Source organism: Ramlibacter sp. (genome assembly GCF_028291745.1).
In the GTDB taxonomy this organism is placed as follows: Bacteria; Pseudomonadota; Gammaproteobacteria; order Burkholderiales; family Burkholderiaceae_C; genus Ramlibacter.
Window position 1 is genome coordinate 56632 of the sequence record NZ_JAQGNQ010000066.1, and the last position, 55355, is coordinate 111986.

Genomic DNA, 55355 nt, shown 5'->3' on the forward strand with positions numbered 1-55355 from the left:
CACACCGTCGACCTTGGTGGCCTTGAGCACCACCTCGGCGCCGATCTCGGCGCCCCGCAGCGCGGCGGCGGTGTCGGTGGTGAAGAAGGGGTTGCCGGTGCCGGCCGCGAAGATCACGACCTTGCCCTCTTCCAGGTACTGCAGCGCCTTGGGCCGCACGTAGGGCTCGACCACCTGCTCGATGGCGATGGCCGACATGACCCGCGGCACCAGGCCCTGCTTGGTCATGGCGTCGGACAGCGCCAGCGCGTTCATCACGGTGGCCAGCATGCCCATGTAGTCGGCGGTGGCGCGGTCCATGCCGACCGAGCCGCCGGCCACGCCGCGGAAGATGTTGCCGCCACCGATGACGACGGCGACCTGCACGCCCAGGTTCACGACCTCGGCCACCTCCTGCACCATCCGCACGATGGTGGCGCGGTTGATGCCGAAGGCGTCGTCTCCCATCAAGGCCTCGCCCGACAGCTTGAGCAGGATGCGCTTGTGGGCTGGCGTGGCGGGCATATTACGGGTTCTCCTGGGGTGGCGTTGGGTCGAGTTTAGCGGTCCGGGCTGTTGGCCGGCTGTCAGCCGGCCCGGCCCTCAGGCAGCCTGCCTGGCGGCGGCGACCTGCGCAGCCACTTCGGCGGCGAAGTCGTCGGTCTTCTTTTCGATGCCCTCGCCCACCACGTACAGCGTGAAGCTCTTCACCTGGGTGTTGGCGGCCTTGAGCATCTGCTCCACGGTCTGCTTGTCGTTCTTCACGAACGACTGGTTCAGCAGGGAGACTTCCTTCAGGTACTTCTGCACGCCGCCCTCGATGCGCTTGGCAACGATCTCGGCGGACTGCACCGGCTTGCCGGCGGCTTCGGCGGTCTTGCGGTCTTCCTCGGCCTTGCCGGTGGCAACCGCGCGTTCCTTGGCGATCAGCTCCTCGGGCACGTCGCTGCTGGCCAGGGAGACCGGCTTCATCGCGGCCACGTGCATGGCGACATCCTTGGCGGCGACCTCGTCACCGGTGTACTCGACGATCACGCCGATGCGCGTGCCATGCAGGTAGCTCACCAGCTTGTTGGAGCCATCGAAGCGCTTGAAGCGGCGAAAGCTCATGTTCTCGCCGATCTTGCCGATCAGGCCCCTGCGCACGTCTTCCAGGGTGGGGCCGAAGCCGTCCTGGCTGTACGGCAGCGCGCCCAGGGCGGCAACGTCGGCGGGATTGTTCTTCGCGATCAGTTCGGCAGCGGCGCGCGCCAGTTGCAGGAAGCTGTCGTTCTTGGTGACGAAGTCGGTCTCGCAGTTCACTTCCAGCAGCGCACCCGTGGTGCCTGCGATGGAAGCGGCGACCACGCCTTCGGCGGTCACGCGCGAGGCGGCCTTGCCGGCCTTGTTGCCCAGCTTGACGCGCAACAGCTCCTCGGCCTTCTCCATGTTGCCTTCGGCCTCGGTCAGGGCCTTCTTGCATTCCATCATGGGCGCGTCGGTCTTCGCCCGCAGTTCGCCGACCATGCTTGCGGTGATTGCAGCCATCTTGTCCTCTATTCGGTTCTGTTCAGTTCGATCGTGGTGTGCAAAGGGGGCTCAAGAGCCCCCTTCCTTGTGACATGGGGCCGGGCTTTACGCCGCGGCGCCTTCCTTCACTTCCACGAACTCGTCGCTGCCTTCGGCGACGGCGCGCTGCACGTCACCCGCCGGGTTGTTCTTGCCCTCGAGGATGGAGTCGGCCATCTCGCGGACATACAGCGTCACGGCCTTGGCCGAGTCGTCGTTGCCGGGGATCACGTAGTCGATGCCTTCGGGCGAGTGGTTGGAGTCCACCACCGCGATGATCGGGATGCCCAGCTTCTGCGCTTCGGCGACGGCGATCTTGTGATAGCCGACGTCGACGATGAACAGCGCGTCCGGCAGGGTGTTCATGTCCTGGATGCCGCCGATGTCCTTCTCGAGCTTGTCGAGCTCGCGCTGGAACATCAGCTGTTCCTTCTTGGACATGGCCTCCAGGCCGCCTTCCTGCTGCGCCTTCATTTCCTTCAGCCGCTTGAGCGAGGTCTTGACGGTCTTGAAGTTGGTCAGCATGCCGCCCAGCCAGCGCTGGTTCACGAAAGGCATGCCGGCACGGACGGCCTCGCTGGCGACCAGTTCGCGCGCCTGGCGCTTGGTGCCCACCAACAGGATCGTGCCGCGGTTGGCGGCCAGCTGCCGGGCGAACTTGGTCGCCTCCTGGAACATCGGCAGCGTCTTTTCCAGGTTGATGATGTGGATCTTGTTGCGGTGCCCGAAGATGAAGGGGGCCATCTTGGGGTTCCAGAAGCGGGTCTGGTGTCCGAAATGGACACCGGCTTCCAGCATTTCACGCATGGATACGGTCATGTAAGAGCTCCGAAGGTTGGGTCTAGAATCCGTCCGAAATCGCAACAGTGGCCTTCAGGGAAGGCCTGGGTTGCGACACCTCGAGGGGGGCGGGATTCGCGATTGGTCTTGCCGACCTGCGAACGCACACCTTGTGCGTGTCACCCGGCAAAACCGCGAGATTCTAGCACAGGCCCCCTTTCCCAACCCCTTGCCTCACCCATGCCCCGCCCCGACCTCCACACCACCCGAGAGCGCCTGCAGCAGGGCCGGTCCACCGCCAGCGACGAACTGGCGGCCGCTCGCGCCGCCGCCGATTCGCCCGCCGCGGCCCACGTGTTCCTGAAGACCCGCTTCGCGGCGGCCGAGGGCGAGGCCAGGCGCGTGCCGGCCGATGCGCCGCTCGCCGGCCTGCCGGTCTCGGTCAAGGACCTGTTCGACTGCGAGGGCGAGGTGACCACCGCCGGCTCGCTGGCGCTGGCCGATGCGGCGCCCGCGACCCGCGATGCCCTGGCGGTCGCGCGCTTGCGCGCCGCCGGCGGGGTGGTGGTGGGCCGCACCAACATGAGCGAGTTCGCCTTCTCCGGCGTGGGCATCAACCCGCACCACGGCACCCCGGCCAATCCCTGCGATCCCGGCACGGCCCGCATCCCGGGCGGTTCCTCCTCCGGGGCGGCGGTGTCGGTGGCCAACGGCAGCGCCTTCATCGGCCTGGGCTCGGACACCGGCGGCTCCATCCGCATCCCGGCGGCGCTGTGCGGCATCGTCGGCTTCAAGAACACCGCGCGCCTGACGCCGCTGGCGGGCGCCTATCCGCTCTCAGGCACGCTCGACACGGTGTCCGCGCTGACGCGCAGCGTGCGCGACGCGATCCTGGCGCACGAGATCCTCGCCGACTGCCAGGTGGAGCGCAGCGGCAAACCGCTGGCGCACTACCGACTGGCAGTCGCACAAACGCAGATGCTCGATGGCCTCGACGCTGCCGTCACACGCGGCTTCGAGCGCACCCTGCAACGGCTGCGCGCCGCCGGTGTGCGCATCGACGAGATCCCGCTCGCGCAGATCCAGAATCTGGGCAGCATCCAGTCGACCGGCGGCTTCGCGGCCGCGGAGAGCTATGCCGATCACCGCCTGCGGCTGGCACGCGCAGGCGAGCGCTACGACCCGCGGGTGCGCGCACGCATCGAGCGCGGCGCCGGCATGAAGGCGTGGGAGTACCTCGATTTGCACCGCGCACGCGCCGCCTGGATCGCCGAGGTCGGCCAGGCGCTCGCCGGCTACGACGCGGTGCTCTCGCCGACGGTCCCCCTGGTCGCTCCGGCGATTGCCGACCTCGCCCCGGGCGCGGAGCGCGACGAAGCCTTCTTCCGCGTCAACGCCCTGCTCCTGCGCAATACCAGCGTGGTGAACATGCTCGATGGCTGCGCGCTCTCGCTGCCCTGTCAGGACCCCGGCGAACTGCCGGTGGGCCTGATGGTCTGGCACGAGGGCCTGCACGACGACGCGATCCTGAGCCTTTCGCTGCAGATCGAAGCTCTGCTTGCCTCCTCCACCCCGGTCCGCTGAATGAAAGTTGCCATCGTGGGCGCCGGCATCATCGGCGTGACCACAGCGTACGAACTGGCTGCCGACGGCCATGAAGTGACCGTGTTCGAGCGCCACGGCGCCGCCGCGCTCGGGACCAGCTTCGCCAATGCCGGCGTCGCCGGCCCTGGCTACGTCACGCCCTGGGCGGCGCCCGGCATGGCGGGCAAGCTCGCCCGCTCCCTGTTCAGCCGCCATGCGCCGCTGCGCGTGTGCTGGCCGCTGGCCGCGCACGAGGTGCGCTGGATGATGCGCTGGCGGCACGCGTGCGAGCTGGAAAGCTATCTGGCCAACCGCACGCGCCTGCAGCGTCTTGCCTTCTACAGCGCGCACCGGCAGCGCCAGCTCGAGGAAGACCTGCAGCTCGAATACGACCGCAGCAGCGGCTACCTGATGCTGCTGCGCTCCGAGAAGGACCGCCGCATGGCGCAGCCCGGCCTGCAGGTGCTGCGCGAGACCGGCGTGCGTTTCGCCGAGGTGGACGCCGACCAGGCACGCGCGCTGGAGCCCGCGCTGAATGCCGACACGGTCTTTGCCGGCGGCGTGCACCTGCCGGACGACGAGGTCGGCAATTGCCGCCAGTTCGCGCTGCTGCTGAAGAACCAGGCGCAGGCGCTGGGCGCGCGCTTCGAATTCAACTGCACCGTGGCGCCGCTGGATCCGGCGCAGCCGGCCTTGCTGCGCATCACCCGCCACAGCGATGCGGCCCCCCTGGCCACACGCTTCGATGCCGTGGTCATGTGCGGCGGCCTGGCCTCTTCGACCTTGCTGCGGCCGGTGGGCCTGCGCGTCCCGCTGGCAGCGGTGCACGGCTACTCGATCAGCGCGCCGATCCGCGAGCCGCTCAACGCACCGCGCAGCGGCGTGATGGACGAGCGCTACAAAGTCGCGATCTCGCGCCTGGGCAACCGGGTGCGCGTGTCCGGCAGCGCCGAGATCGGCGGCGCGCCCGATCGCAAGCGGCCCTCGGCGATCCAGACCCTGTACAAGGTGCTGCACGACTGGTTTCCCGGCGCCGCGCAACTGGCCAACACGGGCGCCGCCGTGCAGGAGTGGAAAGGCGCGCGGCCCATGCTGCCCGACGGCCCGCCCGTGCTCGGCGCCACCGGCGTGCCGGGCGTGTGGATCAACATCGGCCACGGTGCCAGCGGCTGGGCCCTGTCGTGCGGCAGTGCGCGGGTGGTGGCCGACCTGATGTCGGGGCGGGCGCCGGAGGTGGACATCGAAGGCCTGGGCGTGGAACGTCTCGCGCCCTAGGAATCCCCCGCATGCAGCGCGTCACCCCCGACCGGCCCTGGTCCCTCCTCGATGTCGCGGCAACCCGCCGGCTGGAACAAGGGGCCGCGGCCGTCCTGCCCCCGCACACGCTGATGCAGCGCGCCGGCCTGGCCGTCGCCCGTCTCGCATTGGCCGTCGCGCCGCATGCGCACACGATCTGGATCGCCTGCGGGCCCGGCAACAACGGCGGCGACGGCTTCGAGGCGGCCCTGCACCTCAAGCGCTGGGGCAAGCAGCCGGTGCTCACCTGGCTGGGCGAACCGGCGCGCACGCCGGCGGATGCGCACGCTGCGCGCGAGCGCGCCCTGGCCGCAGGCGTGAGCATCGCCGCCGCGCCACCGGCCCAATGGGACCTGGCGATCGACGCACTGCTCGGGATCGGCAGCACGCGGGCGCCCGAAGGCGCCCTGCTCGCGCAGATCGAGGCGCTGAATGCATCGCCGGCGCCCGTGCTGGCGATCGACCTGCCCTCCGGATTGAATGCCGACACCGGCCACGCCGATGCCGTCGTACGTGCAAGTCATACGCTTGCGCTGCTCGCGCTGAAGCCGGGCCTCTTCACCGCGCAGGGCCGCGACGCGGCCGGCGCCGTTTGGTTCGACCACCTGCAGGTCGATGCCAGCGGTGAGACGCCCGTCGCCACCCTCTTGGCGCCACCCGCTGCCGCGCGCCGGCTGCACGCGAGCCACAAGGGCAGCTACGGCGATGTGGCGATTGTCGGCGGCGCCGCCGGCATGACGGGCGCGGCGCTGCTGGCCGGGCGGGCGGCGCTCGCGCATGGAGCCGGGCGCGTGCTGGTCGGCTTCCTCGCTCCGGACGCGCCGACTCTTGATTTGCAACAGCCCGACCTGATGGTGCGTCCCTGGGACAGCCTGGACCTGCCGCGCATCACCGTGGCCTGTGGCTGCGGCGGTGGCGAGGCGGTGCAAGAGGCCTTGCGCCGCGTGCTCGATGCGCGGGCGCTGGTGCTCGATGCCGATGCGCTCAATGCGATCGCCGGGGACCTGCAATTGCAATCGCTGCTGCAGGCGCGGGCCTGGCGCGGCGCCGCCACGGTGCTCACGCCGCATCCGCTGGAAGCGGCCCGCCTGCTGGGGCAGGACACCACGGCCGTCCAGGCCGACCGCCTCGCCGCCGCGCGCGAACTCGCCCGGCGCTTCGAGTGTGTCGTGGTGCTGAAAGGATCAGGGACGGTGATCGCCGCGCCCGACGGCCAGCTGCGGATCAATCCGACCGGCAATGCGCGCCTGGCCATCGCCGGCACCGGCGACGTGCTGGCCGGCATGGTCGCCGCGCGGCTGGCCAACAAGGAAGACGCGTTTGCAGCGGCATGCGATGCGGTGTATCTGCATGGCCTCGCAGCGGATCGGTGGCCGCGGGACGTGCCACTCACGGCGAGCGCGTTGGCCTCGGGGTCGGACACGGTGGGTTGCGCTACGCGCAACCCACCCTACGACGAACGAGTGGCCCCGTAGGGTGGGATGCCCGCAGGGCACCCCACCACACCCCGATCACCCCCGCCCCACGAACGGCATCTTCGTGGCCATCACGGTGTGGAACAGCACGTTGGCCTCCAGCGGCAGGCTGGCCATGTAGAGGATGGACTGGCCGACGATGTCGACGTCCATCAGCGGCTCCACGGCGATCTCGCCGTTGGCCTGCGGCACGCCCTTGGCCATGCGCGCGGCCAGGTCGGTCATGGCATTGCCGATGTCGATCTGCCCCACCGCGATGTCGTAGCGGCGGCCGTCGAGCGCGGCGGTCTTGGTCAGCCCGGTCACCGCGTGCTTGGTCGCGGTGTAGGCGATCGAATGCGGGCGCGGCGCATGCGCCGAGATCGAGCCGTTGTTGATGATGCGCCCACCCATCGGGCTCTGCGCCTTCATCACGCGAAACGCATTCTGGATGCCGTAGAACACGCCCGACAGGTTGGTGTTGACCACGCGCTGCCAGTCGGCCGGATTCATGTCTTCCAGCGGCTGCACCGGCAAGCCCGTGCCGGCGTTGTTGAACACCAGGTCGACCCGGCCGAAGGCCTGCACGGTGGCATCGAACAACGCCCGCACGGAGTCGGGATTGGTGATGTCCGTCGGCACAGCGAGAGCGCGCTCGCCGAACTGGCCCGCTACCTCCTGCAGCGGCTCCGCGCGGCGGCCCGCGACGGCGACGCGCCAGCCGGCCTTGAGCAATGCCAGTGCGGCGGCGCGGCCGATGCCGGTGCCGCCGCCCGTGACGATCGCGACCTGGCCGGCCGCGGCATGAGTGTCTGCCATGGTGTCTCCTCGTTCGTTGGAATTCAGCGCCGCGTCTTGCGCGGCGACTTGGCCTTGGCCGCCGCCTTCTTGGCTGCGCGCACCGCCTGCTTGGGCGCCTTGGCGCCCGCCGCCTTCCGGGGCGCCCGCTTGGCCGAGGCCTTGGCCGGCTCGCCCTCGCGGCCGGTGGCGGCGACGCCCTTCTCCTTCATGGCGCGGGCCATGAATTCCTCGTCGTCGCGCACCAGCCGGAAGTCGATCTTGCGGCCATCGAGATCGACGCGGCTCACCTGCACCCGCAAGCGGGAGCCGATCGCATAGCGGATGCCGGTGCGCTCGCCACGCAGCTCCTGGCGCGCCTCGTCGAACTTGAAGTACTCGCCTCCGAGTTCGGTGATGTGCACCAGGCCCTCGACATACATCGCATCCAGCGTGACGAAGATGCCGAAGCTGGTGGCCGCCGTGACCACACCGGAGTACTCCTCGCCGAGGTGGTCGCGCATGTACTTGCACTTGAGCCAGGCCTCGACGTCGCGGCTGGCCTCGTCGGCCCGCCGCTCGTTGGCGCTGCAATGCAGGCCCGCGGCCTCCCAGGCCTGCAGTTCGCGCGAGCTGGCGACCGGCTGCTTCTTGGGCTTCTGCGTCGGTGCCGCGGCGCGCGCGGCGAGCCGGCGTGCCAGCTTCTCGTGCGCCTCGCCCGGCGTGGGCAAGGCCGGCAGCTGGTACTTTTCCTTCAGCAGGATCGCCTTGATCACGCGGTGCACCAGCAAGTCCGGATAGCGGCGGATCGGGCTGGTGAAGTGCGTGTAGGCCTCGTACGCCAGGCCGAAGTGGCCGCTGTTGTGCGGGCTGTAGATCGCCTGCTGCATCGAGCGCAGCAGCATCGTGCTGATCTGCTGCGCGTCCGGCCGGTCCTTCGTTGCGAGCGCAATCTTCTGGAACTCCATCGGCGTCGGCTCGTCGGAGACCGTCATCCCGACCGCCATTGCCTTCAGGTACTGGCGCAGGATCTCGATCTTCTCCGGCGTCGGGCCCTCGTGCACCCGGAACAGCCCCGGGTGCTCGCCCTGCTGGATGAAGTCGGCGGAGCAGACGTTGGCGGCCAGCATGGCCTCCTCGATCAGCTTGTGGGCGTCGTTGCGCACGCGCGGCACGATCTGCTCGATGCGGCCGTTCTCGTCGCAGATGATCTGCGTCTCGACCGTGTCGAAGTCCACCGCGCCGCGGGCGTTGCGCGCCTTCAGCAGCGCGCGGTAGACGTCGTGCAGGTTCAGGAAATGCGGCACCAGCTCCTTGCGCCGCGCCGCCTCGGGCCCGCGGGTGTTGGCCAGGATGGCCGCGACCTCGGTGTAGGTCATGCGGGCATGACTGAACATCACGGCCGGATAGAACTGGTAGGCGTGGATCTCGCCATCGGCGGTGATCAGCATGTCGCACACCATGCACAGGCGATCGACCTCGGGATTGAGCGAGCACAGGCCGTTGGACAGCTTCTCCGGCAGCATCGGAATGACGCGGCGCGGGAAGTAGACGCTGGTCGCGCGGTCGTAGCCGTCGATGTCGATGGCGCTGCCGGTCTCCACGTAGTGGCTGACGTCGGCGATGGCGACCAGCAGGCGCCAGCCCTTGCCGCGGCCCACCTTGGCCGGCTCGCAGTAGACGGCATCGTCGAAGTCGCGCGCGTCCTCGCCGTCGATGGTCACCAGCGGCACGTCACTCAGGTCCACGCGCTTGCGCTTGTCCTGCACCCGCACCTTGTCCGGCAGCGAGCGCGCCTGCGCGATGCACGCTTCGGAGAATTCGTGCGGCACGCTGTACTTGCGCACCGCGATCTCGATCTCCATGCCGGGATCGTCGACCTCGCCCAGCACTTCCTTGACGCGGCCCACCGGCTGGCCATAGAGGCTCGGCGGCTCGGTCAGTTCGACCACCACCACCTGGCCCGCCTTGGCGAGACCGGTGGCGCCCTTGGGCACCAGCACGTCCTGGCCGTAGCGCTTGTCTTCGGGGGCCACCAGCCACACGCCGCTTTCGTGCAGCAGGCGGCCGATGATGGGATGCGGGGGCCGCTCGATGATCTCCACCACGCGGCCTTCGGGGCGGCCCCGGCGGTCCTGGCGGACGATGCGCGCGCGCACGCGATCGCGGTGCAGCACCGCGCGCATTTCATTCGGAGGCAGGTAGATGTCGGCTTCGCCGTCGTCGCGCACCACGTAGCCGTGGCCGTCGCGGTGTCCCTGGATCGCGCCCTCGATCTCATCGACCAGGCCGGAATTCTTCTCTGTGCTTTTGATATACAATCTCGTTTTTCCTGAAATGCCCAGGTGGCGGAATTGGTAGACGCACTAGTTTCAGGTACTAGCGGGTAACTCCGTGGAGGTTCGAGTCCTCTCCTGGGCACCAGACACTTCGAAAAAGCCGGCGCATGCCGGCTTTTTCAATGGTGTCGTGGTTTCGGTCACGGCAGGCATCATAAGCCTGCGCGGGTTGGGCATGTGCGGCGCTCAGATCGGCTCGGCGACGAGGTCGTGTCCATCGGTGGCGACGATGCGCGCTTGCGTGAACTCGCCCACCGCCAGCCGCTTGCTCAGCTTGCGCGGCGGCAGCAGGCGGACCGTGCCGTCGATCTCGGGGGCGTCCGCATAGGAGCGGCCCACGCCGCCCTTGCGGCCCAGCGCCGGCGCCGCATCCACCAGCACCTGCATGGTCGCACCCACGCGGCGTTGCAGCCGCGCAGCCGACACTTCCTCGGCCACCGCCATGAAGCGCGCCCGTCGTTCCTCGCGCACTTGCTGCGGCAGCATGCCCGGCAATTCGTTGGCGGCCGCACCTTCCACCGGGCTGTACGCAAAGCAGCCGGCACGATCGATCTGCGCCTCGCGCACGAAGTCGAGCAGGTGCTGGAACTCCTCTTCGGTCTCGCCCGGGAAGCCGGCGATGAAGGTGCTGCGCACCACGATCTCGGGGCACAGCTCGCGCCAGCGGGAAATGCGCTCGAGGTTGCGTTCGCCGCTGGCGGGACGCTTCATCCGGCGCAGCACGTCGGGGTGGCTGTGCTGGAACGGCACGTCGAGATAAGGCAGCACGAGGCCGCTGGCCATCAGCGGAATCACTTCATCCACATGTGGGTACGGATACACGTAGTGCAAGCGCACCCACGCGCCATGCGGCTGCGCCAGTTCGCCGAGCGCGGCCACGAGATCGAGCATGCGCGTCTTCACCGGCCGGCCGTTGAAGAAGCCGGTGCGGTACTTGACGTCCACGCCATACGCGGAGGTGTCCTGGCTGACCACCAGCAGTTCCTTCACGCCGCTCTCGAACAGGGCCTTGGCTTCCTTCAGCACGTCGCCCACCGGACGGCTCACCAGGTCGCCACGCATGGAAGGGATGATGCAGAAGGTGCAGCGATGGTTGCAGCCCTCGCTGATCTTGAGATAAGCGTAGTGCTTCGGCGTGAGCTTGATGCCCGTGGGCGGCACCAGGTCGACGAAGGGATCGTGCGGCTTGGGCAGGTGCGCGTGCACCGCGTCCATCACCTCCTGCGTGGCATGCGGGCCGGTGACGGCCAGCACCGAGGGATGGATCTCGCGCACCATGTTGTCGCTGGCCGCGCCCGCCCGCGCGCCCAGGCAACCCGTGACGATCACCCTGCCGTTGGCCGCCAGCGCCTCGCCGATCGTGTCGAGGCTTTCCTTGACGGCGTCGTCGATGAAGCCGCAGGTGTTGACGATCACCAGGTCCGCGCCTTCGAAGGTCTTGGACGTGGTGTAGCCCTCGGCGCTCAGCTGGGTGAGGATCAGTTCGGAATCGGTCAGGGCCTTGGGACAGCCGAGGCTGACGAAGCCCACCTTGGGCGAGGCTGTGGCGGCGGGGGTGTCCAGGACTGCGAGGGCGCTCATCTCCCTATTGTCCCTGATGACGAATGACCTCGTGTCCTGGCGGACGCTCGATGACGAATGAGGCGGCCGACCGCTCCACCTGCGTCATCCGTCATTGCGTCATTTCTTGATCCCGAACGCCCCCAGCATCTGCTCGGTGTTCTTCTGCATTTGCTCCTGCATCTTCTCGAACATCGTCTTGGACTGTTCGGCGTAGTTGCCGATCACGCCCTGCATCAGCGGATTGGGCACCTTCATCAGCTGCGTCCACATCTCGGGCGTGAAATTCTTCGTCTGTTCGGCCATCTGGCCCTGCAGGTCGGTGAAGGCCTGCACGTTCTTCTCGAGATAGCTGCCCATGAAGCCCTGCATGGCATGGCCGTAGAAGCGGATGATGTTGGCCAGCGCGGCCTCGGTGAACATCGGCGCGCCGCCCGCCTCTTCCTCGAGGATGATCTGCAGCAGGATGCTGCGCGTGAGGTCCTCGTTGGTCTTGGCGTCGCGCACCACGAAGGCCTGGGTGTCCATCACCAGCTGCTTGACTTCGGCGAGCGTGATGTAGGCGGAGGTTTCGGTGTCGTAGAGCCGGCGGTTCGGGTACTTCTTGATGACGCGCTGCACTTGCTTGGCGGCGCCGGCTTTCTTGCTGGTCACGAACGGGACTCCTGGTGGCGGGTTCGCCCCCGCACTGTTGCGTTGCAACAGATTCTAGGGAGGCGCGCGGCCCTGCATGGCGGGAACAACCCTAAGCGCCGGATGCGTGCGAAGTACACGGGCCGGGCCGCGCCGCATCATACCCAGCGGGGCTTTGCTGGAAACGGCCGGGCCGCTGGCGTATCCTTGCGGCCGTGTTGTCGTGGCCATCCGGCCGTCTGGAGATCTTTCCCGTGAAATGGGCCCTGGTTGTTCTGTATGTCCTCTCGATCGGGTGGATCCACTTTCGCGGGCGCGTGCGCCATCGCCTGGGCAAGCAGGTCTTCGACCACTCCGCCTTCGTCGCGCCCTTGAATGTCCTGATGTACGCGTTCTCGCGCGTGCCGGCCAAGCCCTACCTGCCGGTGCAGGAATGGCCCGAGCTGCTCGAACTGCAGAAGAACTGGCACGTGATCCGCGACGAGGGCGAAGAACTGGCGCGGCTGCGCGCCGTCAAGGCCGCCGACAACAACGACGCCGGCTTCAACTCCTTCTTCAAGGAAGGCTGGAAGCGCTTCTATCTCAAGTGGTACGAGGTGAGGCCGGAGTCCGCCGAGCGCCTGTGCCCGCGCACCGTCGAACTCCTGCGCAACACGCCCTGCATCAAGGCCGCGCTCTTTGCCGAACTGCCGCCGCGCGCCAAGCTCAACGCACACCGCGACCCCTATGCCGGATCGCTGCGCTACCACCTCGGCCTGCGCACGCCCAACGACGACAGCTGCCGCATCTACGTCGATGGCGAGCCCTATAGCTGGCGCGACGGCGAAGGCGTGATCTTCGACGAGACCTACATCCACTGGGTGCGCAACGACACCGACGAGTCGCGCATGATCCTGCTGTGCGACATCGAACGGCCCATGAAGTACCGCTGGGCGCAGGCCGCGCAAGGCTGGGTGTCGCGCAACGTCATGAGCGCCGCGGCCTCGCCCAACGAGGCCAGCGACCGCACCGGCCTGATCAACAAGCTGTTCCTCGTCTCCTTCCACGCCGGCCGCATGCGCCGCCGCTTCAAGCAGTGGAACCGCACCGCCTACCGCGCGACCAAGCTGGCGCTGGTGGTGGGCGCCGTGGCGTTCCTCGTCTGGATCTGATCGCCTGATCCCCTGATCCCCTGATCCCCTGATCGCCAGGCGGGCCCCCATGGGCCCGCTTTTGCGTTCCGCGGCTGTGGCACGGGCCTTGCGGAGCATCTGCCGTACATGGATGGATGCCCCCGCATGGTGCAGATGCCGCTCACCGCCGCCCGCGCCCGCAGGGCGCGCTGTCCTCCCTTCTCGTATCGGCCGGCGGGCGATGCCACCGTGGTGCGCCGCCTGCGCAATGCGGGTGCGCGGGCGCACGGCATCGACATTTCCCACCGCGGCCGCTGACTCGCGCCTCCCGCAGCGCTGCCGACCGCCTGAACCGCAAGACCATGGAAGAAACCGAAGTCCTGAACTACGTCAGGGCCGCGGCGCTGGCGGTCGGCATTCCGCTGACCGACGCACGCGCCCAAGCCGTGGCCCTGCACCTGGGCCGCAGCGTCGCCATCGCGCGGCTGCTGGAACAGGCGCCGCTCGCGCCCGCCGACGAGCCGGCCGAGGTCTATCGGCCGGCGCCCTTCCCGCAGGAGGACCCAGCATGAACACCGTCGAGATCCTGGGCGCGGTCGCCAGCGGTGCGGCGAGCGCACGCGAAGTGTGCGATGCCGCCCTGGACCGCATCGCCGAGAGCGAGCCGCGCATCAATGCCTTTACCGAGCGCACGACCGCACGGGCCCGTTCCGAAGCCGACGCGGTGGATGCGCGCCGCGCCCGCGGCGAGGTGCTGCCGCCGCTGGCCGGCCTGCCTTATGCGGTGAAGAACCTGTTCGACATTGCCGGCATCACGACGCTGGCCGGCTCGAAGATCAATCGCGAGCTACCCCCTGCGCGGGCAGACGCCGTGCTGGTGCAGCGGCTGCAGGCGGCCGGTGCGGTGCTGCTGGGCGCGCTGAACATGGACGAATACGCCTACGGCTTCAGCACCGAGAACACGCACTACGGCCCCACGCGCAACCCGCGCGATCCCTCGCGCATGGCCGGCGGCTCCTCGGGCGGCTCGGGTGCGACGGTGGCGGCGGGCCAGCTGCCCCTGGCCCTCGGCTCCGACACCAACGGCTCGATCCGCGTGCCGGCATCGCTGTGCGGCGTATGGGGTCTCAAGCCCACGTTCGGACGGCTCTCGCGCCGCGGCAGCTATCCCTTCGTGCACAGCCTCGACCACCTCGGGCCGCTGGCCGACAGCGTCGAAGGGCTGGCGTTCGCCTACGACGCCATGCAGGGGCCCGATCCGCTGGACCCCGGCTGCCACGCGCTGCGGGTGCAGCCCGCCGCGGCGCAGCTGGCGCGCGGCGTCGCCGGGCTGCGCATCGGCGTGCTGGGCGGCTACTTCCACGAAATGGCCAGCGCACCCGCGCGCAGCGTCGCACAGCTTGCGGCACGAACCCTCGGCGCACGCGCCGAGGTCGAGTGGCCCGATGCCGCGATCGGCCGCGCCGCCGCCTTCCTGATCACCGCCAGCGAAGGCGGCAGCCTGCACCTGGACGACCTGCGCAAGCGGCCGGACGACTTCGAGCCGCTCTCGGTGGACCGCTTCCTCTCGGGCCTGCTGCAACCCGCGGACTGGACGCTGCGGGCGCAGCGCTTTCGCCGCATCTATCGCGACCGCGTCAATGCCCTGTTCCAGGATTGGGACGTGCTCATTGCCCCGGCCACGCCGGTGCCGGCGCCCACCATCGGCGATGACTGGATCGCCATCAACGGCCAGCGCCATCCGAGCCGCGCGGCACTGGGCCTGCTCACGCAACCGATCTCCTTCGCGGGCTGCCCGGTGGTTGCCGCCCCGTTGTGGCCGGAAGGCACGGGCGGCTTGCCGATCGGCGTGCAGCTGATCGCTGCGCCGTGGAACGAAGACCTGTGCCTGCGCGCCGCCAAGGTGCTGCAGGACAGCGGAGTCGCGCACTTGTGAAAGACATGGACATCAACCTCCCCGAAGTGCTGGCCGAAGTCGCCGCGCAATTCGCCCGTTACGAGCAGGCGCTCACGAACAACGAGGTCGGCGTGCTCGACGAGTTGTTCTGGAACAGCCCGCACACGCTGCGTTACGGCGTCGGCGAGAACCTGTACGGCCACGAAGCGATCGCGCAGTTCCGCGCCGAGCGGCCGTCGCAGGGGCTTGCCCGCGATGTGCTGAAGACGGTCATCACCACTTACGGCCGCGACTTCGCCACTGCGAACATCGAATTCCGCCGCGCCGGCAGCCCCCGCACCGGCCGCCAGAGCCAGACCTGGGCGCGCACGCCCGAGGGCTGGCGGGTGGTGGCCGCGCACGTCAGCCTGCTCGCATGAAGGCCGCATCCCTTTCCATCGTTCGTCCCCTGTGAGGAGAGTTCCATGAATCAGCAGATCCATCGCCGCGACGCGCTCAAGTCGCTGGCCGCCCTCTCGGCGCTGGGCGCCAGCCCCTTCGCCTTCGCCCAGAAGGCGCTGACCGTGGGCGTGATCTACGTCGGCCCGCGCGACGACTACGGCTACAACCAGGCGCAGTTCGAGGCCGTGACGGCGCTCAAGAAGACCTCCGGCATCAAGGTGGTCGAAGAGGAGCAGGTGCCCGAGACCAACGCCGTGCAGAAGACCATGACCGGCATGATCCAGCAGGACGGCGCCAGCCTGCTGTTCCCCACCTCGTACGGCTATTTCGACCCGCACGTGCTGGCGGTCGCGCCCAAGTACCCGGACGTGCGCTTCGCGCATTGCGGCGGCCTGTGGACCGCGGGCAAGCACCCCACCAACGTCGGCAGCTACTTCGGCTACATCGACGAGTGCCAGTTCCTCAATGGCGTGATCGCCGGCCACATGACCAAGAGCAACAAGCTCGGTTTCGTCGCCGCCAAGCCGATCCCGCAGGTGCTGCGCAACATCAACGCGTTCACGATGGGCGCCCGCTCGGTCAAGCCGAACATCACCACCCAGGTGATCTTCACCGGCGACTGGTCCATGCCCGTCAAGGAAGCGGAAGCGACCAACAGCATGGCCGACCAGGGCGCCGACGTGTTCACCATGCACGTCGACGGCCCGAAGGTGATCGTCGAGACCGCGGCCCGGCGCGGCAAGATGGTCTGCGGCTATCACGCGAGCCAGGCCAAGCTGGCGCCCAATGCCTACCTCACGGGCGCCGAGTGGAACTGGCTGACCGCGTACAACACCTTCGTGGACGCGGCGCGCAACGGCAAGCCGCATCCCAACCTGCTGCGCGGCGGCCTCAAGGAAGGCTACGTGAAGATGTCGGCCTACGGGCCGATGGTCCCCCAGGCGGCACGCCGGCAGGCCGATGCGGTCAAGGCGCAGATGGTCGCCGGCAGCTTCGACATCTTCAAGGGCCCGCTGAAGGACAACAAGGGCAACGTCGCGATTCCGGCGGGCAAGTCCATCAAGCAGACCGACCCGGTGCTGGAGCAGATGAACTATCTGGTCGAAGGCGTCATCGGCACCGCCGCCTGAAGGGGACAGACGCATGCGCGCCATCCTGCGCGAAGCCATGCTGCCGTGCGCCGCCATCGCGGCGGCGCTGGGGCTGTTCGGCATCTTCGTTGCCTTTGCCGGCGCCAGTCCCGTCGAGGTGTGGCGCACGCTCTTCACGGGCGCGTTCGGTAGCTGGTTCTCCTGGCAGAACACGCTGCAGCGGGCCGCGCCCCTGATGCTCACCGCGCTCTGCGTGGCCATCCCCATGCGCGCCGGGCTGGTGATCATCGGCGGCGAAGGCGCGCTGGTGCTGGGCGGACTGGGCTGTGCCGCAGCCGCGCAGATGCTGCCCCTAGTCGGCTTGGCCGGCAGCGTGGTGGCCTGCCTCGCGGGCGCACTGCTGGGCGCGCTGTGGATCATGCTGGCGGGCTGGCTGCGCCAGTGGCGGGGCGTCAACGAGACGATCAGCAGCCTGCTGCTGGCGTACGTGGCGAGCGGGCTGTTCCTGCACCTGGTCGAAGGGCCGCTGCGCGATCCGGCCAGCCTGAACAAGCCGTCGACGTACGCGCTGAACGAAAGCCTGCGCATCTCCGGCATCGCGGGCTCGGACGTGCACTGGGGTTTCGTGCTGGGCGTGGTGGCCTGCATCGCCGCGGCGTTCTGGCTGCACAAGACGCCTTCGGGCTTCGCGGTGCGCGTGGTCGGCGGCAACCTGCGCGCGGCGCGCCTGGTCGCCCTGCCCGCCTCCGCGCTGATCCTGCTGGCGTGCGGCCTCGGCGGCGCATCGGCGGGGCTGGCCGGGGCGGTCGAAGTGGCCGCGGTGCACACGACGGCCAACGCGTCGATCATGGTGGGCTACGGCTACACCGGCATCCTCGTCGCCTTCATCGCCCGGCACAACCCGCTGGCGGTGATCCCGGTGGCCATCCTGTTCGGCGGCTTCGGCGCGGCCGGCAGCCTGCTGCAACGGCGACTCGGACTGCCCGATGCCGCGGTGCTGGTGCTGCAGGGCATCGCCTTCGTGCTGATCCTCGCCAGCGAGGTGCTGCGCGACGTGGATTGGACCTCGCTGCTGGCGCGCCTGCGCCGCACCGCTTCAGCGCCCGTGCAGCCGGCGCCGCAGACATCATGACGTCCGACCAGATCATCGGCCTCGCGGCCGGCATTCTCGGCGGTGCGCTGAGGGTGGGCGCGCCCTTTCTCTTCGTGAGCCTGGGCGAGTGCATCACCGAAAAGGGCGGGCGCATCAACCTGGGCCTCGAAGGCGTGCTGGTGCTTTCGGCCATGGCCGGTTTTGCCGGATCCTGGCTCACGGGTTCCCCCTGGCTGGGCGTGCTGTGCGCCATGGCGGCCGGCGCGGCGCTCTGCGCGTTGCACGGCGTGCTGTGTTCGCTGCCGCGCGTGAACGACGTCGCCACCGGCATCGCGCTGATGCTCCTCGGCATGGGCCTCGCGTTCTTCCTGGGCAAGCCCCTGATCCAGCCGCAGGCCGCGCAGTTGCCGCCGCTGGCCCTGGGCAACTGGAGCGCATCGTCCGCGATCCGCTCGGCGCTGCAGATCAACCCGCTGGTGCCGCTGGGCGTGCTGCTGGCGGGCGCCTTGTGGTGGGCCTTTGCCAACACGCGGCCCGGGCTGTTGCTGCGGATGGCGGGCGACTCCGCCAATGCCGCGCGCACGCTGGGCTATTCCGTCAACGGCATCCGCATCGCGGCGACGGTCGCCGGCGGCGCCGTTGCCGGCCTGGGCGGCGCCTGCCTCACGCTGTTCTATCCGGGCAGCTGGAACGAAGGCATCTCCGGCGGCCAGGGCCTGATCGCCGTGGCGCTGGTGATCTTCGCGCGCTGGAATCCGCTGCGCTGCGTGGGCGCGGCGCTGCTGTTCGGCGGCGCCGGGGCGATCGGCCCCGCGCTGCAGTCGATCGGCATCGGCTGGGGCTACCACCTGTTCAACATCGTCCCCTATGTGCTGACCCTGGTCATCCTGGTCTTCTCGTGCAAACCAGGACAGCTGGCCGCCGGCGCGCCCGGGGAATTCTCTGCGAGGTAATGCAATGTCCGGTCTGGGTGGCTTGAACAAGTCGAAGCACGGCGTGGCGGTGGGCCTGGTGCAGCTGCAACTGCCCGTGGTCGCAACGAAGGCGGATCTCGCGCGGCAGACGCAGCGCATCTGCGAACTGGTGGGCAAGGCCAGGCGCAACCAGGGGACCATGGACCTGGTGGTGTTCCCCGAGTACTCGCTGCACGGGCTCTCGATGGACACCAATCCGGAAATCATGTGCACGCTCGAGGGTCCCGAGGTTGCGGCCTTCCAGGCGGCGTGCGAGCAGCATCGCATCTGGGGCTGCTTCTCAATCATGGAGGCCAACCCCGGCGGCAATCCGTACAACAGCGGCCTGATCATCGACGCCACCGGCGCGATCCGCCTGTACTACCGCAAGCTGCATCCGTGGGTGCCGGTGGAACCGTGGGAACCCGGCAACCTGGGCGTGCCGGTCTGCGACGGCCCGAACGGCAGCAAGCTGGCGCTGATCATCTGCCATGACGGCATGTTCCCCGAGATGGCGCGCGAGGCCTCGTACAAGGGCGCGGAGATCATCCTGCGCACCGCGGGCTACACGGCACCGATCCGCCACGCGTGGAAGATCAGCAACCAGGCCAATGCCTTCAGCAACCTCGTGTACACGGCCAGCGTCTGCCTGAGCGGCAGCGACGGCAGCTTCGACAGCATGGGCGAAGGCATGTTCTGCAACTTCGACGGCACCGTGCTGGTGGAAGGCGGCGGCCGGCCCGACGAGATCGTCACCTGCGAACTGCGGCCCGACCTGCTGCGCGAGGCGCGCACCGGCTGGGGCGTCGAGAACAACATCTACCAGCTCTATCACCGAGGCTACGTCGCGGTGAAGGGCGGCGCGCAGGACTGTCCCTATACGTACATGCAGGACATGGCCGCGGGGACGTACCAGCTGCCGTGGGACGTGCAGGTGAGGGATGGGACGTCGTGCGGGTTTGCGGCGCCTGCGCGCGAGTACATCGGCGCCGAAGCGAATCCGGTGATGGCGGAAGCGCCGAGCGCCCCCACCCCAGCCCTCCCCCGCAGGGGGAGGGAGCAAAACCTGAAGAAGGTGGCCTGACCATGCAAAGCTTCGTTCTCGCCAATCCTTACCGCTGGCCTTTCGACGGCGACATGACGCCGGCCAATACGGCCCTCATCGTGATCGACATGCAGATCGACTTCTGCGGTCCTGGCGGCTACGTCGACAAGATGGGCTACGACATCTCGCTCACGCGCGCACCGATAGCGCCGCTGCGCCGGGTGATGGCGGCGTTGCGCGCGCAGGGCCTGGCCGTGATGCACACGCGCGAGGGCCATCGGCCCGACCTGTCCGACCTGCCGGCCAACAAGCGCTGGCGCTCGCGCCAGATCGGCAGCGACGGCGTGGGCATCGGCGACGCCGGCCCCTGCGGCCGCATCCTGGTGCGCGGCGAACCAGGCTGGGAGATCATCCCCGAGCTCGCACCGCTGCCGGGCGAAGTGGTTATCGACAAGCCGGGCAAGGGATCGTTCTGCGCCACCGATCTCGAGCTCGTGCTGCGCACGCGCGGCATCCGCAACCTGGTGCTCGCGGGCATCACCACCGACGTCTGCGTGCACACCACGATGCGCGAGGCCAACGACCGCGGCTTCGAATGCCTGGTGCTGTCCGACTGCACGGCGGCCACCGACCGCGGCAACCACGAGGCGGCCCTGAAGATGATCACCATGCAGGGTGGCGTGTTCGGCGCCCACGCCACCTCCGGTGCGCTGCTGGAGGCGCTATGAACATCACCTCCGTCGCGCCGCCCACCGGCGCCATGGCGCTGGAAACCTGGCAACTGACGAAGCGCTTCGGCCGCCTCACCGCCCTGGACGCCGTCACCCTCAAGGTGGCGCCGGGGTCGGTGCACGCGCTGCTCGGGGAGAACGGGGCCGGCAAGAGCACGCTGGTGAAGTGCATCGCCGGCTTCCATCGCGCCGAGCAGGGCAGCATCGTGGTCGACGGGCGCGAGCAGGACATCGCATCGCCGGTCAAGGCGCGCGCGCTGGGCATCGGCATGGTCTACCAGCACTTCACGCTGGCCCCCGGCATGACCGTGGCCGAGAACCTGCTGCTGGCCGGTGGCCAGGTGCCGGGCGTGATCGCCTGGAAGCGCAAGCGCGCGCAACTGCAGGCGTTCCTGGCCGCGACGCCGTTCCGCCTCGATCTCGACGCCCGACCGCTGGAACTCTCGGCCGGCGAAAAGCAGAAGCTCGAATTGCTCAAGCAGCTGTATCTGCGGCCGCGCCTGTTGATCCTGGACGAACCCACCTCGGTGCTCACGCCGCAGGAGGCCGACGAGGTGCTGGGCCACGTGCGGGAGTTCGCGCGCGCCGGCCTGTGCACCGTGCTGCTGATCACGCACAAGTTCCGCGAGGTCATGGCGTACGCCGACGAGGTCACGGTGCTGCGCCGCGGCCAGGCCGTGCATCACTGCGCCGTGGCCACGACCGATGCCGCGCAGCTCGCGCAGGCCATGGTGGGGGACAGCGCGGCGACCGGCAGCGGGCGCGCGCCGACTCGCCCGGCGGCACCGCGCAGCGGCGACACAGTGCCGGCCTTGCAGGTCGATGGCCTGAGCGTGATGGGCGACCGCGGCGCGCTTGCCGTCCGCGGCTTGTCGCTGCAGGTCCGCCGGGGGGAGATCCTCGGCGTGGCCGGCGTCTCGGGCAACGGCCAGCGCGAGCTGGTCGAGGCGCTGGTCGGCCAGCGCGAGCGCGCGGGCGGCACGGTGCGCGTGCTGGGCGAACCCTATGCGGCGCGCCGCGCCGACAACCACCGCCTGAAGGTGCGCAGCCTGCCGGAGGAACCGCTGCGCAATGCCTGCGTGGCCGACCTGAGCGTCGCCGAGAACATGGCCTTGCGCGACTTCGACCGGCCGCCGCTCGCGACGCGCGGCCTGCTGCGCATGGCACATTGGCGCAGCCGCGCGCGCGAGTGGATCGCCGCCTACGGGATCAAGACCCAGGGCGAGGACGCGCCGATTCGCAGCCTCTCGGGCGGCAACGTGCAGCGCGCCGTGCTGGCACGCGAGCTGGCCGGCGACATCAACGTGCTGATCGCCGCCAATCCGGTGTTCGGCCTGGACTTCGCCGCGGTGGCGGAGATCCATCGCCGCCTGCGCGAGGTGCGCGATCGGGCGGGCGCGGTGCTGTTGATCAGCGAGGACCTCGACGAACTGATCGAGCTGGCAGACCGCATCGTCGTCATGAGCGAAGGCCGCGTGGTCCACGAGTGCGCGGCGGCGCAGGCCGACCGGCGCGTGCTCGGCGCCCACATGGGCGGCGGGCACCACGGCACGGCCGCCCCGGTGGCGACGCCAACACCCCCCGCGCCCGCCGATGCGCCGCTGGAAGAGGCGGCGGCGTGAGCACGGTTGCGGCGCTGCCCTTCCCCTACGTCTTCGAGCCGGCGCGCAGCGCGCTGGTCATCATCGACATGCAGCGGGATTTCATCGAGCCGGGCGGCTTTGGCGAGACGCTGGGCAATGACGTCGGCCTGCTGGCGGCGATCGTGCCGGCCTGCCAGCGCGTGCTGCACGCGTGGCGGGCGGCCGGCGCGCTGGTGGTGCACACCCGCGAGTCGCATGCGCCCGACCTCTCGGACTGTCCGCCGGCCAAGCGGCTGCGCGGCGATCCGTCCCTGCGCATCGGCGACGCCGGGCCGATGGGACGCATCCTCGTGCGGGGCGAACCGGGCAACGCCATCATCGACGCCCTCGCGCCGGCGCCCGGCGAGATCGTCATCGACAAGCCCGGCAAGGGTGCCTTCCATGCGACCCGGCTGGATGCGGCACTGCGCGAACGCGGCATCACCCACCTGGTCTTCATGGGCGTCACCACCGAAGTCTGCGTGCAGACCTCGATGCGCGAGGCGAACGATCGCGGCTACGACTGCCTGCTGCTGGAGGACTGCACCGAAAGCTACTTCCCGCGCTTCAAGGCCGCGACCCTGGAGATGATGCACGCGCAGGGCGGCATCGTCGGCTGGACGGCGCCCAGCGTTGGCGTGCTCACGGCACTGACGGCAGTGCAAGTCTCCGGCACGGAATGGATGTCGTCCCGGGCTTGACCCGGGATCCACGACGACGTGTGCGGAAGCGCCGCATCGATTGCGGGTCAAGCCCGCAATGACCTCCCTGCGTCGCCATCTGGAGCTATGACGGGCCGGCGCAGCGGGCACGACGGGAAGACCTGAAAAGCAAAAACCCGCCCCCTTTCGGGAGCGGGTTCGTACCTGCGGGAATCATTGGTGGGCCGTGGAGAGATCGAATCTCCGACATCCTCCACGTCAAAGAGGCGCTCTACCGCTGAGCTAACGGCCCGTGTTATCTGTCCGACGCAAGCCAGCGATGCAGCCTGCGTCAGCCCGCAAGTATAGCAGCACTCGAACCGCCTCTCGCAGGCCGGACGCCCGGTTCTCGACGCCGATCGCCGCCGACTCAGAGCGGGCCCCACGGCTTCCTCTGGCGCTGTCCGTGCGGCAGGAGTGCCCGCATTTGCGCCGCTTCTTTCCGGGCCGCCAGCAGTGCTTCGAGCTGCTCCGGTGACTCGCGCAGCCACAGCTTGTAAACCGTCTTGCGCGCTCCGCCGGCCCGCACCCGCACCGTCCAGTGGTAGGGGGCGGGGGCGTCCGTTTCGGTGGCCGGCGTGGTCGCCTGCGATACCAGCGCGTCGAAGTCGCCGTTGCGGATCCGCCTGGCCAGCGTCTCGCCCGAGCTGGCATAGGTCGAAGCGAAGGAGCCATCCTGCCGCAGCGGCAGCGACTCCACCCTGACTGCCTGCTCGCAGGCGATCAGAAGGCATTCCAGCATGGGGTCCATGGCCGGGATCATGGCGGACTGTCGGCTGGCTTGCCTGGCGGCTTGCGCGAGCGACTGCTCCGGCGTCGCACCGACCTACCGCCGCTGCGCAGCCCGCACTCCCCGCACGTCGCGCACCGCGGTCAGCACCTGGCCGAGGCGGTGCGAGTCGGCGATCTCCACCGTGAAGGTCATCCAGGCGGTGTCCTTCACGGTCTGCGTCTGCACGCCGATGACGTTCATCTTCTCCTTGGCGAACAGTTCGGAGATGTCGCGCAGCAGGCCCTGCCGATCGGCCGCCTCGATGGCCACGTCGACCGGGTAGACCGCCGACTCGCCGCCTTTGGGCCGGCCCCACTCGACGTCGATCACGCGCTCGGGATCGCGCCCGGCGATGTCGCGAAAGCTCGCGCAGTCCTTGCGGTGGATGCTCACGCCCTTGCCGCGCGTGACGAACCCGCTGATCACATCCGGCGGCGCCGGCTTGCAGCAGCGCGCCAGTTGCGTCATCAAGGAATCGACCCCCACCACCAGCACGCCGCCCTTGCCCGCTTTCTGCGTCGCCGGCTTCCACTTCTTGGCGAGCAGGAGCTCGTCGTCGCTCGGCGCGGGCAGCGGCGGATGCAGCAGCACCTCGATGTTGCGCAGCGAGAATTCGTCCTTGCCGACGACCCCGAACAGGTCCTCCGCCGACTTGAATCCGAGCTGCGAAGCCAGGTCCTCCAGCTTGATGGCGGTCTTGCCTTCGCGCTGCAGCAGGCGCTCGACCAGCTCGCGGCCGCGCGCCACCGTCTCGTGCCGCGCCTGCTCGTTGAACCAGGCCCGCACCTTGGACCGGGCCCGGGGGCTGGCCAGGAAACCCAGCTCGGGATTCAGCCAGTCGCGCGAGGGGCCGCCCTCCTTCGCCGCAACGATCTCCACGGTCTGGCCATTCGCCAGCTGCGTGTTCAGCGGCACCATCGCGCCATCGACACGCGCACCGCGGCAGCGATGGCCCAGGGTCGTGTGCAGCGTATAGGCGAAGTCCACCGGGGTGGCGCCGCGCGGCAGCTCCACGATCGCGGCCTGCGGCGTCAGCACGTAGATGCGGTCCTCGAACAGGCCCTCGGCGGACCCGGCCAGGTCGCGCTCCCACGCCAGCAGCTGGCGCAGCACCGCGATCTTGGTGTCGTATTCGCTGGAGGCGCTGACGCCGGCATAGCCCCTGGCGCCCGCCTCCTTGTAGGCCCAGTGCGCCGCCACGCCATGCTCGGCGTGTTCGTGCATGCGCTGCGTGCGGATCTGGATCTCGATCGGCCGGCCGGCCGCATCGCGCACCACCGTGTGCAGCGACTGGTAGCCGTTCGCCTTCGGCCGCGCGATGTAGTCGTCGAACTCGTCGGCGATCGGCGCGAAGCGCTCGTGCACCCACGCGAGGGCGGCATAGCAGTCCTGCACGTCCGGCACGATCACCCGCAGCGCCCGCACGTCCAGCACCTGCGCGAAGTCCAGCGACTTGCCGCGCATCTTCTTGACGATGCTGTAGATGTGCTTGGGCCGGCCGCTCACCTGCGCGGCGATGCCCTGCCCGCGCAGGTCGGATTCGAGCCGGCTGCGCAATTGCTCGACGTACTGCTCGCGCTCGACGCGCTTTTCGTCCAGCCAGCGCGCCACGCCCTTGTACGTGTCGGGCTCGAGGAAGCGGAAGGCCAGGTCCTCCATCTCCCACTTCACCTGCCAGATGCCCAGGCGATTGGCCAGCGGCGCGAACACGTTCAGCGCCTCGCGCGCCACCGCTTCGGGGACCACCTGCTTGGTCGCGGCGTAGTAGCGCAGCGTCTGCAGGCGCGAGGCGAGGCGCAGCATCACCACGCGCAGGTCGCGCGAAAAGGCGAGCAGCATCTTGCGCACGTTCTCGGTCTGGGCGCGCGCGTCTTCGCGCGTTTCCTCGGCCTGTGCTCGGCGCGCCTGGCGCTGCACGCGCACCAGCTTGGTGGTCTCGATCGCCAGTGCGGCGTAGCTTTCGCCGAAGGCCTTGGCGATCACTTCCTGCGGCTTGTTCAGGTGGGTGCAGGCGTAGACCAGGTAGCTGGCGGCCTGCATGGCCTCGGAGCCGCCCATGGTCTTGAGGATGGCAGCCACCGCATCGGCGTGGGCGAGCGTGTTCTCGCCGGTGTCCAGCGTCTCGCCGGCAATCAGCGGCTCGGCGAAGGCCCGGGCGCGGGCGAGCGCGTTGGCCTGCTGCGGCAACGACTGCTCCGCGGCCGCCACCAGCTCCGGCACGACGACGGCGGCGTCACCCTGTTCCGCTGCGTGGCTCTTCATGGGTCACCGGTTCTTCGGCCAGCAGGAAGGCGCGCACCGCCTCGACCTGGTCGGCCGCCACCAGCGTGGGCGCGTGGCCCACCCCGGCGAATTCCACCAGCCGCGGCTTCGGGCCACGGCGCATCATTTCCTCGGCGGTCGCGGGCGCGAGCAGGTCCGAGTCGGCGCCGCGCAGCAGCAGCGTGCGCGCACGGATCGCATCGTAGAACTGCCACAGCGTCGCCTGGCCCGCCGCCGCCGCGGCCTGCGTCATAGCGCGAAAAGGGACGGCGATCGCCGGGTCGTAGTGCAGCGTGAAGCCGCCACCAGGCAGCGACTTCACCATCGCCTGCGACAGCTCCAGCCATTGCTCCGGAGTGTGCGGACCGAAGCCGCGCGAGATCTGCCACATCGCCTCGGCCGCCTGCTGCACGGTGTCGAAGCGGCCCGTGTTCCCGAGATAGCCGCCGATGCGCTGCAGCGCCGACCACTCGATCACCGGGCCGACGTCGTTCAGGACCAGGCTGCGAATCGGCACCGGCAGCGGCAGGCCCGGCGCGCCGGCCAGCGTCATGCCGATCAGGCCGCCCATGCTGGTGCCCACCCAGTCGAGGCTGGCGATGGGCGCGGCCGCGTGCAAGGCGCCCAGCAACTGCAGCATGTCGGCGACGTAGGTGGGCATGGCGTAGCCCATGGGATCGGCCAGCCATTCGCTGCGGCCGCGGCCGACCACGTCGGGACAGGCCACGCGCACGCCTTGCTCGCCCGCTTGCACCAGCGCATCGGCCAGCGTGTCGAAGTCGCGGCCCTGGCGCGACAGGCCGTGGGCGCACACCACCAGGTGCGGCGCATCGGGTGCACCCCATAGCCAGTACGCCATGCGATGACTGCCTACGGCATCGGGGCAGGATACGTGGTTCAGCGTAGGGACGGTCATGGGTGCGCGCGGAGCGCAAGCGAGTGCGCTTCCGCGTTTCGCGTCATCCTAAATCATCCCGCAGAGGAGACGCCACGCTCCAGGGCAAGACCGCGCTCCAGGTAAGTCCGTGGCTGTGCGAAGGTCTTCTTGAATTGCTTGCGCAAGAGCAGCGGCTGGCCATCGCGCATCGCCTACTCCCCGAGCGCCAAGTCATACGGGTGCGTCATCTCGAAGCGGTCGTCCGCCAGGTCGTAGTCCCAGCGCTCCACCTTGCAGATCCGCGGCGCGCCCGCAGCCGGCGCCGTCCACCGGATCACGTTGAGTGAATTGGGCGTGTTGTGCCGCACGCGAAGCGACAACGCGGTGCCAGCCTGCACGCAATACATGGTCCGGCCCGTGCCCTTCACGCGCGCGCACGCGTCGCTCACGTAGGGCAGGTGGATGTGGCCGCCGAGCACCAGGTCCGCGCCGGCCTGCGACCAGGCCTGCACCGCCGCGTCGGCGCCATGCAGGCGATCTTTCTCGTCCTCCGGCCGCATCACGCAGACCGGCTGGTGCGTGACCACCACGCGCAGCTGATCGCGCCGCGCGCCCTGCAGGCGCCGCGCGACGCGCTCGATCTGCCGCGGCGAGACTTCGCCGTCCTTGTGGCGCTCGGGCCGGGTGGTGTTGACGCCGATCACCAGGACGTCCGCGAACTCCAGCTCCGGCTCCAGGTTGCGCCCGAACACCCGGGCGTAACCCGCATAGGGCGCGAACAGGCGCGCGGCCACGTTGTACAGGGGGATGTCGTGATTGCCCGGCAGCGTGAGCAGGCGCTCGACCTGCAGGCCGTCGCAAAAGATCCGCGCCGCGTCGAACTGCGCGGCGCGCGCGCGCTGCGTGATGTCGCCACTGAGGATCACCGCGTCGGGCTGCTCCGCGTGGGCCAGCTTGCGGGCGGCGGCGACCACCGCCTCCTGCTCGGTGCCGAAATGGGTATCGGACAGGTGCAGCAGGACCGTCATCGGGCAGGCAGGCGCAGTGCGGGCGTGGGCATGCGCGGCAGCTTAGCGGCAGCGCCGACACGGCCGTGTCGGACTGCAGCCCTCAGTGCAGCTGGACCGACCCGGAGACGGTGACCACGACGCTCGCCTTGCCCGGCTCCACCGGCACGGCGGCCTCGGGCGCCGCAGCGGAGGCCACGGCCATGCGCATGCGCGGCATGAAGCCCGGCTCGTTGGCGTTCACGGCCACCTCGCGCAGCGTGTAGCCGCCAAAGCCGAAGCCGCGGGCCAGTTCGTTGGCCTTGCTCTTGAAGCGCTCGATGGCCATGGACTGCGCCTCGCCCTCGACGCGCGCGTGCTGCTCGCGACTGAGGCCGAAGCTCACGCCGCCGAGCGTCATGGTCTGCACGCGGCCCGCAGCCTGCGTGATGCGCGCGAAGTCGCGCCCCTCGAGCACGAGCTCGGCAGAGCCGCTCCAGCCGGTGATGTGGCCGTCGCGGTTGCGCCGTGGATACAGGGCGAAGTTACCGGTGCGCACATCGAGCTGGCCGGCCTGCGCGGTCTTGCGCACTTCGCTCAGCGCGGCATCGAGTGCGGTCTTCAGCTGCGACTGCACCGTGCCCGGGTCGCTGCCGTCGCGCGCCGTGGTGAGGGTCATGGTCAGCAGGTCCTGCTGAACCTCGACGGTGCCGCTGGCCTGCAGCTGAAGCACGTTCTGCGGCGGCGGCAGCGTCTGGCCAAAGGCGGTGGTGGCGGCAAGCAGGCACGCGGCGAGAAGGGTCGTTCTGGTCATGGCTGAGTCTGGATCCTGGGTGGCTGAGGGCGCAACCCTAGCGCATGACCTGTGCAACGCCCGTGCATCAGCTACGTCCACCAGGACACTTGTCAAGGAGGCACAGCTGGGGCAACATTTGTAACGCGGTGAAAAACCACCGCCCAAACCGGGAATCGCGCTGGACCGGCTTCAGAATCGGCGCAGTTACAAATAGGCTTCTGGAGAACCATGACGCAAGCTGCAGCACGGACCGACAAGATTCTGGTGGTGGACGACGACGCGCGTATTCGCGACCTGCTGCGCCGCTATCTCACCCAGGAGGGCTTCGAAGTCATCCTGGCCGAGGACGGCAAGGCCCTCAACCGCCTGATGCTGCGGGAAACCGCGGACCTGATCGTGCTCGATCTGATGATGCCCGGCGAAGACGGCCTGTCGATCTGCCGCCGCCTGCGGGCGGCCAACGACCGCACCCCGATCATCATGCTGACCGCCAAGGGCGAGGACGTCGACCGCATCGTCGGCCTCGAGGTCGGCGCCGACGACTACCTGGGCAAGCCCTTCAATCCGCGCGAGCTGCTGGCTCGCGTGCACGCCGTGCTGCGCCGTCGCCCGGCCCAGGAGGCACCGGGTGCGCCCTCTTCCGACAACGAGGTGGTGAACTTCGGCCCGTTTGCCTTCGACCTGGGCGCCCGCACCCTGCGCAAGAACGGCGAGGAACTGCCGCTGACCACCGGCGAATTCGCCATGCTCAAGGCCCTGGTGCGCCATCCGCGCCAGCCGCTGTCGCGCGAGAAGCTGGCGCAGCTGGCCCGCGGCCGCGAGTTCGAGCCCTTCGACCGCAGCCTGGACGTGCAGGTCTCGCGCCTGCGCAAGCTGATCGAGGCCGACCCGGCTTCGCCCCGCTATATCCAGACCGTCTGGGGGGTCGGTTACGTCTTCGTGCCGGACGGCGCGGGTTGATGGCCGGCAGCGGCGCCGCCGGGATGGAAAATCGCACGGTGCCGCTCCGCAAGGATGAATGACAAAGCTGGCGGCAGCGCCCAGAATGCGCCGATGAGCAGGACCTTTTCTTCCTTCCTCGTCACCCGGCGCGCTTCATGATCCGTGCCGTGATGACCAACGTCGAAGCCACCAGCCCCGCCCCGCTGGAAACCGCACCGGCTCCGCTCGAGATGCGGCCGCGGGTGGGGCTGTCGCTGTTCTGGCGCACCTTCTTCCTGCTGTCGCTGCTGCTGATAGGCTCCATCGTCGCCTGGCTGCAGACCTTCCGCGCGCTGGAATTCGAGCCGCGGGCGGTGCAGACGGCGCAGCAGATCGCCTCGCTGGTGAACCTGAGCCGCGCCGCGCTGGTCCATGCGGATCCGATCGCGCGCGTGTCGCTGATCAAGACCCTGGCCGACCAGGAGGGCGTGCGCATCCTGCCGCGCGAGCCGGGGGACAAGTACGCGACGCTGACCGGCAGCGCGATGGACAGGCGCATCGTCGACGAGCTGGTCGGGCGCCTGGGCAGCGGCACCGTCATGGCCAGCAGCGTCAACAAGGAAGAAGGCCTGTGGATCGGCTTCAAGATCGACCGGGACGACTACTGGATGCTGATGGACCGCACCCGGTTCTCGCAGGTGGGCGGCAAGACCTGGCTGGTGTGGCTGATCACGGCGGCGGCGCTGTCGCTGGCCGGCGCGGCGGTCATTGCGCGGCTGATCAATCGGCCGCTGAAGCAGCTGTCGTTTGCGGCCAGTCGCGTGCGCGACGGCGACTTCGATGCGAGCCGTCTGGACGAGAAGGCGGTGACCAGCGAGATCCGCGAGGTGAACATCGGCTTCAACCGCATGGCCCAGCAGCTCGCCAAGATCGAACAGGACCGCGCCGTGATGCTGGCCGGCATCTCGCATGACTTGCGCACGCCGCTGGCGCGCCTGCGCCTGGAGACCGAGATGAGCGTGGTCGATGCCGATGCGCGCGAGCACATGGCCGCCGACATCGACCAGCTCGATGCGATCATCGACAAGTTCCTCGACTACGCGCGGCCGGACCACGCGGAGCTCAAGCCCGTGGTGCTGAACGACGTGATCGAGGCCTGCATGTACGCGATCGAGGACCACGGCGACATCCGCGTGAACCTCGACATGCCCAAGAACATCCAGGTGCTGGCGGACGAGGTCGAACTCGCGCGCGTCGTCTCCAACCTGCTGGAAAACGCGCGCCGCTACGGCAAGACGCCGGAGACCGGCATCGCGGTGGTGGACATCGCTGCTCGCGCACGCAACGAATGGGTGCTGCTGAAGGTGCGCGACCACGGCATGGGCGTGTCACCCGAAGCGCTGCCGAACCTGGTCAAGCCCTTCTTCCGCGGCGATGCAGCCCGCACGGCAGCGACCGGCGCGGGCCTGGGCCTGGCGATCGTCGACAAGACGGTACAGCGCATGGGCGGGATCTTCGCGCTGGCCAACACCAGCTCGGGCGGCCTGGCGGCGCACATCAAGCTGCAGCGCCCCCGCATGATGCCGCCGGTGCCGGGGGGCAATGGCGATGCGGCGCGGCGCGAGCGCAGTGCGCCGAAGGAAGCGACGGCGTAGCGGCCGGCACTTTGAACGCAGAAGTCGCGGAAGTACGCAGAAGACGCAGAAGGACAACCTTCAAAAGGTTTTTTCTGCGATTTCTGCGTACTTTCTGCGCCTTCTGCGTTCAAGATTTCTTGAGCCTGCAGGGCCTAACCAGCGCCCACCAGTAGCACCACCGCCCGCGCCTCGATGCTCTGACCCTCACCCACCGGACCGAGCTTTTCGGCGGTCTTGGCTTTGACGTTGACCTGGCCCGCAGCGACGCCCAGCGCCTCACTGATGCGCGAACGCATTGCCTCGATGTGAGGCGCCAGCTTCGGTGCCTGCGCGATCACGGTGCTGTCGACGTTGGCGATTTCCCAGCCGCCCTCGCGCACGCGCCGCGCCGCCTCCTGCAGCAGCACGATCGAATCGGCGCCGCGAAAGCGTTCGTCGGTGTCGGGGAAGTGGCGGCCGATGTCGCCCAGCCCCGCCGCGCCGAACAGCGCATCGGTGATCGCATGCAGCAAGGCATCCGCGTCGGAATGTCCCAGCAAGCCGCGCTCGTACGGCACCTGCACGCCGCCCAGCATCAGGCGGCGGCCCGGCACCAGCGCGTGCGTGTCCCAGCCCTCGCCGATGCGCAAGCGCGGGGCGAGCGGCATCAGCGCCGGCCGCGCAGCACGGCCTCGGCCATGGCGAAGTCCTCGGGGTAGGTGACCTTGAAGTTGTGGCCGCCGGCTTCCACCAGCAGCGGCTTCAGGCCCAGGGCCTCGATGGCGCTCGATTCGTCGGTGATGCCGTCGCCCGCCGCTTCCAGCGCCTGGCGCAGCAGGCCCAGGCGGAACATCTGCGGCGTCTGCGCCTGCCACTTGTCACCGCGGTCGACGGTGCCGGCGACGCGGCCGGCCTCGCCGATCTTCAGCGTGTCGGCCAGCGGATAGGCCAGCAGCCCGCCCACTTCGTCCTCGCTGCAACGGTCGATCAAGCGATCGACCAGTTGCGGCGTGATGAGGCAGCGGGCGGCGTCGTGCACCAGCACCCAGTCGCTGTCGACGGCGCCGGCGCGGCGCAGTTCGCGCAGGCCGTTGGCCACGCTGGCGGCACGGGTGGTGCCGCCGCAGGGCACGACCAGCGCGGAGGTGGTGGGATTGCGCTCGAAAAAGCCGTCGCCGGGGGCTACCACCACCAGCGTGCGCGCGATGCGCTTGACGCCGGCAAAGGCAGACAAGGTGTGCCAGACCATCGGCTGGCCACCGACACGTTCGTATTGCTTCGGGCCCGAGGTGCCGGCGCGGCTGCCATTGCCGGCGCAGGGAATCAGGGCGAAATAGCGGGGGGTGGGGGCGCTGTCGTTCATGTCCTTCGCATTCATTCTATTCACCCTAAAATGCTTTCACACCCCGCGCAGAATGCAAGCGGGGTGTTTTGCATTTTCACCCCCGTTTCTCCCTCGATGGATCTACCCAAGCTCATCCCCGGTCGTCGCATGGCCGTGCCACGGCCCGCCGGCTCGGCCGACGCACTGCTGTTGGCCCGGCTCGCGCAAAAGGAACTCCAGCACGGCAAGCTCACCGCCATCGTCACGGCCGATGCCAACGACGCGCAGCGCCTGCAGGACGAGATCGCCTTCTTTGCGCCGCAGTTGCGCCTGGCCCTGTTCCCCGACTGGGAAACGCTGCCCTACGACACCTTCTCGCCGCACCAGGACCTGATCAGCGAGCGGCTCGCGACGCTCTGGCGCATCCTGCAGCGCGAGGCCGACGTGGTGCTGGTGCCGGCCAGCACGGCGCTCTATCGCCTGGCGCCGCCCGCCTTCCTGGCCGGCTACACCTTCCACTTTCGCGTCCAGCAGAAGCTGGACGAGGCCAAACTCAAGGGGCAGCTGACGCTGGCCGGCTACAACCACGTGACGCAGGTGGTCAGCCCCGGCGAATACGCGGTGCGCGGCGGCCTGATCGACCTGTTCCCCATGGGCTCGCCGGTGCCGTACCGGGTCGACCTGTTCGACGACGAGGTGGATTCGATCCGCACCTTCGACCCCGACACGCAGCGCAGCCTGTATCCGGTGCCGGAGGTGCGGCTGCTCCCCGGCCGCGAGTTCCCGATGGACGACGAGGCGCGCGCGCGCTTTCGCAGCCGCTGGCGCGAACTGCTGGAAGGCGACCCGACCAAGAGCCGCATCTACAAGGACATGGGCAACGGCGTCGCCACCGCCGGCATCGAGTACTACCTGCCGCTGTTCTTCGAAGAGACCGCGACCGTGTTCGACTATCTCGGCGAGCAGTCGACCGTGGTGCTGCACGGGGAGCTGGAGCCGGCATTCCAGCGCTTCTGGCAGGACACGCGCGACCGCTATCGCCTGGTGCAAGGCGATCCCGAGCGGCCGGTGCTGCCGCCGGAGGCGCTGTTCCTGAACACGGAGCAGTTCTACACGCGCGCCAATGCGCATGCGCAGCTGGCGCTGCGCAGCCCCCGCCCTCTCCCGCCAGCGGGAGAGGGAGCAAGTCAGGGCTCCGCACCTCCTCTCCCGCTGCCGGGAGAAGGGTCTGCACTCCCTCTCCCGCTGGCGGGAGAGGGTTGGGGTGAGGGCGTCTTCCAGCGCCTGCCCGACCTGTCGGTGGTGCGCGGCGCCGAGGATCCGCTCGCGCGCTTCAAGCAGCATGCGCAAAGCACGCCCAACCAGGTGCTGGTGCTGGCCGAGAGCGCGGGCCGGCGCGAGAGCCTGCTCGATTTCCTGCGCGCGAGCCACCTGAACCTGCCGGCGTTCGAGTCGCTGGCCGAGTTCATGGCCAGCGACGAGAAGCTGGGCATCGCGACCGCGGCGCTGGCCAGCGGCTTCGCCTGGGTCGAGGAAGCGATCGACCTCGTCACCGAAACCGAGCTGTTCGCGACGACGGCCACCGTGCGGCGCCGCAAGAAGCAGGAACAGGTCAGCGACGTCGAGGCGCTGATCAAGGACCTCTCCGAGCTGAACATCGGCGACCCGGTCGTGCACGCCCAGCACGGCATCGGCCGCTACAAGGGCCTGGTCAACCTCGACCTCGGCCAGGGGAGCACCGAGTTCCTGCACCTCGAATACGCGGGCGACGCGACGCTCTACGTCCCCGTCAGCCAGCTGCACCTGATCAGCCGCTACACCGGCGTCGGCGCCGAGGAAGCGCCGCTGCACAAGCTGGGCTCCGGGCAGTGGGAGAAGGCCAGGCGCAAGGCCGCCGAACAGGTGCGCGACACCGCGGCCGAACTGCTCAATCTCTATGCGCGGCGCGCCGCCCGCCAGGGGCATGCCTTCCGCTTCTCGGCGCAGGACTACGAGCAGTTCGCCAACGACTTCGGCTTCGAGGAGACGGCGGACCAGAAAGCCGCGATCCACGCGGTGATCCAGGACATGGTGTCGCCGCATCCCATGGACCGCCTGGTGTGCGGCGACGTCGGCTTCGGCAAGACCGAGGTCGCCCTGCGCGGCGCCTTCGTCGCCGTCACGGGCGGCACGCAGGTCGCCTTCCTCGCGCCGACGACGCTGCTCGCGGAGCAGCACTACCAGACGCTGGTCGATCGCTTCTCGAAGTGGCCGGTGAAGGTGGCGGAGATGAGCCGCTTCCGCTCCACCAAGGAGATCAACGCGGCGCTCAAGGGGCTGGAAGACGGCAGCATCGACATCGTGGTGGGCACGCACAAGCTGCTGTCGCAGTCGACGAAGTTCAAGAACCTGGGCCTCTTGATCATCGACGAGGAGCACCGCTTCGGCGTGCGCCACAAGGAGGCCGTCAAGGCCCTGCGGGCGGAGGTCGACGTGCTCACGCTCACCGCGACGCCGATCCCGCGCACGCTGGGCATGGCGCTCGAGGGACTGCGGGATCTGTCGGTGATCGCGACCGCGCCGCAGCGGCGGCTGGCGATCAAGACCTTCGTGCGCAACGAGGGCAGTGGCGTCATCCGCGAGGCGGTTCTGCGCGAGTTGAAGCGCGGCGGCCAGGTCTATTTCCTGCACAACGAGGTGGACACGATCCAGAACCGGCGCGAAGCGCTGGAGCGCCTGGTGCCGGAGGCGCGCATCGCGGTGGCCCACGGCCAGATGCCCGAGCGCGACCTCGAACGCGTGATGCGGGAGTTCGTCCAGCAGCGCCACAACGTGCTGCTCTGCTCCACCATCATCGAGACCGGCATCGACGTGCCGACCGCCAACACCATCGTGATCGCGCGCGCCGACAAGTTCGGCCTGGCGCAATTGCACCAGCTGCGCGGGCGCGTCGGCCGCAGCCACCACCAGGCCTATGCCTACCTGATGGTGCCCGACATCGAGGGCCTGACCAAGCAGGCGGCGCAGCGGCTCGATGCCATCCAGCAGATGGAGGAACTGGGCTCGGGCTTCTACCTGGCGATGCACGACCTGGAGATCCGCGGCGCCGGCGAGGTGCTGGGCGAGAACCAGAGCGGCAACATGCTGGAGGTCGGCTTCCAGTTGTACAACGAGATGCTGTCCGAGGCCGTGCGCTCGCTCAAGGCGGGCCACGAGCCGGACCTGCTCTCACCCCTGTCGGTGACCACCGAGATCAACCTGCATGCGCCGGCACTGCTGCCCGACGACTACTGCGGCGACGTGCACCTGCGGCTCTCGTTCTACAAGAAGCTCGCGACCGCGCGCAACGTCGACCAGATCGACCGGCTGCTCGAGGAGATCGTCGACCGCTTCGGCAAGCTGCCGCCACAAGGGCAGACGCTGATCGACGTGCACCGGCTGCGCGTGCTGGCGCGGCCCTATGGCGTGGTGAAGGTCGATGCGGCGCCGACCGTCATCAACATCACGTTCAAGGCCAACCCGCCGATCGAGCCGCTGGCCATCATCCAGCTGGTGCAGAAGAACAAGCACATCAAGCTGGCGGGCAATGACAAGCTGCGCATCGAGAAGTCGCTGGTCGACGTGAAGGAGCGGGCGCAGATGGTGCGCGACGTGCTGCGGGCGCTGGGGCAGCCGAAGGTGGCGGAGACGGCGTAGGGCCGTCCCTGGGCGTGGGCGTTCCGCCTGAATGCCTACTTGCTCGGAGTTCGATGCTGCTCATGCCCCGCCATGGCGTCCTTGCCGTGGTCGGAGAGCTGGGCGTCGAACCACCGGTTCTCCAGGGGTGACGCACGTGCGTGCGCGCAAGACGCCGATTCTGTGCAGGATCGTGGGCGGCCCCTGTGATCCCGATCAAAGATCCTATGCCGACGGTTCACCTAATGCGCGAAGCCGTGCATCCCCGCGTATTGCTGCATCTGCTGCGGCGTCAGCAAGGCCTGTTCGGCCACGTGCGTTCGCAGGTGCGACGCGCGGATGCGTGCCTGGAGCTGGCCGATCTGCCCGGTGAGGCGGTCCACTTCGGAAGCTTCGGCGTGCTGGTCGCGGAAAGCCACATCGAGCTGCCGCTCGGCATCCACGAGCTCGGCTCCGAGCTTGCGCACTTGCGACTTGTGGCGCGTCATCAGCTCGCGCGTGGCCGCCGCCTGCTCCGGCGTGAGCTTCAGCGTCTGCGCCATCTCCAGCACCATCATCGGTGCCGGGTAGCCATTGAGTTCGGCGGCGCGCGCCATTCCCATGTTCTCGCCTTCGATCCAGCCGCGCTGCTCCTGCGGGGACAGGGCCTTGATTTCGCGCGCCGGCGGCGCGTAGTTCGGCGCGACCGGCGCCGTCGCCGGACCGCCCGCCCCGTGTTCGTGGTCGTGGGCAAACGCCGTGGACAGCACCAGCAAGGCGGCGGCAAGGACGATGGGGGACTTCATGCGGTGCTCCTCGGGTCATGACGGGCCGGGCCGCAGCGCGCCCAGCTCCAGGCAGCTTCAATCAATAAGCGTGCCTGCCCTCTTGCCCGCAGAACGCGGCGCAAGCCGCGGTCCGCGGGGATTATTCCCCGACGCGGGGGACCCGTCCCCCACGCTCCCCCACGTTCGCCCGCGCGATCACTGACCGGGAATCGGGTCCTTGGGCTTGGGCACCAGGATCTGCACCTTGAAGCGGTCCTTCAGGATCTCGTAATAGGCCATGCTCTCGGCGGTCGACCACGCACGCGTGTACTGCCCGACCTCCTGCCGCAGTTGCTCGAGCTTCGGCGTCTCGCGGGCCAGCACCTTGTTCACTTTCACCACGGCGTAGCCGTCGGCGCCGAGGTCCACGCCCACCAGTGCCGGCAGCTTCGCGGGGTCGGCGCGCAGCGCCGCTTCGACGATCTGGCGCGGCTGGGCGGCGTCGCCGCCTTGCCGGCCGAGGATCACGGGCGCCGCCGGCAGTTGCGCAGTGGCGGGCGCGGCCTTCCACTGCGCCAGCTGGGCCTGACCATCCTTCTTCGCCAGTTCGGCGGCCTTGCTGGCCACCACGCGCTCGCTCACCTGCGCCTTCACTTCCTCGAAGGGACGCGTGCGCGTCGGCGCGTACTGCGTGACGCGACCGGCGGCCAGCTGGTTCGCGCCAATTTCCACCGCTGCGGTGTTGCGCTTGCGCTCGGTGGCGTCGGGCGCGAACAGCGCGCTCAGGAACTTGGCATTGGCCAGGGCACCGGTGGCGCCGGCGACCGGCGTGCGCGTCACGCCCTTGGCCGTGCGGATCTCCAGCTTGAGCTTGTCGGCCACCGGCTTGAGCGAATCGGACTGCTCGTAGACGGTGTTCGTGAAGGTCTCGGCCGCTTCGGCAAATTTCTTCTGCGCCTGCTGCTTCTTCACCTCGGCCTCGAGCTCCGGCTTCATCTCCTCGAAGGTGCGCTGCTTGGGCTGCTTGAGGTCCGTGAGCTTGATGATGTGGTAGCCGAACTCGGTCTCGACGAGGCCGCTGATGTCGCCCTTGTTCTTCAGCGCGAACGCCGCGTCCTCGAAGGGCTTGGTCATGGCGCCGCGGGCAAAGAAGTCGAGGTCGCCGCCGTTGACCGCGGAACCCGGGTCCTGCGAGTTCTTCTTGGCGACTTCGGCGAAGCTGTCCGGATTCTTCCTCACCTCGGCCAGCAGTTCTTCCGCCCTGGCCTTTGCCTTGGCCTTGTCGGCGGCCGAGGCGGTCTTGGGCACGGCGATCAGGATGTGGCTGGCCCGGCGTTCTTCGGGGCCGCTGATGCGGGTCGCGTTCTGGTCGTAGTAGGTCTTGAGGTCCGCCTCGTTGACCGTGATGCCCTTTTGCACGGCGGCGAGGTCGAGCACCACGTAGTCGATGCTGGCCTGCTCCGGCGACTGGAACAGCGCCGCATTGGCCTTGTAGAACTCCTGCAGTTCGGCGTCGGTGGGCGTCACCTTGGCCTTGTAGTCGGCCGTGCTGAAGCGCGCGACCTGCGCCTCGCGCCGCTCGAAGAAGCTGGAGAGTGCGACGTTGGCGGCGGCGGCCGGCGAGAACGCCGATTGCGCCACGCCGCCGAGCACCTGGCGGGTGGCGAGGTCGCCGCGCACCTGGTTCTCGAACATCTCGGGCGTCAGGCCGCGCGCGGCCAGCAGGTCCCGGTAGCGGGCCATGTCGAGCTTGCCGTCCGGGCCGCGCAGCGCGGTGATCATCTCGTTGGACTGCAGTTCGCGGGCGACGCGCTGGTCGCCGACCAGCAGGTTCGAGTCGTTCACGGCCGCGGCCATGACACGCGCGCGCACCAGGCTTTCCAGGGACGCATAGTGGGCGCCCGGCGAGTCGAGCAGCTTGGCATCGACGTTGGGCATGCGTTCGCGGATGCGATCGACTTCCCGCTTGTGGGCGTCGTCCCAGTCCTGCTGGGTGATCTCGTGGCCATCCACCTTCGCGACCGTGTCTCCCCTCTCGCGCATGCGGTTGTAGCCTTGCAGACCGAACAGCACGAAGGAGGGCACGATCAGAAGGAACAGCAGGAACTGCATCACCTTCGTGTGCTTGCGGACGAAATCAAACATGCGCGACTCTTTAAAAGAACAATAAGGCGAACCCCGTTCGCCTTATTCGTTGGTGGGTGCTGACGGGTTCGAACCGCCGACCTACGCCTTGTAAGGGCGCCGCTCTACCAGCTGAGCTAAGCACCCCACCGGAAGAATCCGTTTCAGTTCAGCGCATCCTTGAGCGCCTTGCCGGGACGGAACTTGGGCACCTTGGCAGCCTTGATCTTAATCTGTGCGCCGGTCCGTGGATTGCGACCGGCCCGCGCCGCCCTTTTTCCGACCGCAAAAGTGCCGAAGCCCACGAGCGAGACCGAGCCGCCTTTCTTCAGCGTCGTCTTCACCGCCCCGATCATCGATTCCAGTGCCCGGGTGGCGGCGGCCTTGGAGATGTCGGCATGCTTGGCGATGTGCTCGATCAGTTCGGTCTTGTTCACAGGGGGCCCTCGTGCGGAATCGTTTGTGGAATGCGGTCTCGTCAAAAATATGTCTCCCGTTCCCGCGGCACGACGGGCGCCGTGCGCGGGAAGGGGAGACAGTGCGCGGCCTTGCAGCCAGCGATTCGATTAGAGAGCACGGCTGAGCCGGGTGTCAATATGACATGCGGCAATACAACACGCCCGCTGCCATTGCGGCAGCGGTTGGCCGCCCGAAGGCGGTGCCTAGAGCGCTTCGACGATCGCCTTGCCGACGTCGGTGGTGCTGGCCTTGCCGCCGATGTCGCCCGTGCGCGGTGCGCCCGACTTGGGATCGAGCACGGTCTCGATCGCCTTCAGGATCGCGTCGTGCGCCTCCTTGTGGCCGAGGAACTCCAGCATCATCGCGCCGCACCAGATCTGGCCGATGGGGTTGGCGATGTTCTTGCCGTAGATGTCGGGCGCGGAGCCGTGCACCGGCTCGAACAGCGAGGGAAACTTGCCGTCGGGATTGAGGTTGGCGCTGGGCGCAATGCCGATCGTGCCGGTGCACGCCGGGCCCAGGTCGGACAGGATGTCGCCAAAGAGATTGCTGGCCACCACCACGTCGAAGAAGTCCGGGCGCTGCACGAAGTGCGCGGTGAGGATGTCGATGTGGAACTTGTCGGTCTTGACCTCGGGATAGTTCTTCGCCATCTCGGCGAAGCGCTCGTCCCAGTAAGGCATGGTGATGGCGATGCCGTTCGACTTGGTCGCGCTGGTCAGGTGCTTCTTCGGGCGCGACTTGGCCAGCTCGAAGGCGAACTTCTGCACGCGGTCCACGCCGACGCGGGACATGATCGTCTCCTGCATCACGATCTCGCGCTCGGTGCCGGGGTACATGCGGCCACCGACGGAGGAGTACTCGCCCTCGGTGTTCTCGCGCACGATGTACATGTCGATCTCGCCGGGCTGCCGCGGGCTGCCGTCCCTGCGCACGACCGGGGCGATGATGCCGGGCATCAGGCGCGCGGGCCGCAGGTTGACGTACTGGTCGAACTCGCGGCGGAACAGCAGCAGCGAACCCCACAGCGACACGTGGTCGGGGATCTTCTCGGGCCAGCCGACGGCGCCGAAGAACAGCGCGTCATGCGAGCCGACCTGCTCCTTCCAGTCGTCCGGCATCATCTTGCCGTGCTTCTCGTAGTAGTCCCAGCTTGCGAAGTCGAATTCGTCGAACGCCAGGTCGATGCCGAACTTGCGGGCGGCGGCGTCCACCACGCGCATGCCTTCGGGCATGACTTCCTTGCCGATCCCGTCGCCCGGGATGACGGCGATTCTTTTCTTGCTCACGGTTTGCTCCTTAGGAAGTTGCGGGCCTCTGCCAGAAGAAGCGCGGGCGCTTCTTCGGCGATGTAGTGGCCGCAGGGGAGACTGCGGCCGGAGAAGTCGGATGCGACGGCGCGCCACAGCGCCGGCACGTCGAAGTTGCGGCCGACGGCGCCATGCTCGCCCCACAGCACGCACAGGGGCTGGGTGAGCTTGCGCTGCGCGTCGACGTCCACCTGGTCATGCTGCAGGTCGATCCCGGCACTGGCGCGGTAGTCGGCGCAGATCGACTGCGCGGTGCCGGCAATGGCGATGCAGCGCTCGTACTCGGCCAGCGCTTCGGGCGCGAAGGCGTCGAGGCCGGCATGGCGCGCGCCCATCACGCTGCGGACGTAGCGCCGCGGATCGGAATCGATCAGGGCCTCGGGCAGCGCCGTCGGCTGGATCAGGAAGAACCAGTGCCAGTAGGCGCGCGCAAAGGCCTCGGTGGTGTTGCGGTACATGGCCAGCGTGGGCGCGATGTCCAGCAACATCATGCGTTCCACGGCATCGGCGTGGTCGAGGGCGAGGCGATGCGCCACGCGCGCGCCGCGGTCGTGGGCCAGCACCTGGAAGCGCTGGTGGCCCAGCGCGCGCATGGCGTGCAGCGCGTCCAGCGCCATCTCGCGCTTGCTGTAGGCGGCGGACTGCGCGCCCGCCGACGGCCGGCCCGAGTCGCCGTAGCCGCGCAGATCCAGCAGCACGACCTCGAACTGCTGCGCCAGTTGCGGCGCGACCCGATGCCACATCGCGTGCGTCTGCGGGTGACCGTGCAGCAGCAGCAGGGGCGCGCCCTGCCCCGCCCGGCGCAGGTTGAGGGTCACGCCAGCGCGGTCGAGGCGCAGGGATTCGAAGCCGGCAAGCATGGGCGCGATTCTGGACCGGCGTGCACCTCGCGGCAAGCAATAATCCGGCAAGTAATTCTTTCCATTAGAGCAACAATGAACGCGCACCTGGACCGCCCCGACCTCGAGCTGCTGCTGGCGATCCGCGAGCATGGCAGCCTGGCGGGCGCGGCGTCGGCGGCCGCTGTCGTGCCGTCGGTGATCACCAAGCGGCTGGCGGCGCTGGAGGCGCGGCTCGGACTCAAGCTGTTCCAGCGCACCACGCGCCGCGTCGTGCCCACTGCCGAAGGGGAGGCGCTGTGCGAGCGGGCCATAGTCCTGCTGGCCGGCTTTCGCCAGCTGGAGGCGGAGCTGCAGGAGCGGCACAAGGAGCCGGTGGGGCGTATTCGGCTGGCCGCGACCTTCGGTTTCGGGCGCCTGTGGCTCGGGCCGGCCATCGCGCAATTCCAGGAGCGCCATCCGCAGCTCGATGTGCAGTTGCAGCTGGTGGAGCAGCTGCCCGACCTGGCGGTGGAAGGCTTCGATGGCGCGGTGTGGCTGTGGACGGTGCGCGGCCAGCGTGCCACCGAATGGACCGCCCGGCGGCTCGCCCGCAACCAGCGCGTGCTGGTGGCCGCGCCCGCGTACCTGCGCCGGCGCGGCACGCCCGGCACGATCGAGGAACTGGCCGCACACGACTGCCTGGTGGTGCGCGAGAACGAGCAGTTCGACGTCTGGCGCCTGCAGCGCGAACGGGATCGCGGCGAGGTGCGCGTGCGCGTGGGCGGACCGCTTTCGAGCAACTCGGGCGAGCTGGTGCGCGATTGGTGCCTGGCCGGCCACGGCATCATGCTGCGCAGCCTGTGGGACATCGCTGGCGCGCTGGCGGCCGGCGAGCTGCTGCGCGTGCTGCCGGCCTACGCCATGACCGATGCCGACATCCACTGGCTGGCGCCGCACACCGCCAGCACGCCCAAGCGCATCCGGCTGCTGGTGGATTTCCTGGCGGAGCGCTTTCGCGGCGAGCCGTGGAAGATCACGAACGGGGCGCCCGCACGACCAGGCTCACGCCCACCGCGGTAAGCGCCATGCCGGCGACGATCCATGCGGTGATCGGCTCGCCGAACAGCACCCAGGCCATCAGCGCGGTGGTGGGCGGCACCAGGTACATCAGGCTGGTGACGGTGGTGGCCGCGCCGCGCTGGATCAGGAGGTACAGCAGCGAGCTGCCGCCCAGCGTCAGGCCCAGCACCGACCAGGCGACCGCCCCCACCAGTTCGCGATTGACCGCGCCCGAAGGCAGCAGCCAGCGCATCGGCTCCGCTTCCAGCAAGGCAAGCGGCATGGTGGCTGCGAACGCCGCGGCCAGTTGCACGAGGTTGGCGGTGCGCACGTCGCACGGGCCGAGGAAGCGCTTCTGGTACAGCGTGCCGGCGGTGATCGACAGCAGCGCCACCATCGCGCAGGCGAAATTGCCGGCATTCACCTCGCCCTGCCCGAGCTTCTGCCCCACCACCAGCAGCAGGCCCGCGAGGCCGAGCGCCAGGCCGCCCCACTGGCGCGGCGCCACGCGACCGCCTTGCAGCGAGATCCACACTGCCGTCAGCACCGGCTGCAGGCCCACCAGCAGGGCCGCGAGCCCGGCGCCCATGCCACCCTTGACGGCCGCCCAGACGCCCCCGAGATAGCCGCCGTGCATCAGGATGCCGGTGACCGCAAGATGGGCGAACTGGCGGCGCTCCGTGGGCCAGCGGGCGCCGGCCAGCAGCGCCCAGGCGAAGAACGCGATCACCGACAGCAGATAGCGCACGCACAGAAAGGTCATGGGCGGCGCATGCGGCATGCCGTAGCGCGCGACGACGAAGCCGGTGCTCCAGATCACGACGAAGACGGCGGGCATGGCCCGCACCAGCGGGTCGACCCGCCCGCCGACCGTGGCGCTCATTGCACGCGCCTGCGGATTTCGGGCAGCGCCTTTTGCAGGTAGTAGATCATCGACCAGACGGTCAGGATGGCCGAGAGCCAGATCAGCCAGGTGCCCCAGACCAAGGTGTCGACGAAGTCGAAGAGGTGGCCGTCGAACAGCAGGAAGGGGATGGCGATCATCTGCACGGTCGTCTTGATCTTCCCGAGCATGTGCACCGCGACGCTCTTGGAGGCGCCGATCTGCGCCATCCATTCACGCAGCGCGGAGATCGCGATCTCGCGGCCGATGATGATCAGGGCCACGAAGACGTCGGCGCGCTTGAGGTGTACCAGCACCAGCAGCGAGGCGCAGACCAGGAACTTGTCGGCCACCGGATCGAGGAAGGCGCCGAAGGAGGAAGTCTGGTTCAGCTTGCGCGCCAGAAAGCCGTCGAGCCAGTCGGTGGCGGCGAAGACGATGAACATCACGGTGGCCACCAGGTTTTGCAGCCGCGGCTCCAATCCCATGTAGAACACCCCCACCAGCAGCGGGATGGCGACGATGCGCGTCCAGGTCAGGAGCGTCGGGACCGTGAGGAACATGGAGCGATTGTGCATGAGGGCGGCGTCACCGACCGGGCGCTGCCGAATGCGGACATCCAGGACGCAGAAGTTGCGCAGAAGACGCAGAACAGAATTTCAAATGGAATCCTTCGGCGTTTTCCGCGAATTTCCGCGCCTTCTGCCTTGTGGAAGTCCGGTTCAATGCAGCGCCCGGTAAATCTCCTCCGCCAGCTCGCGCGAGATGCCTTCGACATTCGCGATGTCCTCCACGCTGGCGGCGGCCACGCCGCGCACGCCGCCGAAGCGTTGCAGCAGGCGCGCCCTCTTCTTCGCGCCGACGCCGGGGATTTCCTCCAGCTGGCTGCCGCCCACGCGCACGCGGGCACGGCGCGCGCGCATGCCGGTGATGGCGAAGCGGTGCGCTTCGTCGCGGATCTGCGCCACCAGCATCAAGGCCGCCGATTCGCGCCCGAGAAACACCTTCTCGCGCCCGTCGGCGAACACCAGTTCCTCCAGGCCCACCTTGCGGCCCTCGCCCTTCTCGACGCCGACGATCACCGACAGATCCAGCCCCAGCTCCGCGAACACCTCGCGCGCCATGCTCACCTGCCCGCGGCCGCCGTCGACCAGCACCAGGTCCGGCAGGCGCAAGGCGCTGCCGCCGCCGCCCGGCTTGGCGCGCTTGGGCTCGTCGGTCGGCGAGGCTTCCGCGGCTACGGCGACGCCAATTTCGGCGTCGCCGGCCGCAATGACCTCCGCCGCCGTGGCCAGCACGACGTCTTCCCTGCCCTGCGCCTCCAGGCCAGCGGCCTCTATCATCACTTCGGGCGCCTCGCCGCCCAGCTCGTTCTCGGCGCTCTCCGGCTCCTGCGCGGGAGTGGCATCGGGTGTGTCGCGGCCGGCCTGCGCCAGCCTCGCATAGCGGCGGGTCAGCACCTGGCGCATGGCCGCATAGTCGTCGCCCGGCGTGATGCCCTCGATGTTGTAGCGGCGGTATTCGCGGTTGTGCATCTGGTGGTGGTGGAACACCACGCACGATGCCTGGGTCGCCTCGCCCGCGGTGTGCGAGATGTCGAAGCATTCGACGCGGAAGGTGTCCAGGTTGTCGGGCGCCAGGTCCAGCGCGTCGACCAGCGCCCGGGTGCGGGCCTGCTGCGAGCCCTCTTCCGCGAGCAGCCGCGCGAGCTGCAGTTGCGCGTTCTTCTCCGCCATCTCCAGCCACAGCCGCCGCTGGCCGCGCGGATTGTGGACGGCGGTAATGCGCGCGCCGGCCTGGCTGCCCAGGGCCTCGATCAGTTCCGGGTCGACCGGATGGCTGGTGATCAGCGCCGAAGGCACCGGCACGCCGATGTAGTGCTGCGCGACAAAGGCCTCCAGCACCTGGACCTCCACGCTCTGCGTGCCCACTGCGTCGGCGGCATCGTCGAACTCCTGCACCGCCGCCGCGTCCTCGATGTGGCTCGGGAAATAGGCGCGGTCGCCGAGGTGGCGACCGCCCCGCACCATCGCCAGGTTGACGCAGGCCTTGCCGCCCTGCACCTGCACGACGAGGATGTCGACGTCCTTGTCGGAGGCCGTTTCCACCGATTGCTGGTGCAGCACCTTGGAGAGCGCGCCCATCTGGTTGCGCAGTTCCGCGGCCTGCTCGAACTCCAGCTTCTGGGCGTGCGCCAGCATGCGCGATTCCAGCGACTGCATCACGGCCTGGGCGTCGCCCCGCAGGAAGGACTCGGCGTGCAGCACGTCCTGGTGGTAGTCCTCGGGCGAGACCAGGTTCACGCAGGGCCCGGTGCAGCGCTTGATCTGGTACAGCAGGCAGGGCCGCGTGCGGTTGGCGAACACGGTGTCTTCGCAGGTGCGCAGGCGAAACACCTTCTGCAGCAGCTGGATCGATTCCTTGACGGCCCAGGCACTTGGATAAGGGCCGAAGTAGCGGTGCTTGCGGTCCACCGCGCCCCGGTAGTAGGCGACGCGGGGGAACACCGCGGCCGAGGGCGCGCCGCCGCCCCCCGCCATGAAGCCCTGCTTGTCGGCCACGCCCGTGATCTTGAGATAGGGATAGCTCTTGTCGTCGCGGAACAGGATGTTGTAGCGCGGCGCCAGCGTCTTGATCAGGTTGTTTTCCAGCAGCAGCGCCTCGGCCTCGGAGCGCACCACGGTGGTCTCGAGCTTCACGATCTTGCCGACCATGTGGCCGATGCGCGTGCCGCCGTGGTTCTTCTGGAAATAGGTGGAGACGCGCTTCTTGAGATTGCGCGCCTTGCCGACGTACAGGACCGTGCCTTGGTCGTCGTAGTAGCGGTAGACGCCGGGCAGCGAGGGCAGCGCCGCAACCTGCGCGAGCAGTTCTTCCGAGTGCATGTCGCCTATTATCCCGGCCGATGCACTGGGACCTCTTTTGCAAGGTGATCGACAACCACGGCGACGCCGGCGTGTGCTGGCGCGTCGCCGCGGAACTCGCTGGCCGCGGCGAGCCCGTGCGCCTGTGGATCGACGAGCCCGCCATGTTGCGCTGGATGGCGCCGCAAGGCGCGGCCAACGTGCAGGTGATCGCGTGGCAGGAGCCCTTGCCCGACGCCGTGCCCGGGCAGGTCGTGATCGAAGCTTTCGGCTGCGATCCGCCGCCGGCCTTCGTCGCACGCATGGCGGCGGCAAAGCGGCCACCCGTGTGGCTGAACCTGGAATACCTCTCGGCCGAGAGCTTTGTCGAGCGCAACCACCGCCTGCCTTCGCCGGTGATGCACGGGCCGGGGGCCGGACTGGTCAAGCATTTCTTCTATCCGGGCTTCACCCCGCGTACCGGCGGTCTCCTGCGCGAGCGGGACTTCACCGAACGGCGCGCGCGCTTCGACCGCGCCGCGTGGTTGCGGGCACGCGGCATCGCCCCCGCTGCCGGCGACCGGATCATCAGCCTGTTCTGCTATGAGCCGGCGCTGCTGCCGCAGCTGCTGGAGGATCTGGCCGCTGGCCCGGACGCCACGCACTTGCTGGTGACCGCCGGCCGCGCCACCCGCTTCCTGCAGGGGCTCGGCGTCCAGGATGCCGGCCGCCTGCGACTGCACTTCCTGCCTTGGCTGACCCAGCGTGAATACGACGAACTGCTGTGGTCCTGCGACCTCAACTTCGTGCGGGGCGAGGACTCGCTGGCGCGCGGTCTGCTGGCGAGCGTGCCCGCGGTGTGGCAGATCTATCCCCAGGACGACGCGGCGCATCACGACAAGCTCGACGCCTTCCTGCGGTGGCTGCAGCCGCCGCCGGATCTGCGTGACTTTTTCCTGAAGTGGAACGGCGTGGCGACGGGCCGCCTGCCGCCCCTGGACCTCGCCGGCTGGGCGCCCACCGCCCACGTGGCAGGGCAAAAAGCCCATGCCCTTCCGGAGCTCGGGGCCGAACTGGTGCGCTTTGCGGTCGCGCAGTAGAATATAGAGCTTTGCGCTTCGGGCTTCGTGCCAGACGACGCGCAACACTCGCCGCCACCCGCACAGCCAGCACATTGCTCTTGCGCGCGCAGCGGCTTCTCATCGAAGACACCGTCATGAAAATCGCTCAAGAAATCCGCGCCGGCAACGTGATCATGTACACCGCCCAGCCGTGGGTCGTGCTCAAGACCGAATACAGCCGCGGGGGCCGCAATTCCGCCACCGTGCGGATGAAGCTCAAGTCGCTGCTGAACAACCAGGGCACGGAAACCGTGTTCAAGGCCGACGACAAGATGGACCAGGTCATCCTGGACAAGAAGGACTGCACGTACTCGTACTTCGCCGACCCGATGTACGTCTGGATGGACGCCGAGTACAACCAGTACGAAGTCGAAGCTGACAACATGGGCGACGCGCTGAACTACCTCGAAGACGGCATGCCCGCCGAAGTGGTGTTCTACGAAGGCAAGGCCATCTCGGTGGAAATCCCCACCAGCGTCGAGCGCGAGATCACCTGGACCGAGCCGGCCGTCAAGGGCGACACCTCGGGCAAGGTGCTCAAGCCCGCCAAGCTCGCCACCGGCTACGAGATCGGCGTGCCGATCTTCGTGGCCCAGGGCGACAAGGTCGAAATCGACACCCGCACCGGCGAATACCGCCGTCGCGTCTGAGGCATCAGCGCTCCGGCCAGGGCTCCGCAAGGAGCCTTTTTCTTTGGCCATGACTGCTTTCGACTTCGACCTCGCCCGCATCGTCGCTCCCTTTCGCATGCAGCCCGGCCTGCAGCGACTGGCGCCGGGCACGCCGCAGCTGACGCCACTGGCCGCGGGCAGCGCGTTGTGGCACGAGAAAAAGCGGGTGCACGATGCGGGCGCGAGTCGGCTCGTGGTGCCGCGATTCGATGCACGCCCGGCGACTGAGGCGATCCTCGCCCAGGCGCGGGACCAAGGCATGGATTGCAGCGAGCCGATCGAGCTGGCCTGCGAGGAAGACTTTGCCGTGCTCGATGGCGCCAGCACCACCCTGCCCTGGCTGTGCGTGTGCGTGCCCTCGCACTGGGCGCCCGAGGAAAAGCTGGGACAGCCCTTTGCCGCGGTGCATGCGCCGGTCGCAGACAAGCAGGCGCTGCTGGCGGCCAGCCGGCAACTGGTGACGCTGGTGACCTCGGGCGAACGCTTCGAGCGTTTCGTCTGGACGGTGTCGCCCAGCGGCCGCCACGACCAGCATCCGCTGCGCCATGCCCGCACGCCGTGGCCGGCCACGCAGGACCAGCAAGGATTCGCGCAGCAATGCTTCCTGCGGGCCGAGCGCCAGACCTTTTTCCCCGTGGCGGGTACGTCCGGGCAGGCGGTGTTCACGATTCGGGTGATGCTGCGGCCGCTGACGGAGGCGGTGACGCGCCGTGACGATGCGCAGCGGCTGCACGCTGCACTCGCCTCGATGAGCGATGCCGTGCTGGCCTACAAGGGGCTGGCGCCGGCGCGGGAGCGGCTGCTGGCGTGGCTGGCCGACGGCGTGTGATTGCGGACTGCACGGTGGTGTGCGCTGCGCGCATCCCACCCTACGGTTCCGTGCGGCGCGGTGAGTCTTGTAGGGTGGGATGCGCGCAGCGCACACCACCATTGCGCCTCACGCCGTCCGCGTCAGCACCCAGACGAGCACGGCCAGCACGATCAGCGCCGTCCCGACCACCGCCGTCCACAGCATCGGATGGACCGCGCTCGTGCCCGCCTGCGAGCGCCCGGCCAGAGGCTCGCTGCCCGGCCAGGGCGCGGCATGGGGCAGGCTTTCGGCCAGTTCGCCGGCGGACTCGGGCTGTTGCAGGTCGAGGCTCAATCGCTGCAGCGCCGGATGCTCGGGCGTGCGCACCCACAGGTCCACGACGGTGCCGTGCAAGCGCGCATGGGCGATGTCCAGCAGGGGAAACTTCACGCGGTCCTCGCGCCAGCCCAGCCCTTCGCGAAAGCGGCCCGAGATCCGCAGCGCCTGGGTCTGCACGCGGACTTCGACTTCGCCCTTGAACGGCGGCACGCGGTAGCCGCCGCTCTCGAGCGTCAGCACCGTCGCGGTGTAGATGCCGTGCACGACCGAGCGGCCCGCCGCTGGCGCCTGGCCCGCGTCGCCGCTCATGACGAAGCCGCCGTCGGCGGCCTGCCCCTGGCGGACCAGCTCGGCGACGGTGAGCTGTACGCCATCGGCGCCGACCAGCACGTCGGCCGCCGCCAGCGCCTTCTTCACCTTCATGCCGACGATCGTCCGCCGGTCGAAGGGACCGAGCTTGCGACCTTCATGCACGACGTGATACACCGGATTCTCCACCGCGCCTCCCATCGATTGCCGTCGAGGATAGCGGCATTCCTCAGCGGCATCGAGTCCGGCAGGGGGCGGAATCCGGCCACAATGGGCGTTATGTCTTCGACCCGCAACATCCACGACCGGCGCCTGGCCGATGCCTGGGCCACCATCAAGTCCCACTCCGACGCCGGCCTGCCGCTCGACCCCGACGCCAATCGCCTCGCGTTCGCCGATCCCGAATTCATGCTGCGCCGCGAGACGCGCGGCATCCGCATGCAGCTGGAGCTGCTCAAGCCGGACCTCGAACAGCAGGTCCATGGCATCGAGAACACCATCGTGGTGTTCGGCAGCGCGCGCTTTCGCGACCAGGCCAGCGCCGACGAACTGGTGAAGCAGGCGGAGACCGCGCCGCAACCGGTGCCCGCCGACGCGGGCGGCGAAACCGGCCCGGCGCCGGTGGACGCCCGCCGCGCCCGCGCGCTGGCCCGCAACGCGCACTACTACGAGAAAGCCCGTGCCTTCGGCCGCCTGGTCGCCGAGTACAGCGCGCCCAAGGAGGCGCGCGACAAGCTGTTCGTCTGCACCGGCGGCGGCCCCGGCATCATGGAAGCGGCCAACCGCGGCGCCTGCGAGGCCCACGGCGTGAGCGTCGGCCTGTCGATCGCGCTGCCGATGGAAGAAGCGGCCAACGAGTACGTCACGCCCGCTCTGTCCTTCAAGTTCCACTACTTCGCGATCCGCAAGATGCATTTCATGATGCGTGCGAAGGCGCTGCTGGCCTTCCCCGGCGGCTTCGGCACCCTGGACGAACTGTTCGAGGTGATCACGCTCGTGCAGACGCGCAAGGCGCGCCAGGTGCCGATCGTGCTGTTCGGCTCGGACTACTGGAAGCGGCTGATCAACTTCGACATGCTGGTCGACGAAGGCGTGATCTCGCCGGCCGACCTCGACCTGTTCCAGTTCGCCGACGACCCGCAGGTCGCCTGGGACATCATCCGGACGTTCTATCGTCTCTGAGGCCCAGCGCCAGCCGCGTGCCGGCGCCCACGGTGGCGGCGACGGTCCAGAACACCGCGCTCACACCCACCAGCGCGCCAGCGGCGCCGAACAGCATCGGCATGGCGACGCTCGAGGCGTTGATCATCATCAGCCGCATGCCCACGGCCTCGCCGTGGCGGTGCTCGGGCGTGATCTGGTGCAGCATGCTCATGACCATGGGCTGCACCATGCCCAGCGCGAACCCGAGCAGGATCGAACAGATCCCCATCGTGACTGCCGTGTGCATGAACGGGTACACGGCGTAGATCAGCGCCGTGGCCACCATGGCGGCGACGATCAGCACCCATTCGTGCACGCGCGCCGCCAGGATCGGCAGGCCGACGCGGATCAAGGCGGCCGCGGCGGCAAACGCACCGAGGATGCTGCCGATCACCGACGCCGACAGGCCGCGTTCGTGCCCCAGCACCGGCACGACGAAGGTGTGCACGTCCCAGGCCGCGGAGAGAAACCAGTTCACCAGCAGCAGGCGGCGGAACATCGGGTCGCGCCACAGGTCCCAGGCGCGGCTGGCGTGCGCGGACGTGGGGCGCTCGGGCAAGGGCTCTTCATGCGCCTTGCGGATGAAGGCCCAGGCCAGCAGCGGCAGCAGCGCCATCAGCAGGAAGGCAGCGCGAAAGCCCGCATGGTCGATCAGCAGGCCCGCGCTGAAGGGGCCGACGAAGTTGGAGAACGCCGGCCCGATCGACAGCCACGAGAACGCCTGCTTCAGCTCGCTCGGCGTATGCGCCGCGCGCCCGACGTGGCGCTGCAGCGCGATCACCGCGCTGCCCGTCGCTCCGCCCGTGAGCAAGGCACTGAGGCACAGCACCGGGAAGGTCGGAAACGCGACGGCGATCGCGCCGCCGAGAACGGCGGCGACGACGCTCAGGCGCACCGGCTTCTTCAGTCCATGGCGGTCGGCATACCGGCCGGCGGGCAGCGCCAGGAAGACCTGCGTGAGCGCGAACAGCGCCAGCAGCATGCCGACGGCCACGTCGCTGTAACCCTGTTGCAGCGCCATGAGGGGCGCGGCCATCCGCATGCCCGCCATGCACGCGTGCAGGAAGACGTGGCCCGTGATCAGGCGGGCGAGTTCGCGCCTCGGGCTGCGCGCTTCAGGGGAGCTGGTCGTCACTCGCATCTTCGGCCGGCGGCAGCAGGCCCTGCGCCTGGGTTTCGGGCAGCGCCTCGATGTCCTTGAGGACGCGCCGCATCATCTTGGTCCGGGTGTCGGCCCGGTCGACCGTGTCGGCGGCCTTCTGCACCTGCTCCTTGATGCGGGCCACCCATTCGCCGTAGCGCTCGAACTCGGTCTTGACCGCGCCCAGCACCTTCCACACTTCGGATGCCTGCTGCTCCAGCGCCAGCGTGCGAAACCCCATGTGCAGGCTGTTCAACATCGCCAGCAGCGTGGTCGGTCCGGCCAGCGTGACGCGGTAGTCCCGCTGCACCTTGTCCATCAGGCCGGGGCGGCGCAACACCTCCGCATAGAGGCTCTCGATCGGCAGGAACAGGATCGCGAAGTCGGTGGTGTGCGGCGGGGACAGGTAGGACTCGCAGATCGACTTCGCCTCCTCACGGATGCGCACCTCCAGCGCGCGGCCGGCACTGTCGACGCCGGCCGCATCGGCGCGGTCGTGCGCGTCCAGCAGGCGCTCGTAGTCGTCCCGCGGAAACTTCGCGTCGATCGGCAGCCATACCGGCGTGCCGTCGGCGCTGCGGCCGGGAAAGCGCACGGCAAAGTCCACGCGCTGGTTGCTGCGCGGCTTGGTTTCCACCTGCTTGCCGTATTGCTCCGGCGTCAGCACCTGTTCCAGCAAGGCTTCGAGCTGCACCTCGCCGAAGATGCCGCGCGTCTTGACGTTGGTCAGCACGCGCTGCAAGTCGCCCACGCCCTTGGCCAGCGTTTGCATCTGGCCAAGGCCCTGGTGCACCTGCTCCAGCCGCTCGGCGACCTGGCGGAAGCTTTCACCCAGGCGCGTCTCCAGGGTGGTCTGCAGCTTCTCGTCGACGGTGCGGCGCATCTCCTCGAGCTTGGCGACGTTGGTCTGCTGCAGGGACGCGAGCTGCGTCTCCAGGGTCGTGCGCACTTCGGAAAGGCGCCGCGCATTCGCCTCGCTGAGCGACTGCAATTGCACGGCCAGCGTGTCGGCCAGCGTCTTCTGCAGCAGGCCAAGCTGCTGCGAGAAGGCATCGATCTGCGTGTTCTGCGTGCGCGTGGCCTCGGCGCTTTGCCGCACCACCGCGTCCTGGAAGGTGGCCAGCGTGTTCATCAGCTCGGTGCGTACGCCGCGGGCACTGTCGCCGATTTCGCGCCGCAGTTCGCGCTCGACCCGCTCGGTCGCGGCCAGCAACTCGGCGCGGCCGCCGTCGGACACCGGCGGTCTGCGCAGCAGCAGGATGAGCAGCAGCACGACGCTGGCCAACGCCAGCGCCATCAGGATCCAGAGTTCCACTAGGCGAGAACGTCCGGGTTGAGCGGTGTCACCGGCTTGCCGTGCACCAGGAAGCCGATCAGGTTGTCGGCGGCCAGGTCGGCCATCGCGCGACGGGTGCGCACGGTGGCACTGGCGATGTGCGGGGTGAGGACGACGTTGGGCACCGTCAGCAGGTCGGGATGCACCTTGGGCTCGCCCTCGAACACGTCGAGGCCCGCGGCGGCGATGCGCTGCTCGCGCAGGGCCTGGGCCAGCGCCGCGTCGTCGACGATGCCGCCGCGCGCGATGTTGACCAGCGTGGCCGTGGGCTTCATCTGCGCGAGCTCCGCGCTGCCGATCGCGTGGTGCGACTCGGCGGAATACGGCAGCACCAGCACCAGGTGGTCGGCAGTCCTGAGCAGTTCCTCCTTGCCCACGTAGCGCGCCTTGCACGCGACCTCGAGCTCGGGGGTCAGCCGCGAGCGGTTGTGATAGATCACGTTCATGCCGAAGCCATGGGCACCGCGCCGCGCGATGCCCTGGCCGATGCGTCCCATGCCCAGGATGCCCAGCGTGCTGCCGTGCACCTCGGCGCCGGCAAACATGTCGAAGCTCCACTTGGTCCACTTGCCGGCGCGCAGGTAATGCTCGCTCTCGGCGATGCGCCGGGCGGTGGCCATCAGCAGCGCGAAGCCGAAGTCGGCCGTCGTCTCGGTCAGCACGTCGGGCGTGTTGGTGCCCAGCACCTTGCGCGCGCTCATCGCCGGCAGGTCGAAGTTGTTGTAGCCCACGGCCATGTTGGCGCAGACCTTCAGGTCGGTGCACGCCGCCAGCACGTCGGCGTCGATGCGCTCGGTGCCGGTGGTGAAGGCGCCGGCCTTGCCCTGCAGGCGGGCGACCAGGTCCTGCCGGCTCCAGGCGGCGTCGGCCTGGTTGTGCTCCACCTCGAAGTGCTGTTCGAGGCGGGCCAGGGTTTCCGGGAACACGGCCCGGGCGACGAGGATGCGGGGTTTGGGGTTCATGGCTTGCGGTGCGGAAGGGATTCGACAGGGGCTGGGGCTTCGACCGAGGGAGCGGAGAGTTTGCGGGCCGCCGGCTCGTCGGGCGCCCAGCCCAGGAGCAGCATCATCGCCGCAAAACCCAGCAGGTAAGCGACGACGACATGCCAGCCACCCTTCAGCCAGCCGAGGACGGACCGGCCTTCGGGGTACATGGTGCACAGGGCGACGCCCGCGGAGGAGCCGAACCAGACCATCGAGCCGCCGAAGCCGACGGCGAAAGCCAGGAAGCCCCAGTCATGGCCGCCCTGGCGCAGCGCGAGCGCGGTGAGCGGGATGTTGTCGAACACCGCGCTGATGAAGCCCAGGCCGAGGGCGCTGGCCCAGGACGCGGCGGGCAGCGCCTTGACCGGCATCATCGCCGCGCACAGCACCAGCGACAGCAGGAAGAGGCTGCCCCGCAGCGCGCCCGGCAGCAGGTGCCAGCTGGGCGCCCGCCAGCCGGCTGTGGCGAGCAACGCGACCCACACCGACAGGCCGATCACCGGCCAGTGCGCCAGCAGTTCGGGGTGGCGCAGGTTCAGGTCGATGTTGGTGGCGATCGCGGCCAGCAGCATCAGCGCCACGACGGCGAGCCGCGCAAAGTCGACGCGCACCGCGCGCGGCGGCTCCCGCATGATCGGCTGGTAGGCCTGTTGCTGCCGCGCCGCGATGCCGGCGAAAAAGAGCAGCGCGATCGCGCCCCCGACGTAGGCCTCGAACACCTGCTTCGGCCGCACGCCGGCAATCCACATCATCGTGGTCGTGGTGTCGCCCACCACGCTGCCCGCGCCGCCCGCGTTGCTGGCCGCGACGATCGCCGCCAGAAAGCCGATGTGCACCCGGCCGCGATAGAGCACGTGCGCCATCGCGCCGCCGATCATGGCGGCGGCGATGTTGTCGAGGAAGCTGGAGATCAGCGCGATCAGCAGCAGCAGCACGAAGCCGCCACGCCAGTCGTCGGGCAGGATGCGCGGCAGCAGTTCGGTCATGCGGCTGCGCTCGAAGTGGTCCGCGAGCAGCGCAAAGCCAAGCAGCAGCCCGAGCAGATTGGCCAGCGTCACCCATTCGTGACCGAGCAGGTGGACCAGGCCACGCGCGCCGCGCTCGCCAGCGAAGTCGCCGAACAGGAGCTTGTAGAGCGCGATGGCCACCATGCCGCTCACCGCCACCGCCAGCGTGTGGTGGTGCAACAGCGCGACGCCCAGCAAGGTGAATGCGAACAGGACGAAGTCGATCGGGATGCCGGCGAGGCTCACGGGGGCGCCTGGTTTTTCTTGGGGCGACCGCGCGATTATCGCGGCTAGCCCGGCCGTCATCCCCTGTTGCTCGGCCGGGCTGTCGGTGCGCACCTACGGGACGTGGACAGGGTTTCCTAC

At 68.9% G+C, this 55355-nt stretch carries 50 protein-coding genes and 3 tRNA genes (1 of these 53 running past the window's edge); 24 read left to right on the forward strand and 29 right to left on the reverse strand.

Annotated features, from left to right (window positions below):
* From pyrH to rpsB, 3 genes are all read right to left on the reverse strand, one after another.
* On the reverse strand, positions 1-504 hold the 5' portion of the coding sequence (gene pyrH / locus JWP60_RS11760; protein ID WP_299790994.1) for a UMP kinase. The gene continues 216 nt to the left of window position 1, outside the view; the window shows 504 of its 720 coding nt (coding positions 1-504); its start codon is at positions 502-504; the stop codon falls past the left edge of the window.
* A gap of 78 nt (positions 505-582) precedes the next feature.
* Positions 583-1506: a translation elongation factor Ts gene (gene tsf, locus JWP60_RS11765; protein WP_299790997.1), complete on the reverse strand. Its 924-nt coding sequence runs from the start codon at positions 1504-1506 to the stop codon at positions 583-585.
* A gap of 87 nt (positions 1507-1593) precedes the next feature.
* Positions 1594-2346 (reverse strand): 30S ribosomal protein S2, encoded by a 753-nt coding sequence (gene rpsB, locus JWP60_RS11770; protein ID WP_299791000.1) that lies wholly within the window; start codon positions 2344-2346, stop codon positions 1594-1596.
* Positions 2347-2547: 201 nt separating this feature from the next.
* Between rpsB and JWP60_RS11775 the strand changes: the two genes are divergently transcribed.
* Genes JWP60_RS11775 through JWP60_RS11785 form a run of 3 tightly spaced genes read left to right on the forward strand, consistent with a single transcriptional unit; the run spans position 2548 to position 6662 of the window.
* On the forward strand, positions 2548-3891 hold the full coding sequence (locus tag JWP60_RS11775; protein WP_299791003.1) for an amidase: 1344 nt from the start codon (positions 2548-2550) through the stop codon (positions 3889-3891).
* The gene (locus JWP60_RS11780; RefSeq protein ID WP_299791005.1) at positions 3892-5166 is read left to right on the forward strand and encodes a D-amino acid dehydrogenase; all 1275 of its coding nucleotides are present in this window, start codon (positions 3892-3894) and stop codon (positions 5164-5166) included.
* Positions 5167-5177: 11 nt separating this feature from the next.
* Positions 5178-6662 (forward strand): NAD(P)H-hydrate dehydratase, encoded by a 1485-nt coding sequence (locus JWP60_RS11785; protein ID WP_299791007.1) that lies wholly within the window; start codon positions 5178-5180, stop codon positions 6660-6662.
* Positions 6663-6698: 36 nt separating this feature from the next.
* Here the strand turns inward: JWP60_RS11785 and JWP60_RS11790 are convergent, their stop codons facing one another.
* Both JWP60_RS11790 and rnr read right to left on the reverse strand, forming a co-directional pair.
* Positions 6699-7460 carry an SDR family oxidoreductase gene (locus tag JWP60_RS11790; RefSeq protein WP_299791009.1) on the reverse strand — a complete coding sequence of 254 codons (762 nt, stop codon included), beginning with the start codon at positions 7458-7460 and terminating at the stop codon, positions 6699-6701.
* A gap of 23 nt (positions 7461-7483) precedes the next feature.
* Positions 7484-9739: a ribonuclease R gene (gene rnr / locus JWP60_RS11795; protein ID WP_299791011.1), complete on the reverse strand. Its 2256-nt coding sequence runs from the start codon at positions 9737-9739 to the stop codon at positions 7484-7486.
* 18 nt (positions 9740-9757) lie between these two features.
* Here rnr and JWP60_RS11800 point away from each other — a divergent pair.
* Positions 9758-9842 (forward strand) — tRNA-Leu (locus JWP60_RS11800).
* A gap of 101 nt (positions 9843-9943) precedes the next feature.
* On the opposite strand, the gene rimO is transcribed toward JWP60_RS11800, so the two are convergent.
* Both rimO and phaR read right to left on the reverse strand, forming a co-directional pair.
* Complete coding sequence (gene rimO / locus JWP60_RS11805) at positions 9944-11338, reverse strand: 30S ribosomal protein S12 methylthiotransferase RimO (RefSeq protein ID WP_299791013.1); 1395 nt, start codon at positions 11336-11338, stop codon at positions 9944-9946.
* Between the two features lie 99 nt (positions 11339-11437).
* Positions 11438-11971, reverse strand: a complete 534-nt coding sequence (phaR, locus tag JWP60_RS11810) for a polyhydroxyalkanoate synthesis repressor PhaR (protein WP_299791016.1) — start codon at positions 11969-11971, stop codon at positions 11438-11440.
* 233 nt (positions 11972-12204) lie between these two features.
* On the opposite strand from phaR, the gene JWP60_RS11815 reads away from it, so the two are divergent.
* From JWP60_RS11815 to JWP60_RS11870, 12 genes are all read left to right on the forward strand, one after another.
* Positions 12205-13101, forward strand: coding sequence for an aspartyl/asparaginyl beta-hydroxylase domain-containing protein (locus JWP60_RS11815; RefSeq protein WP_299791019.1), 897 nt, complete (start codon positions 12205-12207; stop codon positions 13099-13101).
* A 108-nt stretch (positions 13102-13209) separates the two neighbouring features.
* Positions 13210-13380, forward strand: coding sequence for a hypothetical protein (locus tag JWP60_RS11820; RefSeq protein ID WP_299791022.1), 171 nt, complete (start codon positions 13210-13212; stop codon positions 13378-13380).
* A gap of 44 nt (positions 13381-13424) precedes the next feature.
* Positions 13425-13634, forward strand: a complete 210-nt coding sequence (locus tag JWP60_RS11825; RefSeq protein ID WP_299791025.1) for a DUF4089 domain-containing protein — start codon at positions 13425-13427, stop codon at positions 13632-13634.
* The gene (locus JWP60_RS11830) at positions 13631-14998 is read left to right on the forward strand and encodes an AtzE family amidohydrolase (RefSeq protein ID WP_299791028.1); all 1368 of its coding nucleotides are present in this window, start codon (positions 13631-13633) and stop codon (positions 14996-14998) included. Before JWP60_RS11825 ends, JWP60_RS11830 begins: the two co-directional genes overlap by 4 nt.
* A gap of 5 nt (positions 14999-15003) precedes the next feature.
* On the forward strand, positions 15004-15378 hold the full coding sequence (gene hpxZ, locus JWP60_RS11835) for an oxalurate catabolism protein HpxZ (RefSeq protein ID WP_299791031.1): 375 nt from the start codon (positions 15004-15006) through the stop codon (positions 15376-15378).
* Between the two features lie 45 nt (positions 15379-15423).
* Positions 15424-16530, forward strand: coding sequence for a BMP family ABC transporter substrate-binding protein (locus JWP60_RS11840; protein WP_299791034.1), 1107 nt, complete (start codon positions 15424-15426; stop codon positions 16528-16530).
* Positions 16531-16543: 13 nt separating this feature from the next.
* On the forward strand, positions 16544-17623 hold the full coding sequence (locus JWP60_RS11845) for an ABC transporter permease (RefSeq protein ID WP_299791037.1): 1080 nt from the start codon (positions 16544-16546) through the stop codon (positions 17621-17623).
* On the forward strand, positions 17620-18537 hold the full coding sequence (locus JWP60_RS11850; protein WP_299791040.1) for an ABC transporter permease: 918 nt from the start codon (positions 17620-17622) through the stop codon (positions 18535-18537). The genes JWP60_RS11845 and JWP60_RS11850 overlap by 4 nt, the downstream gene beginning before the upstream one ends.
* Before the next feature lie 4 nt (positions 18538-18541).
* Positions 18542-19621 carry a formamidase gene (locus tag JWP60_RS11855; RefSeq protein ID WP_299791043.1) on the forward strand — a complete coding sequence of 360 codons (1080 nt, stop codon included), beginning with the start codon at positions 18542-18544 and terminating at the stop codon, positions 19619-19621.
* A gap of 2 nt (positions 19622-19623) precedes the next feature.
* On the forward strand, positions 19624-20310 hold the full coding sequence (locus tag JWP60_RS11860; RefSeq protein WP_299791046.1) for an isochorismatase family cysteine hydrolase: 687 nt from the start codon (positions 19624-19626) through the stop codon (positions 20308-20310).
* A complete protein-coding gene (locus JWP60_RS11865; protein WP_299791049.1) occupies positions 20307-21935 on the forward strand; it encodes an ABC transporter ATP-binding protein in 1629 nt (542 codons plus the stop codon). Before JWP60_RS11860 ends, JWP60_RS11865 begins: the two co-directional genes overlap by 4 nt.
* Positions 21932-22636 (forward strand): isochorismatase family cysteine hydrolase, encoded by a 705-nt coding sequence (locus JWP60_RS11870; protein WP_299791052.1) that lies wholly within the window; start codon positions 21932-21934, stop codon positions 22634-22636. Before JWP60_RS11865 ends, JWP60_RS11870 begins: the two co-directional genes overlap by 4 nt.
* 178 nt (positions 22637-22814) lie before the next feature.
* Here JWP60_RS11870 and JWP60_RS11875 read toward each other — a convergent pair.
* From JWP60_RS11875 to JWP60_RS11900, 6 genes are all read right to left on the reverse strand, one after another.
* A tRNA-Val gene (locus JWP60_RS11875) sits at positions 22815-22889 on the reverse strand.
* A gap of 117 nt (positions 22890-23006) precedes the next feature.
* Positions 23007-23387, reverse strand: coding sequence for a hypothetical protein (locus tag JWP60_RS11880; protein ID WP_299791055.1), 381 nt, complete (start codon positions 23385-23387; stop codon positions 23007-23009).
* 75 nt (positions 23388-23462) lie between these two features.
* A complete protein-coding gene (locus JWP60_RS11885) occupies positions 23463-25670 on the reverse strand; it encodes a bifunctional (p)ppGpp synthetase/guanosine-3',5'-bis(diphosphate) 3'-pyrophosphohydrolase (protein ID WP_299791058.1) in 2208 nt (735 codons plus the stop codon).
* Positions 25642-26586: an alpha/beta hydrolase gene (locus JWP60_RS11890; protein WP_299791061.1), complete on the reverse strand. Its 945-nt coding sequence runs from the start codon at positions 26584-26586 to the stop codon at positions 25642-25644. Before JWP60_RS11890 ends, JWP60_RS11885 begins: the two co-directional genes overlap by 29 nt.
* A gap of 173 nt (positions 26587-26759) precedes the next feature.
* Complete coding sequence (locus tag JWP60_RS11895) at positions 26760-27575, reverse strand: metallophosphoesterase (RefSeq protein ID WP_299791064.1); 816 nt, start codon at positions 27573-27575, stop codon at positions 26760-26762.
* Positions 27576-27657: 82 nt separating this feature from the next.
* On the reverse strand, positions 27658-28347 hold the full coding sequence (locus JWP60_RS11900; protein ID WP_299791067.1) for an SIMPL domain-containing protein: 690 nt from the start codon (positions 28345-28347) through the stop codon (positions 27658-27660).
* 210 nt (positions 28348-28557) lie between these two features.
* Here JWP60_RS11900 and ompR point away from each other — a divergent pair, with 210 nt between their 5' ends.
* Positions 28558-29289, forward strand: a complete 732-nt coding sequence (gene ompR, locus JWP60_RS11905) for a two-component system response regulator OmpR (protein WP_201169719.1) — start codon at positions 28558-28560, stop codon at positions 29287-29289.
* Positions 29290-29426: 137 nt separating this feature from the next.
* Entirely contained in the window at positions 29427-30905 is a 1479-nt protein-coding gene (locus tag JWP60_RS11910) for a sensor histidine kinase (protein ID WP_299791080.1), read from the forward strand.
* 134 nt (positions 30906-31039) lie between these two features.
* Here JWP60_RS11910 and ispF read toward each other — a convergent pair whose 3' ends face one another.
* On the reverse strand, positions 31040-31534 hold the full coding sequence (gene ispF / locus JWP60_RS11915; RefSeq protein ID WP_299791083.1) for a 2-C-methyl-D-erythritol 2,4-cyclodiphosphate synthase: 495 nt from the start codon (positions 31532-31534) through the stop codon (positions 31040-31042).
* Positions 31534-32229: a 2-C-methyl-D-erythritol 4-phosphate cytidylyltransferase gene (ispD, locus tag JWP60_RS11920; RefSeq protein WP_299791086.1), complete on the reverse strand. Its 696-nt coding sequence runs from the start codon at positions 32227-32229 to the stop codon at positions 31534-31536. The genes ispF and ispD overlap by 1 nt, the downstream gene beginning before the upstream one ends.
* 96 nt (positions 32230-32325) lie before the next feature.
* On the opposite strand from ispD, the gene mfd reads away from it, so the two are divergent.
* Positions 32326-35865 (forward strand): transcription-repair coupling factor, encoded by a 3540-nt coding sequence (gene mfd / locus JWP60_RS11925; protein WP_299791089.1) that lies wholly within the window; start codon positions 32326-32328, stop codon positions 35863-35865.
* 221 nt (positions 35866-36086) lie between these two features.
* On the opposite strand, the gene JWP60_RS11930 is transcribed toward mfd, so the two are convergent.
* The 6 genes from JWP60_RS11930 to JWP60_RS11955 form a co-directional block, all read right to left on the reverse strand.
* Positions 36087-36629 (reverse strand): hypothetical protein, encoded by a 543-nt coding sequence (locus JWP60_RS11930; RefSeq protein WP_299791092.1) that lies wholly within the window; start codon positions 36627-36629, stop codon positions 36087-36089.
* 177 nt (positions 36630-36806) lie between these two features.
* The gene (locus tag JWP60_RS11935; protein WP_299791095.1) at positions 36807-38735 is read right to left on the reverse strand and encodes a SurA N-terminal domain-containing protein; all 1929 of its coding nucleotides are present in this window, start codon (positions 38733-38735) and stop codon (positions 36807-36809) included.
* Positions 38736-38785: 50 nt separating this feature from the next.
* Positions 38786-38861: transfer RNA gene (locus JWP60_RS11940), tRNA-Val, on the reverse strand.
* Positions 38862-38878: 17 nt separating this feature from the next.
* Positions 38879-39151 (reverse strand): HU family DNA-binding protein, encoded by a 273-nt coding sequence (locus JWP60_RS11945; protein WP_299791098.1) that lies wholly within the window; start codon positions 39149-39151, stop codon positions 38879-38881.
* 225 nt (positions 39152-39376) lie between these two features.
* Positions 39377-40462 carry a tartrate dehydrogenase gene (locus JWP60_RS11950; RefSeq protein WP_299791101.1) on the reverse strand — a complete coding sequence of 362 codons (1086 nt, stop codon included), beginning with the start codon at positions 40460-40462 and terminating at the stop codon, positions 39377-39379.
* Positions 40459-41343, reverse strand: a complete 885-nt coding sequence (locus tag JWP60_RS11955; RefSeq protein WP_299791104.1) for an alpha/beta hydrolase — start codon at positions 41341-41343, stop codon at positions 40459-40461. Before JWP60_RS11955 ends, JWP60_RS11950 begins: the two co-directional genes overlap by 4 nt.
* Positions 41344-41418: 75 nt before the next feature.
* On the opposite strand from JWP60_RS11955, the gene JWP60_RS11960 reads away from it, so the two are divergent.
* The gene (locus JWP60_RS11960; protein ID WP_299791107.1) at positions 41419-42384 is read left to right on the forward strand and encodes a LysR substrate-binding domain-containing protein; all 966 of its coding nucleotides are present in this window, start codon (positions 41419-41421) and stop codon (positions 42382-42384) included.
* Here the strand turns inward: JWP60_RS11960 and JWP60_RS11965 are convergent.
* From JWP60_RS11965 to uvrC, 3 genes are all read right to left on the reverse strand, one after another.
* Positions 42338-43246, reverse strand: coding sequence for a DMT family transporter (locus JWP60_RS11965; RefSeq protein WP_299791110.1), 909 nt, complete (start codon positions 43244-43246; stop codon positions 42338-42340). The two genes, JWP60_RS11960 and JWP60_RS11965, sit on opposite strands and share 47 nt — an antisense overlap.
* Complete coding sequence (gene pgsA / locus JWP60_RS11970) at positions 43243-43809, reverse strand: CDP-diacylglycerol--glycerol-3-phosphate 3-phosphatidyltransferase (protein ID WP_299791113.1); 567 nt, start codon at positions 43807-43809, stop codon at positions 43243-43245. The genes JWP60_RS11965 and pgsA overlap by 4 nt, the downstream gene beginning before the upstream one ends.
* Before the next feature lie 159 nt (positions 43810-43968).
* A complete protein-coding gene (uvrC, locus tag JWP60_RS11975; protein ID WP_299791215.1) occupies positions 43969-46140 on the reverse strand; it encodes an excinuclease ABC subunit UvrC in 2172 nt (723 codons plus the stop codon).
* Positions 46141-46151: 11 nt separating this feature from the next.
* Between uvrC and earP the strand changes: the two genes are divergently transcribed.
* The 3 genes from earP to JWP60_RS11990 all read left to right on the forward strand — a co-directional run bounded on the left by earP (position 46152) and on the right by JWP60_RS11990 (position 48710).
* Complete coding sequence (earP, locus tag JWP60_RS11980; RefSeq protein WP_299791116.1) at positions 46152-47189, forward strand: elongation factor P maturation arginine rhamnosyltransferase EarP; 1038 nt, start codon at positions 46152-46154, stop codon at positions 47187-47189.
* 116 nt (positions 47190-47305) lie between these two features.
* Positions 47306-47860, forward strand: coding sequence for an elongation factor P (efp, locus tag JWP60_RS11985; protein WP_299791119.1), 555 nt, complete (start codon positions 47306-47308; stop codon positions 47858-47860).
* A gap of 49 nt (positions 47861-47909) precedes the next feature.
* Positions 47910-48710: a heme-dependent oxidative N-demethylase subunit alpha family protein gene (locus JWP60_RS11990; protein WP_299791218.1), complete on the forward strand. Its 801-nt coding sequence runs from the start codon at positions 47910-47912 to the stop codon at positions 48708-48710.
* 108 nt (positions 48711-48818) lie between these two features.
* Here the strand turns inward: JWP60_RS11990 and JWP60_RS11995 are convergent, their stop codons facing one another.
* A complete protein-coding gene (locus JWP60_RS11995; RefSeq protein WP_299791122.1) occupies positions 48819-49508 on the reverse strand; it encodes a hypothetical protein in 690 nt (229 codons plus the stop codon).
* A 90-nt stretch (positions 49509-49598) separates the two neighbouring features.
* On the opposite strand from JWP60_RS11995, the gene JWP60_RS12000 reads away from it, so the two are divergent.
* Positions 49599-50501, forward strand: a complete 903-nt coding sequence (locus JWP60_RS12000; protein WP_299791125.1) for a TIGR00730 family Rossman fold protein — start codon at positions 49599-49601, stop codon at positions 50499-50501.
* On the opposite strand, the gene JWP60_RS12005 is transcribed toward JWP60_RS12000, so the two are convergent.
* The 4 genes from JWP60_RS12005 to JWP60_RS12020 are packed head-to-tail and all read right to left on the reverse strand — an operon-like array spanning position 50476 to position 55235.
* Positions 50476-51657 (reverse strand): MFS transporter, encoded by a 1182-nt coding sequence (locus JWP60_RS12005; protein ID WP_299791128.1) that lies wholly within the window; start codon positions 51655-51657, stop codon positions 50476-50478. The two genes, JWP60_RS12000 and JWP60_RS12005, sit on opposite strands and share 26 nt — an antisense overlap.
* The gene (gene rmuC, locus JWP60_RS12010) at positions 51638-52978 is read right to left on the reverse strand and encodes a DNA recombination protein RmuC (protein WP_299791131.1); all 1341 of its coding nucleotides are present in this window, start codon (positions 52976-52978) and stop codon (positions 51638-51640) included. Before rmuC ends, JWP60_RS12005 begins: the two co-directional genes overlap by 20 nt.
* A complete protein-coding gene (locus JWP60_RS12015) occupies positions 52978-53961 on the reverse strand; it encodes a D-glycerate dehydrogenase (RefSeq protein WP_299791134.1) in 984 nt (327 codons plus the stop codon). The genes rmuC and JWP60_RS12015 overlap by 1 nt, the downstream gene beginning before the upstream one ends.
* A complete protein-coding gene (locus JWP60_RS12020) occupies positions 53958-55235 on the reverse strand; it encodes a citrate transporter (protein WP_299791137.1) in 1278 nt (425 codons plus the stop codon). The genes JWP60_RS12015 and JWP60_RS12020 overlap by 4 nt, the downstream gene beginning before the upstream one ends.
* Positions 55236-55355 lie beyond the last annotated feature (120 nt).

What these genes read in the sequence shown, in the direction of transcription:
- tsf (WP_299790997.1), bottom strand. Translation starts at nt 1,506, where the DNA reads ATGGCTGCAATCACCGCAAGCATGGTCGGCGAACTGCGGGCGAAGACC.
- rpsB (WP_299791000.1), bottom strand. Translation starts at nt 2,346, where the DNA reads ATGACCGTATCCATGCGTGAAATGCTGGAAGCCGGTGTCCATTTCGGA.
- JWP60_RS11775 (WP_299791003.1), top strand. Translation starts at nt 2,548, where the DNA reads ATGCCCCGCCCCGACCTCCACACCACCCGAGAGCGCCTGCAGCAGGGC.
- JWP60_RS11780 (WP_299791005.1), top strand. Translation starts at nt 3,892, where the DNA reads ATGAAAGTTGCCATCGTGGGCGCCGGCATCATCGGCGTGACCACAGCG.
- JWP60_RS11785 (WP_299791007.1), top strand. Translation starts at nt 5,178, where the DNA reads ATGCAGCGCGTCACCCCCGACCGGCCCTGGTCCCTCCTCGATGTCGCG.
- JWP60_RS11790 (WP_299791009.1), bottom strand. Translation starts at nt 7,460, where the DNA reads ATGGCAGACACTCATGCCGCGGCCGGCCAGGTCGCGATCGTCACGGGC.
- rimO (WP_299791013.1), bottom strand. Translation starts at nt 11,338, where the DNA reads ATGAGCGCCCTCGCAGTCCTGGACACCCCCGCCGCCACAGCCTCGCCC.
- JWP60_RS11820 (WP_299791022.1), top strand. Translation starts at nt 13,210, where the DNA reads ATGGATGGATGCCCCCGCATGGTGCAGATGCCGCTCACCGCCGCCCGC.
- JWP60_RS11825 (WP_299791025.1), top strand. Translation starts at nt 13,425, where the DNA reads ATGGAAGAAACCGAAGTCCTGAACTACGTCAGGGCCGCGGCGCTGGCG.
- JWP60_RS11830 (WP_299791028.1), top strand. Translation starts at nt 13,631, where the DNA reads ATGAACACCGTCGAGATCCTGGGCGCGGTCGCCAGCGGTGCGGCGAGC.
- hpxZ (WP_299791031.1), top strand. Translation starts at nt 15,004, where the DNA reads ATGGACATCAACCTCCCCGAAGTGCTGGCCGAAGTCGCCGCGCAATTC.
- JWP60_RS11840 (WP_299791034.1), top strand. Translation starts at nt 15,424, where the DNA reads ATGAATCAGCAGATCCATCGCCGCGACGCGCTCAAGTCGCTGGCCGCC.
- JWP60_RS11845 (WP_299791037.1), top strand. Translation starts at nt 16,544, where the DNA reads ATGCGCGCCATCCTGCGCGAAGCCATGCTGCCGTGCGCCGCCATCGCG.
- JWP60_RS11850 (WP_299791040.1), top strand. Translation starts at nt 17,620, where the DNA reads ATGACGTCCGACCAGATCATCGGCCTCGCGGCCGGCATTCTCGGCGGT.
- JWP60_RS11855 (WP_299791043.1), top strand. Translation starts at nt 18,542, where the DNA reads ATGTCCGGTCTGGGTGGCTTGAACAAGTCGAAGCACGGCGTGGCGGTG.
- JWP60_RS11860 (WP_299791046.1), top strand. Translation starts at nt 19,624, where the DNA reads ATGCAAAGCTTCGTTCTCGCCAATCCTTACCGCTGGCCTTTCGACGGC.
- JWP60_RS11865 (WP_299791049.1), top strand. Translation starts at nt 20,307, where the DNA reads ATGAACATCACCTCCGTCGCGCCGCCCACCGGCGCCATGGCGCTGGAA.
- JWP60_RS11880 (WP_299791055.1), bottom strand. Translation starts at nt 23,387, where the DNA reads ATGGACCCCATGCTGGAATGCCTTCTGATCGCCTGCGAGCAGGCAGTC.
- JWP60_RS11885 (WP_299791058.1), bottom strand. Translation starts at nt 25,670, where the DNA reads ATGAAGAGCCACGCAGCGGAACAGGGTGACGCCGCCGTCGTCGTGCCG.
- JWP60_RS11890 (WP_299791061.1), bottom strand. Translation starts at nt 26,586, where the DNA reads ATGACCGTCCCTACGCTGAACCACGTATCCTGCCCCGATGCCGTAGGC.
- JWP60_RS11895 (WP_299791064.1), bottom strand. Translation starts at nt 27,575, where the DNA reads ATGACGGTCCTGCTGCACCTGTCCGATACCCATTTCGGCACCGAGCAG.
- JWP60_RS11900 (WP_299791067.1), bottom strand. Translation starts at nt 28,347, where the DNA reads ATGACCAGAACGACCCTTCTCGCCGCGTGCCTGCTTGCCGCCACCACC.
- ompR (WP_201169719.1), top strand. Translation starts at nt 28,558, where the DNA reads ATGACGCAAGCTGCAGCACGGACCGACAAGATTCTGGTGGTGGACGAC.
- JWP60_RS11910 (WP_299791080.1), top strand. Translation starts at nt 29,427, where the DNA reads ATGATCCGTGCCGTGATGACCAACGTCGAAGCCACCAGCCCCGCCCCG.
- ispF (WP_299791083.1), bottom strand. Translation starts at nt 31,534, where the DNA reads ATGCCGCTCGCCCCGCGCTTGCGCATCGGCGAGGGCTGGGACACGCAC.
- ispD (WP_299791086.1), bottom strand. Translation starts at nt 32,229, where the DNA reads ATGAACGACAGCGCCCCCACCCCCCGCTATTTCGCCCTGATTCCCTGC.
- mfd (WP_299791089.1), top strand. Translation starts at nt 32,326, where the DNA reads ATGGATCTACCCAAGCTCATCCCCGGTCGTCGCATGGCCGTGCCACGG.
- JWP60_RS11930 (WP_299791092.1), bottom strand. Translation starts at nt 36,629, where the DNA reads ATGAAGTCCCCCATCGTCCTTGCCGCCGCCTTGCTGGTGCTGTCCACG.
- JWP60_RS11935 (WP_299791095.1), bottom strand. Translation starts at nt 38,735, where the DNA reads ATGTTTGATTTCGTCCGCAAGCACACGAAGGTGATGCAGTTCCTGCTG.
- JWP60_RS11955 (WP_299791104.1), bottom strand. Translation starts at nt 41,343, where the DNA reads ATGCTTGCCGGCTTCGAATCCCTGCGCCTCGACCGCGCTGGCGTGACC.
- JWP60_RS11960 (WP_299791107.1), top strand. Translation starts at nt 41,419, where the DNA reads ATGAACGCGCACCTGGACCGCCCCGACCTCGAGCTGCTGCTGGCGATC.
- JWP60_RS11965 (WP_299791110.1), bottom strand. Translation starts at nt 43,246, where the DNA reads ATGAGCGCCACGGTCGGCGGGCGGGTCGACCCGCTGGTGCGGGCCATG.
- pgsA (WP_299791113.1), bottom strand. Translation starts at nt 43,809, where the DNA reads ATGTTCCTCACGGTCCCGACGCTCCTGACCTGGACGCGCATCGTCGCC.
- earP (WP_299791116.1), top strand. Translation starts at nt 46,152, where the DNA reads ATGCACTGGGACCTCTTTTGCAAGGTGATCGACAACCACGGCGACGCC.
- efp (WP_299791119.1), top strand. Translation starts at nt 47,306, where the DNA reads ATGAAAATCGCTCAAGAAATCCGCGCCGGCAACGTGATCATGTACACC.
- JWP60_RS11990 (WP_299791218.1), top strand. Translation starts at nt 47,910, where the DNA reads ATGACTGCTTTCGACTTCGACCTCGCCCGCATCGTCGCTCCCTTTCGC.
- JWP60_RS12000 (WP_299791125.1), top strand. Translation starts at nt 49,599, where the DNA reads ATGTCTTCGACCCGCAACATCCACGACCGGCGCCTGGCCGATGCCTGG.
- JWP60_RS12015 (WP_299791134.1), bottom strand. Translation starts at nt 53,961, where the DNA reads ATGAACCCCAAACCCCGCATCCTCGTCGCCCGGGCCGTGTTCCCGGAA.